General features: G+C 47.5%; 43 protein-coding genes (2 of these 43 only partly in view). 16 read left to right on the top strand and 27 right to left on the bottom strand.

The annotated features are described in order from the left end of the window. Window positions 1-1,065, bottom strand: the 5' portion of a protein-coding gene (gene dacB / locus GJR95_RS15790; protein ID WP_162386791.1) for a D-alanyl-D-alanine carboxypeptidase/D-alanyl-D-alanine endopeptidase. 465 nt of this gene lie to the left of the window's left edge; the window shows 1,065 of its 1,530 coding nt (coding positions 1-1,065); its start codon is at window positions 1,063-1,065; the stop codon falls past the left edge of the window. Between the two features lie 143 nt (window positions 1,066-1,208). On the opposite strand from dacB, the gene GJR95_RS15785 reads away from it, so the two are divergent. Beyond that, entirely contained in the window at window positions 1,209-2,654 is a 1,446-nt protein-coding gene (locus GJR95_RS15785; protein WP_162386790.1) for an MBL fold metallo-hydrolase RNA specificity domain-containing protein, read from the top strand. A gap of 97 nt (window positions 2,655-2,751) precedes the next feature. Continuing rightward, window positions 2,752-3,705 carry an acetyl-CoA carboxylase carboxyltransferase subunit alpha gene (locus GJR95_RS15780; protein ID WP_162386789.1) on the top strand — a complete coding sequence of 318 codons (954 nt, stop codon included), beginning with the start codon at window positions 2,752-2,754 and terminating at the stop codon, window positions 3,703-3,705. Window positions 3,706-3,891: 186 nt separating this feature from the next. On the opposite strand, the gene GJR95_RS15775 is transcribed toward GJR95_RS15780, so the two are convergent. The 4 genes from GJR95_RS15775 to GJR95_RS15760 form a co-directional block, all read right to left on the bottom strand. After that, window positions 3,892-4,971, bottom strand: a complete 1,080-nt coding sequence (locus tag GJR95_RS15775; protein ID WP_162386788.1) for an AI-2E family transporter — start codon at window positions 4,969-4,971, stop codon at window positions 3,892-3,894. A gap of 69 nt (window positions 4,972-5,040) precedes the next feature. Further along, window positions 5,041-6,423 (bottom strand): L-serine ammonia-lyase, encoded by a 1,383-nt coding sequence (locus GJR95_RS15770; protein WP_162386787.1) that lies wholly within the window; start codon window positions 6,421-6,423, stop codon window positions 5,041-5,043. 100 nt (window positions 6,424-6,523) lie between these two features. Further along, window positions 6,524-7,333 carry an oxygenase MpaB family protein gene (locus tag GJR95_RS15765; protein WP_162386786.1) on the bottom strand — a complete coding sequence of 270 codons (810 nt, stop codon included), beginning with the start codon at window positions 7,331-7,333 and terminating at the stop codon, window positions 6,524-6,526. Window positions 7,334-7,630: 297 nt separating this feature from the next. Next, complete coding sequence (locus tag GJR95_RS15760) at window positions 7,631-8,968, bottom strand: phosphatase PAP2 family protein (RefSeq protein ID WP_162386785.1); 1,338 nt, start codon at window positions 8,966-8,968, stop codon at window positions 7,631-7,633. A gap of 432 nt (window positions 8,969-9,400) precedes the next feature. On the opposite strand from GJR95_RS15760, the gene GJR95_RS15755 reads away from it, so the two are divergent. Both GJR95_RS15755 and GJR95_RS15750 read left to right on the top strand, forming a co-directional pair. Further along, the gene (locus GJR95_RS15755) at window positions 9,401-10,444 is read left to right on the top strand and encodes a sensor histidine kinase (protein WP_162386784.1); all 1,044 of its coding nucleotides are present in this window, start codon (window positions 9,401-9,403) and stop codon (window positions 10,442-10,444) included. Then, window positions 10,437-11,129, top strand: a complete 693-nt coding sequence (locus GJR95_RS15750) for a LytR/AlgR family response regulator transcription factor (protein WP_162386783.1) — start codon at window positions 10,437-10,439, stop codon at window positions 11,127-11,129. The genes GJR95_RS15755 and GJR95_RS15750 overlap by 8 nt, the downstream gene beginning before the upstream one ends. Window positions 11,130-11,206: 77 nt before the next feature. On the opposite strand, the gene GJR95_RS41690 is transcribed toward GJR95_RS15750, so the two are convergent. From GJR95_RS41690 to GJR95_RS15690, 13 genes are all read right to left on the bottom strand, one after another. Beyond that, window positions 11,207-11,356, bottom strand: a complete 150-nt coding sequence (locus GJR95_RS41690; RefSeq protein ID WP_174260207.1) for a DUF5989 family protein — start codon at window positions 11,354-11,356, stop codon at window positions 11,207-11,209. A 59-nt stretch (window positions 11,357-11,415) separates the two neighbouring features. Next, window positions 11,416-13,371 carry a GDSL-type esterase/lipase family protein gene (locus GJR95_RS15745; protein WP_232541198.1) on the bottom strand — a complete coding sequence of 652 codons (1,956 nt, stop codon included), beginning with the start codon at window positions 13,369-13,371 and terminating at the stop codon, window positions 11,416-11,418. A 30-nt stretch (window positions 13,372-13,401) separates the two neighbouring features. Next, window positions 13,402-15,207: an SGNH/GDSL hydrolase family protein gene (locus tag GJR95_RS15740; protein WP_162386782.1), complete on the bottom strand. Its 1,806-nt coding sequence runs from the start codon at window positions 15,205-15,207 to the stop codon at window positions 13,402-13,404. Between the two features lie 185 nt (window positions 15,208-15,392). Next, window positions 15,393-16,709 carry an enolase C-terminal domain-like protein gene (locus tag GJR95_RS15735; RefSeq protein WP_174260267.1) on the bottom strand — a complete coding sequence of 439 codons (1,317 nt, stop codon included), beginning with the start codon at window positions 16,707-16,709 and terminating at the stop codon, window positions 15,393-15,395. 118 nt (window positions 16,710-16,827) lie between these two features. Further along, window positions 16,828-19,014, bottom strand: a complete 2,187-nt coding sequence (locus tag GJR95_RS15730) for an outer membrane protein assembly factor BamB family protein (RefSeq protein WP_162386780.1) — start codon at window positions 19,012-19,014, stop codon at window positions 16,828-16,830. A gap of 32 nt (window positions 19,015-19,046) precedes the next feature. Beyond that, complete coding sequence (locus tag GJR95_RS15725; protein ID WP_162386779.1) at window positions 19,047-20,033, bottom strand: hypothetical protein; 987 nt, start codon at window positions 20,031-20,033, stop codon at window positions 19,047-19,049. Between the two features lie 88 nt (window positions 20,034-20,121). Continuing rightward, entirely contained in the window at window positions 20,122-21,852 is a 1,731-nt protein-coding gene (locus tag GJR95_RS15720) for a RagB/SusD family nutrient uptake outer membrane protein (RefSeq protein ID WP_162386778.1), read from the bottom strand. A gap of 43 nt (window positions 21,853-21,895) precedes the next feature. After that, on the bottom strand, window positions 21,896-25,366 hold the full coding sequence (locus tag GJR95_RS15715; protein WP_162386777.1) for a TonB-dependent receptor: 3,471 nt from the start codon (window positions 25,364-25,366) through the stop codon (window positions 21,896-21,898). A 275-nt stretch (window positions 25,367-25,641) separates the two neighbouring features. Then, window positions 25,642-26,757, bottom strand: a complete 1,116-nt coding sequence (locus GJR95_RS15710; protein WP_162386776.1) for a FecR family protein — start codon at window positions 26,755-26,757, stop codon at window positions 25,642-25,644. A 110-nt stretch (window positions 26,758-26,867) separates the two neighbouring features. Then, the gene (locus GJR95_RS15705; RefSeq protein WP_162386775.1) at window positions 26,868-27,476 is read right to left on the bottom strand and encodes an RNA polymerase sigma factor; all 609 of its coding nucleotides are present in this window, start codon (window positions 27,474-27,476) and stop codon (window positions 26,868-26,870) included. A 130-nt stretch (window positions 27,477-27,606) separates the two neighbouring features. Beyond that, window positions 27,607-29,112 (bottom strand): tetratricopeptide repeat protein, encoded by a 1,506-nt coding sequence (locus GJR95_RS15700; protein ID WP_232541197.1) that lies wholly within the window; start codon window positions 29,110-29,112, stop codon window positions 27,607-27,609. A 72-nt stretch (window positions 29,113-29,184) separates the two neighbouring features. Next, window positions 29,185-29,940 carry a zinc ribbon domain-containing protein gene (locus GJR95_RS15695; RefSeq protein ID WP_162386773.1) on the bottom strand — a complete coding sequence of 252 codons (756 nt, stop codon included), beginning with the start codon at window positions 29,938-29,940 and terminating at the stop codon, window positions 29,185-29,187. A 126-nt stretch (window positions 29,941-30,066) separates the two neighbouring features. Next, window positions 30,067-31,164, bottom strand: coding sequence for a Nif3-like dinuclear metal center hexameric protein (locus tag GJR95_RS15690; RefSeq protein WP_162386772.1), 1,098 nt, complete (start codon window positions 31,162-31,164; stop codon window positions 30,067-30,069). Between the two features lie 624 nt (window positions 31,165-31,788). Between GJR95_RS15690 and lptB the strand changes: the two genes are divergently transcribed. Beyond that, window positions 31,789-32,520, top strand: a complete 732-nt coding sequence (gene lptB, locus GJR95_RS15685; RefSeq protein ID WP_162386771.1) for an LPS export ABC transporter ATP-binding protein — start codon at window positions 31,789-31,791, stop codon at window positions 32,518-32,520. A gap of 67 nt (window positions 32,521-32,587) precedes the next feature. Here lptB and recO read toward each other — a convergent pair whose 3' ends face one another. Further along, window positions 32,588-33,280: a DNA repair protein RecO gene (gene recO, locus GJR95_RS15680; RefSeq protein ID WP_162386770.1), complete on the bottom strand. Its 693-nt coding sequence runs from the start codon at window positions 33,278-33,280 to the stop codon at window positions 32,588-32,590. Window positions 33,281-33,573: 293 nt separating this feature from the next. Here recO and GJR95_RS15675 point away from each other — a divergent pair, with 293 nt between their 5' ends. The 3 genes from GJR95_RS15675 (at window position 33,574) to GJR95_RS15665 (ending at window position 35,731) form a co-directional block, all read left to right on the top strand. Further along, window positions 33,574-34,410 carry a fumarylacetoacetate hydrolase family protein gene (locus GJR95_RS15675; protein WP_162386769.1) on the top strand — a complete coding sequence of 279 codons (837 nt, stop codon included), beginning with the start codon at window positions 33,574-33,576 and terminating at the stop codon, window positions 34,408-34,410. Window positions 34,411-34,487: 77 nt separating this feature from the next. Then, on the top strand, window positions 34,488-35,261 hold the full coding sequence (locus tag GJR95_RS15670) for a helix-turn-helix domain-containing protein (RefSeq protein WP_162386768.1): 774 nt from the start codon (window positions 34,488-34,490) through the stop codon (window positions 35,259-35,261). 74 nt (window positions 35,262-35,335) lie between these two features. Then, a complete protein-coding gene (locus GJR95_RS15665; protein WP_162386767.1) occupies window positions 35,336-35,731 on the top strand; it encodes a DUF1398 family protein in 396 nt (131 codons plus the stop codon). Window positions 35,732-35,774: 43 nt separating this feature from the next. Here the strand turns inward: GJR95_RS15665 and GJR95_RS15660 are convergent, their stop codons facing one another. Further along, window positions 35,775-39,266 carry a metallophosphoesterase gene (locus tag GJR95_RS15660; RefSeq protein WP_162386766.1) on the bottom strand — a complete coding sequence of 1,164 codons (3,492 nt, stop codon included), beginning with the start codon at window positions 39,264-39,266 and terminating at the stop codon, window positions 35,775-35,777. A gap of 262 nt (window positions 39,267-39,528) precedes the next feature. On the opposite strand from GJR95_RS15660, the gene GJR95_RS15655 reads away from it, so the two are divergent. After that, complete coding sequence (locus GJR95_RS15655; RefSeq protein ID WP_162386765.1) at window positions 39,529-41,322, top strand: cytochrome-c peroxidase; 1,794 nt, start codon at window positions 39,529-39,531, stop codon at window positions 41,320-41,322. 74 nt (window positions 41,323-41,396) lie between these two features. Here GJR95_RS15655 and GJR95_RS15650 read toward each other — a convergent pair whose 3' ends face one another. Beyond that, window positions 41,397-42,974 (bottom strand): serine hydrolase domain-containing protein, encoded by a 1,578-nt coding sequence (locus tag GJR95_RS15650; RefSeq protein WP_232541196.1) that lies wholly within the window; start codon window positions 42,972-42,974, stop codon window positions 41,397-41,399. A 130-nt stretch (window positions 42,975-43,104) separates the two neighbouring features. On the opposite strand from GJR95_RS15650, the gene GJR95_RS15645 reads away from it, so the two are divergent. Next, window positions 43,105-44,079, top strand: coding sequence for an NADPH:quinone oxidoreductase family protein (locus GJR95_RS15645; protein ID WP_162386764.1), 975 nt, complete (start codon window positions 43,105-43,107; stop codon window positions 44,077-44,079). A 205-nt stretch (window positions 44,080-44,284) separates the two neighbouring features. Further along, window positions 44,285-45,163, top strand: a complete 879-nt coding sequence (locus GJR95_RS15640; protein ID WP_162386763.1) for an HAD-IIA family hydrolase — start codon at window positions 44,285-44,287, stop codon at window positions 45,161-45,163. Window positions 45,164-45,395: 232 nt separating this feature from the next. Here GJR95_RS15640 and GJR95_RS15635 read toward each other — a convergent pair whose 3' ends face one another. From GJR95_RS15635 to GJR95_RS15625, 3 genes are all read right to left on the bottom strand, one after another. Next, window positions 45,396-46,655 (bottom strand): glycosyltransferase family 4 protein, encoded by a 1,260-nt coding sequence (locus GJR95_RS15635; RefSeq protein ID WP_162386762.1) that lies wholly within the window; start codon window positions 46,653-46,655, stop codon window positions 45,396-45,398. Window positions 46,656-46,717: 62 nt separating this feature from the next. Next, window positions 46,718-48,067 carry a nucleotide sugar dehydrogenase gene (locus GJR95_RS15630; protein ID WP_162386761.1) on the bottom strand — a complete coding sequence of 450 codons (1,350 nt, stop codon included), beginning with the start codon at window positions 48,065-48,067 and terminating at the stop codon, window positions 46,718-46,720. Between the two features lie 574 nt (window positions 48,068-48,641). Further along, complete coding sequence (locus tag GJR95_RS15625) at window positions 48,642-49,409, bottom strand: tyrosine-protein phosphatase (protein WP_162386760.1); 768 nt, start codon at window positions 49,407-49,409, stop codon at window positions 48,642-48,644. A gap of 186 nt (window positions 49,410-49,595) precedes the next feature. Between GJR95_RS15625 and GJR95_RS15620 the strand changes: the two genes are divergently transcribed. Both GJR95_RS15620 and GJR95_RS15615 read left to right on the top strand, forming a co-directional pair. Beyond that, window positions 49,596-50,552 carry a GDP-mannose 4,6-dehydratase gene (locus tag GJR95_RS15620; protein WP_162386759.1) on the top strand — a complete coding sequence of 319 codons (957 nt, stop codon included), beginning with the start codon at window positions 49,596-49,598 and terminating at the stop codon, window positions 50,550-50,552. A gap of 691 nt (window positions 50,553-51,243) precedes the next feature. Next, window positions 51,244-51,864 (top strand): type II toxin-antitoxin system HicA family toxin, encoded by a 621-nt coding sequence (locus tag GJR95_RS15615; protein ID WP_162386758.1) that lies wholly within the window; start codon window positions 51,244-51,246, stop codon window positions 51,862-51,864. A gap of 58 nt (window positions 51,865-51,922) precedes the next feature. Here the strand turns inward: GJR95_RS15615 and GJR95_RS15610 are convergent, their stop codons facing one another. The 3 genes from GJR95_RS15610 to GJR95_RS15600 all read right to left on the bottom strand — a co-directional run bounded on the left by GJR95_RS15610 (window position 51,923) and on the right by GJR95_RS15600 (window position 54,358). After that, window positions 51,923-52,570: a response regulator transcription factor gene (locus GJR95_RS15610; RefSeq protein ID WP_162386757.1), complete on the bottom strand. Its 648-nt coding sequence runs from the start codon at window positions 52,568-52,570 to the stop codon at window positions 51,923-51,925. Between the two features lie 113 nt (window positions 52,571-52,683). Next, window positions 52,684-53,391: a sensor histidine kinase gene (locus GJR95_RS15605; RefSeq protein ID WP_232541195.1), complete on the bottom strand. Its 708-nt coding sequence runs from the start codon at window positions 53,389-53,391 to the stop codon at window positions 52,684-52,686. 751 nt (window positions 53,392-54,142) lie between these two features. Then, window positions 54,143-54,358, bottom strand: a complete 216-nt coding sequence (locus tag GJR95_RS15600; RefSeq protein ID WP_162386755.1) for a hypothetical protein — start codon at window positions 54,356-54,358, stop codon at window positions 54,143-54,145. Window positions 54,359-54,874: 516 nt separating this feature from the next. On the opposite strand from GJR95_RS15600, the gene GJR95_RS15595 reads away from it, so the two are divergent. The 3 genes from GJR95_RS15595 to GJR95_RS15585 form a co-directional block, all read left to right on the top strand. Further along, the gene (locus tag GJR95_RS15595) at window positions 54,875-55,426 is read left to right on the top strand and encodes a fasciclin domain-containing protein (RefSeq protein ID WP_162386754.1); all 552 of its coding nucleotides are present in this window, start codon (window positions 54,875-54,877) and stop codon (window positions 55,424-55,426) included. Window positions 55,427-55,590: 164 nt separating this feature from the next. Beyond that, window positions 55,591-57,021, top strand: coding sequence for a hypothetical protein (locus tag GJR95_RS15590; protein WP_162386753.1), 1,431 nt, complete (start codon window positions 55,591-55,593; stop codon window positions 57,019-57,021). A 26-nt stretch (window positions 57,022-57,047) separates the two neighbouring features. Further along, window positions 57,048-57,671: the 5' portion of a S8 family serine peptidase gene (locus GJR95_RS15585; protein ID WP_232541194.1), read on the top strand. The gene runs 1,146 nt beyond the window's last position; the window shows 624 of its 1,770 coding nt (coding positions 1-624); the start codon lies at window positions 57,048-57,050; its stop codon lies beyond the right edge, outside the window.

The raw sequence follows: 57,671 nt of genomic DNA, 5'->3' as shown, positions 1-57,671 counted from the left end.
TCGAAGGAGCGCTTCGGCATAGAGGTTAATGCTCTGGAAGTTCGTTTGCAGAACCAGTTCGACCAATGTGGGGGAGCGGTGTTGATTTAACACCGTTCGTTTGCCCGTAGCAGGGAAGGAATTGGGTAAGCCACCGCCCACCGAATTAGGTGAACCACTGACAAGTATAGTATCCTGACCTAACTGCCTATGAAGCGCGTAAGCGGCAAAAAAAGCTGGATCGGGCATTGAGCCCTTAACACTAAATTCATTGGCCGGTTCACCAATCGGGACTTTACCGGTCAGCCACTGCTGGTTCATGAATGGCGTACCGTAGATATTGACCTGATCGCCGGTGTTGGCTGCATCCGTTACGACAGTATTGCGAAAAACCAGGTAGGGTAAGGCAGGGTCGGTACGTAAAACATTGGCTGGAACATTGACGGATTTGCCTGTTTTAAAGAAAACCCGGTACAAATTTTCATTGATATTGAGCGCACTCAGACTGGCCCCGTAATAGTTGCCTAAATCGCCAAACGGCCAGGTATCGGGCGTTGTTAATTCATCGTATAGGCTGGCATCGCCCACTACCGTTCCCTGTATCCGGCGAATGCCAGCTGCTTTAACCGCAGCTGACCAGTATTTAAGTAAGGCATTCAGATCATAATAATTGGGAAATCGCCAGCTGCCAAGCGAAGGGTCACCCGAGCCGCGAATGTACAGATTGCCCATTAAGGTGCTGTCTTTGATCGTGCCATCATATTCCAGCATTGTTGTATACGTATAGTTACTGCCCAGTACGGCCATTGCCGTAGCGGTAGTGATGAGTTTTAGTGTAGAAGCTGATGGTAAACTCTGATGTGTATTATAACCAATGAGTTCGGTTCCATCGCTTACCCGGCGAACCGACAGCGCTATTGTACCGAACCGGGCAGCAGGCCCTGACTGAAACGCTTCAACTCTGGCCAGAAGGCGCTGAGTTGCCAGCGAATCGGTAATGGGTTGGTTATTCGAAAAGGGTTTTGCCTGCGTGTAATAACCGAATAAATAAGTGATTGAAAAGACAAATGAGAGCAAGCGAGGCATAAAGTGCGATTAGAGACAGTTAGGCGATTCGGGGTCTATTTTGTACTTTTGCAAACTTACATAATACTCACCACCTAGCTTGTGTTAAGTCCCACCCTTTACGAGACATCAAACAAACGACATCGGATTTTTAAGCTGTACGCATGAAATTATCGTTTCTGGGGGCGGCCCGGCAGGTAACAGGCAGCATGTACCTGCTGGAACTGGAGGATGATTACCGCATCCTGATTGACTGTGGGTCGGATATGGAGCGACCCAATTCCAACGGTCAGGCTGGGTCACAGGAGACCGCCCCAATTACTCCTCATCTGGGATTTTTTCCGTTTGAGGCTTCAAGCATAAACTTAGTGTTGCTGACCCACGCTCACGTGGACCATTCGGGCAATCTGCCTAACCTCTTTCGGGAAGGTTATGAAGGACAGATTCTTTGTACTGAGCCAACATTTGCACTAACCAATGTACTCCTGAAAGATGCTGCTTCCCTGAACCAAAAGCGGATCAACGACCTGAACGCCAGTAAAAAACAGCGCGTTCGAGATCGTCAGATTCAGATGCAGAAAGACCTGTTTCTGGACAGACAGGTGCGGGAAACAATGGAAAATGTAGTTCCCATTGCGTTTAACCGAAAATTCAGGGTGGCCGATGGAGTGGATGTTACGTTCATTCCGGCGGGCCATTTACTCGGCGCGGCTCACATTGTTATCAATGTGGTTGAAAATGGCGAACGGAAAAGCATCTGTTTTTCGGGCGACATAGGCCGGAAAAACTACCCCCTGCTGGTTGATCCGGAACCCGTTCCAAAGGTTGATTACCTCATCTGTGAAAGTACCTATGGTAATCGGCTGCACGAAAACATGATGTCGCCCGAAGATGCGCTGGCCGATATTATTCAGCGGACCTGTATTGACATTCCCGGACGACTTATCATTCCTTCGTTTAGCGTTGGGCGAACCCAGGCATTACTTTACACGCTGAACCGGCTCTATACCGAACGGGATTTTCCGCCTATCCGGGTATTTTCTGATAGCCCAATGGCCTTTGAGAGTTCTAAAATTTACAATCAGCACATTAAAATGCTGAACCGGGAAGCCCGGGAATTCTACAAAGAGAACGAAGCGTTGTTTGACTTCCAGAACTTTCAGTTCCTGGAGTCGTCGAAAGCCAGCAAGGCAGTATCGAATTATGGCGAACCCTGCATCATTATTTCGTCGTCGGGAATGGTTCAGGGTGGCCGTGTTGAGTACCATGTTGCCGAAAATATCAGCAACCCTTATTCAACAATTCTGATCATTGGCTATTGCGCCGAAGGAACACTCGGATGGCGGTTACTGAACGGCCAGCAAACGCTCAGCATTAAAGGGAAAGACCATCAGGTACTGGCCAATATTGAAAAAATCGACGTATTTAGTGGCCACGGCGATCGGAACGATCTGATAAATTTTGTTGGCATGCAGTCGCCGGAAACACTTAAAAATATTTTCCTTGTCCACGGCGAATACGGAAGCATGGAGTCCTTTAAAGCCACACTCGCTGAAGAAGGGTATCCACAGGTCATTATTCCGAAAAAGGGCGAGAGCTTTGTATTATAAATGATGAACTATAAATTATGAATCATGCGTGATCAATGACGAATATCCCCACGGGTTGGCTGGTATTCATCATTCATTACACATTTTTCATCATTCTATGAGAACATACCTCGATTTTGAAAAGCCTATTGCCGACCTCGAAGCGCGGCTGGAAGAAACCAAACGATTGGCCCAAACCAGTAACGTAGACGTTAGCGAAGCGGTCAATATACTGGAGCAAAGTATCGACAAACTACGTCGGGAAATATTCCAGAATCTTACCCGCTGGCAACGGGTTCAGCTGTCACGTCACCCCGACCGGCCGTATACCCTCGATTACATTTCGCTGATGTGCGATCAGTTTATCGAGCTACACGGCGACCGTACCGTGCGCGATGATCCGGCAATGGTTGGTGGTTTTTGCGAGCTTGGCGACCAGACGGTCATGATTATTGGGCAACAGAAGGGACGGAATACCAAACAGCGGCAACACCGTAACTTTGGTATGCCCAACCCGGAAGGCTACCGGAAGGCGTTGCGGCTCATGAAATTAGCCGAGAAATTTAATAAGCCGATTATTACACTGATCGATACGCCGGGTGCATTTCCGGGTCTCGAAGCCGAGGAGCGTGGACAGGGAGAGGCAATTGCCCGTAACCTTAAAGAAATGTTTATGCTGACCGTGCCGGTTATTTGCATCGTCATTGGCGAAGGAGCATCGGGTGGGGCCTTGGGAATTGCCATTGGCGACCGTGTGCTAATGCTTGAAAATACCTGGTATTCGGTGATCTCTCCCGAAAACTGTTCGACCATACTCTGGCGTAGCTGGGATTTTAAAGAACAGGCCGCCGAAGCGATGAAGCTGACCGCCCGCGATATGGAACTCTACAAATTGGTGGATGGCATTGTCGAAGAGCCGCTTGGAGGGGCTCATAACGATCATCAGGGAATGGCCTATCTGCTCAAAAAAGTCATTCTGGAAGCATTAGCTGAACTAAGTGCCATCGATCCGCACGAGCGAATCAACCAACGCATTGATAAGTTTTGTTCGATGGGCGTTGTCATCGAGTAAAGCTGATCCAATATTGTTCATAAAAGAAGCCGCTGAGTTATGCTTAGCGGCTTCTTTCATTCTATACTATTACTCTTCCAATTTCTATTTTATACGTGAATGATGACAAACCGATACGGTTTTTGACACCGCATCGGCGGCCCGGCGCATCGGCGGCCCGGCTTATAGGTTTAAATTAGCCCAGCACTATCTTTTTTTTACGATTGCTTGCTCCGCTTTTTGTTCCAGCCGTTCTTCATCTTTGATGACTTCTTCCTCCTGTTTTTTGTTCTCACGCTCAAATACGTGGATCAGGACGATGAAATAAGACAACAACAAAGGTCCGACAACCAGGCCCAGAATGCCAAAAATGGGTACACCAAGGACAATTCCAGCCAACGTAATGAGTGGATGGATATCGCCCATGCGTTTGGCCAGCATAATCCGAAGCAGGTTGTCAATATTGATAATAACAATAACGCCAACCAGCAAAATACCGACGCCTTCGCCTGTATCGCCCTGAGACAACTTGATTAAGCCCGCTGGACCCCAGACTAACGGCGTTCCGAGGACAGGAACAAAGGCCATAAAAAATGCCACAACTCCCCAGAAAGGAGCATCCGGTACATTGAAAATCCAAAGTGTAGCCCCCGTTAATACACCTTGTACTAAACACACCAGCAATTGGCCTAATACATTGGCGTTTACGTTATTTTTAAGCGATTCACCCAGTTCCTGCTGGGTGTCGCGTTTGAAGGGCAGGTATTTGCGTAAGCCTTTCAGGAAATCTTCCTGCTGTACGAACATATAGTACAACGTGAAAAACAACACGCCAAGAATAACGATAAAGTCTAAGGCCCCACCTGCCAGAGAGGGCAATAATTTACTGGCGTAACTTGCTGCCTGCTGTGTAATGGAACGGATGTTTTGCGGGCTTGTAATCTGATAACCAGTTAGGTCTTCCGCCTTTTTTACTAAATTCAGAATATCATCCGTATGCTGGCTATAATACTGAATCCGGCCAATCAGCAACAGGCTCAGAGTTAGAAAAGGCAGAATAATGACAACCAGTGAGAAGATAATCAGCAGAGCAGTCACCAGCGAGCGATTCCATTTTCGCTTGACAGTCAGAGCTCTGAACCACGGCTGGAAAACAACGTAAAGAATTCCTGCACCCAGAAACGCTGATACATAGCCACTGAGCCCCACTACGATAAAGCCGCCAATAATAAGCAGGCTAGTAATAAGCAGAACCCGTTGTTGCTGGGGAGTATAGATATTTGTCATAGAGAAATAACGTGCTCGATTTCGCACTTTATTAAAAATACCTTAAAGCCCATCAATTGTTTAACTTGATCAGCATTCAGTTGCGCTCAGAGCCAGTCCAGCTTCGGAAGTCTCTTTGTATTTTGTTGACATATCACGCCCGGTTGCCTTCATCACTTTGATGACCGAGTCGAGCGAAATTTTCTGGAACGAAGCCGCACCGGAAGTCGCCAGCAGATAGGCATTATAGGCTTTGACGGCTCCCATCGCATTGCGTTCGATGCACGGAATCTGAACGTAGCCACCAATGGGGTCGCATGTCATACCAAGGTGATGCTCGATGCCAATTTCGGCGGCCGCTTCAATGGCGCCAATGGTTCCATTCGGTTGAGCACAACGCGTCAGGAATGCAGCCCCCATGGCCGATGCGGTTCCTATTTCGCCCATACAACCCATCTCTGCACCGGAAATGCTGGCGTTATGTTTAACGAGAAAACCAATAGCGGCAGCGGCTAACATACCCGACCGAAGTGTAGCCTTGTCGTAGTGAAAATGATGTTTTGCCAAATAGGTTAGTCCCGGAATAACCCCCGATGCCCCTGAAGTTGGCGCTGTAACAACAATACCTCCCGCTGCATTCTCCTCCGAAGCGGCTAAACAGTAGGCATTCAGGAAGATCAGAAAACTATCCGACGACTGGCTCATACCTTTGGCCTGCTGAAACAGAATGGGCGCTTTTCGACTCAGTTTGATAGATCCGGGCAAGATACCTTTATGACGTAGACCTCGTCGGACGGCTTTGTGCATGAAATCCAGAATCTGGTCGACCCGTTGGTTGATCTCTGCCCGATTACGGCCCGTCAACGCAGCTTCATTGGCCAGCATCAATTCATCCAGTGAAATCTTGTGGGCTATAAGTTGAGCTTTTAGCTCCGTCATTGTTCCATATGGATAAGGCACCGACAAACTGCCAGGCGCTATTTCTGGTTCGCCTTTACGAATAATGAATCCGCCCCCTACCGAATAATATTCTTCCGAAAACAGCGTATCGTCGGCGTCTGCCAGACGAATTACCATGGTGTTGTGGTAGGGTGAGTCGTAACGAACACGCTCAAAATGAATCTGCTGCGGGCCAATAGAAATGGTACGATTGCCAACCGGAATGGCATATACCTGTGCCGGGTCGCGAAGAAGATCGAGAAGTTTATCGGGGTCGGTGGTTTCGGGTTGCCAGCCTAGTAGTCCGGCCACAACGGCGCGGTCGGTGCCGTGGCCTTTGCCCGTTGCGCTGAGTGAGCCATAGAGATGAACATGAATCGCATCGGCCTGTTGCTGTAGATCTGTAGGTAAGTCGGCCAGTCGTTGCCGGAAATCGAATGCGGCTTTCATTGGTCCAATCGTATGCGAACTCGATGGGCCGGGACCAACTTTAAACAGGTCAAATACAGAGGTTGTGATCGGTGCGCTAACCATGTTGATGAAGAATGACGAAGGGACTGGGCAATTGAGTAACTAAAGTAATTGGTAATTGTGGTAACTGGTTCGATGAGTCGTCAAATACCAGTTTACCCGGTTACCGAACATCTAAGCTACGAATTTGCTCCAGATAATTCGTTGGCAGTAAAGCCCGCTGCACCATCGATCGTAGCCCAAGTGAATTCAGAATTTTGTACAGGCCAATGGTATTATTCAGCCACGGGTTTTGAGGTAAGCTGAGCAATGATCGCACTTGTTCAGGCACCAGCACCGCCTGTGCCTGACGCAGCAGATTATAGCGCCAACTGCCTAACTGCTCGCGGTATCGCTGAAAGAGCTTGTCCGTGAAATCGCTCCGGACCAGATCCCGATTAAGGTGAGCCTCCCGATCTGTTCGCCAATCGGCGTAGGTATCCGGCAGTTTCGGCACGTGCATACCCGCACCAACTTCCCGAAAGGTATGAAACAACTCTTCGCGTTCAGAATCGGTGAGCGCTCTGTATAAGGTTTCATAAGCCCGCTCCGAATAATCGATCAGCATATACAGCACATCCCGATACGCCCAATCCGGAATCTGGTAGCCGCGTTTTTGTTCGACGCCACCGTGAATAGCCCCCATGCGGGCAATGGCCTGACGAGCCTGCGTTTCGGGCGCAAAAACGATTTCCTGTGCATAACGAACCGTCGAGAATAGGCGCGCAATGGGATCGGCAGGCAGTTTACCCGTAAAAAACAGCCAGTCTACCGCCCGATTAAGGGCGAACTCGGCAGCCGATCCGGCAAAGACCAGCAGAATAACATCGGCGTCGCCCCAGATTTGCCGAACGATAGAGCCCGGTTTTACAAAAAAAGCCGTTTGACTGTCAGATGGTGAACGATTGATGTACGTCCGGTTGCTACTGCTCATACAACTAAACTAACGTATTTTTTATGGAGTTGAGCGTATAGTTTTCTCGAATATATGGGTCTTTATTGGGTAATTGAGAATAAGTATAGATGGTTTAGTATAAAAGTAATATAGTGTGGTCAGTAACCAGTATAAATGTTACTGACCGATTCAGCACGTTGAGCATCTATAAAAGTTAATGAGAATACCATTTACGATCGCTGTACATCGTTAAACGAAAGAAGGTCAGCCAGGGTAGTTTCCCATTCCAAACTGGTGCTGGAATAGGAAACTGCCCTGGCTGACCTTAGTGTCTGTCTATTTTTTCTTTGCCAGCATTAATTCCTCGTCGGCGCCATCGGTTCTTACCTTCTGAATAATTTTTTCGGCTACCTTCCGGCCCAACTCCAGACCAACTTCATTGTCAGTGCGGAAATGGATGCCCGCCTGGAAGCGGGATTCTGCCCCTTCTTTGGCTTTCTGCTGGAAATACGCGCGTTCTGCCGGAAAGAAATACGAATACAACTCACCCATTATGCTACCAATAGCGGCATGTCCAGAAGGGTATCCTGGGAAAGGTGGCGTAATCAGCAGCGGTGGCTGGTAGGTAGTATCGTACTGATCGGGTCGAATGCCCCAGTAGGCATACTTGGCATCCCAGCAGGCGACAAAGCCATCATAGACACCAATGGCCGCGATGGCATACAATCGCGCGGCACGGGGCGGGTCCAGGTGGAGGTTGTATTCGAATATTTTTTTGTGCAGCAAATCTTCCCAGAAGGGCTGGCTCGCAAAGTTAAACGCATTGGCCATCGAGCGAAAAGTAGGTTTGAAGCTTTTCAGTTCTGCCATATCTTTTGCAAAGTCGGGTGGTGGGCCGGGGCGAAACTGACTACTGCTGTCCAGTACCACAGTTTTGCTAAGACCTGCCAGTGGAGATGCGGGCTTTTTTCCGTTCCAGATGCCCGTTTGTTTCGGCCGCTTTCCGTCCCAGGCCGTTTTAGGCGTAAACCCTTTCGTATAGGCCAATTCTTTTTCGGCAATCTGTTTGCCCAGTTCAAAACCCGCGCGGGTATCGCTGGGAAAGGCAGTGCCAGCCGCAATGCGTGATGCCATGAGCTGCTGCGCCAGCCGAGTAACAGACTCAGCCATAGAAGGATAGAAATGAGTGATGAGCGTCACCGCTACGCCAGCCGCTACCGAATGTTCGCAGGGATAGGAGGGACTATCGGGCTTCGGCCCGTGTACTTTGATCCGACTATCGATTGCAAAAGGGCGAGGTCGTTTATAGGCATATTTCGTATCCCAGGCCACGATCGTAGCATCGTAAGTGGCTACACTGAGCAGCATATTCGCCAGAGCGCCATTGTAGGTGGTATCTGTCATCCATAATCTATACATTAGAGTCTGCCATCGGTAACCGGGTGCTCCTGCATTCCAGTATAGAATCTGTTGCCAGCCAGCAGAATCCAGATCATGCTGTTTAGATAATACCTGGTCCGTTTCCTGCTTGTAGGGAGAAGGGGGAGGTAAGCGGTAGGTCTTGGGTGATGTTATAAACCAGGTTTTCCAATTGCTGGCAGTCGGCTCCATCTGGGCCTGTAGGTGAACGGCTATCATCAGCATAGCCATGAGAATGGGTAGACTCTTTTTCATATCCTGCGAATTTTTAACAAGATTATCGAATAGAGTAAAGCACTGAAAGTGGATGTCAATCAACAACGGGTTATGGTAAACAGACGACCCAATTAGGCCAACTGTTGAAGTAAATAAACAAAACGGGTTGAAAGGTTTGCTTAGTGAATGTTGGTGTGAGGTCAGGTTCTTCAACCTGACCCTGTGGGTAGAGAAACCGCATTCGGCATGAACGGCGAGGTTTTGAGAATCGTACAGCGAGCCACCCTCCTCGTGTCAGTTTTAAGAAACTGACACCACATCTTTACCGGCACCACTGCTTGACAGACTAATTCACGGATCAATGTTGTATTCTATTGACTTTTTTCGGGTTTTTGTAGATTACAAAGCTCATTCTGTTGACAGTAAAACAAAAAAGTAAGATTTGTTGATTTTTATAGCTTATCTAGCAGAATGGAAATAGCAATCGATAGGGAGCGGTTTAAGTTTTTTATCCGGGTTGGGGGTGCTTATTTATTGTTGCAGGTGTTTGTCGATTTAGTAAGCCATCCTGAGACATTTCTAAAACGAGTAGTGAATAATTGCTGGCTAGTTGGCTATCTTATTGTTATTAATTTTCTATTTTATGAGTATGTTTTACCGTTTATAAAATTAACCTGGAAACGAATTATTGCGGCACCATTTATTTTATCTGCTAATCTTTTTTTGTATTCTTTCGGCTTTTATTTCTGGCGGTATATTGGTATTCAATCAGGTATTTATTTTCCGCTGAAAGTATACCCTTCGGCATTGGAAGGTATAAGTAATCACTTTCCATATAGCGCTTTTTCGATCATTTTCTTTGGGATTATTCGGTATTCGTATGATTATAGAAAGCTAAAAGAAGCGGCTCAGCAACTGAGAATTGAAAAACAGGAAGCGGAATTAAATTACCTTAAATCCCAAACCAATCCACATTTTTTATTCAATACGTTAAATAACATCTATTCACTGGCAAGAGATAAGTCCGACCTGGCCCCCGAATCCATTTTGCGGCTGTCGCAAATACTGCGTTTTATGCTCTACGAAACCAGTGGAGCCTATATCCGTATTGAACAGGAACTGAAAATTATGGCTGACTATATTGCCCTTGAAAAGCTGCGGTATGACGAATCTTTATCCGTCGACTTTAAGCATGACATCGATGATATGAGCCAGGCCTTACCGCCCCTTTTACTAATGCCCTTAGTGGAAAATGCGTTCAAACATGGCGTTTCTGAAACCAGAGATCATCCTTTTGTCGATATTCATCTTTCCGTAAATAAGCAGCTACTGGCTTTTTTAGTCCGGAATTCTACAGAAGAATTTTTAGACGAGTTGCCTGTAAAAGAAAACATTGGACTTTCTAACCTCAGACGGCAACTGGAGTTGCTCTATACCGATTTCAACTTATCGGTTCAGCAGGGCGATTCTACATTTACCGCTACGTTAACCATTAATCTTGCAAGCCATGTCTAATATAAAGTGTATTATTATAGAGGACGAGCCTTTAGCCGTAAAAGTTTTATCGGATTATATTCGGCAAATACCATTTCTGGAGCTGAATTCGGTCTTTAAAGATGCGATTCTTGCCATTGATTATTTACGACAAAATTCAATCGATCTGATCTTCCTTGATATTCACCTGCCTACTTTAAAAGGGATGGATTTTTTGAAAACACTGACCAATCCCCCTGCAGTAATTATTACAACGGCCTATCATCAGTACGCTGTAGAAGGATTTGCGTTAAATGTGACGGATTATTTACTGAAGCCCTACGAATTTGAGCGGTTTTTAATAGCTGTCAATAAAGTAAAGGCGGGCAATTTAGATAGATACAAGCCAACCGAAAGTCAGGAGATAAAAGATTTTATTTTTCTAAACGTACAAAAGAAAAAGGTCAGGATTTTATTTTCGGAGATTGTTTATATCGAGAGCCAGCGAGAATATGTCAGGATTGTTACGACGAAAAAAGAGTACATTTCGAAAATGAGTACGCACGAAATTGAAGCACTTTTGCCCGTAAATCTCTTCAAGCGGATTCATCGATCATTTATCGTTTCAATTAGCAAGATTGATTCCTATACAGCTGAGATGGTTGATGTTAATGGGGCCACTATTCCGATTGGAAGAGGCTACCGGGATATTTTGGAAAACCTGTAGCTTTATTAGCGAATTGTTCCCTGCCGAAATAAAGTACCAGATTTCCGGCAGTCATCGAATCGGGCTAAATCAGGTTTTTAGAAAATAGAGTAAATAAACGGGGCCAACGCGGAACCTGTCGTGAATACGGTTAACAAGCCAAGTAGGAGCAGGATAATAAATAGCGGTACTAACCAATACCGCTTGCGTTCCCGCACAAAAAGCCAGAAATCCTTTAAAAACTCCATGAGTAGTTCGTTTTTAATAGACAGTTTACTCAATTGTCATAAACAGGAAATTCGTCTGCTTATTTTCTGAGCGCCTGAATCTGTTTATTTAACTGTAACGCATCGGCATTGTGACTGTCTTGTTGCAAGGTTTTTTTTACATACTTGGCAGCCGCGCTGGCATTCGCAAATTTAAGATAACCAGCGGCCAGTTGATTGCTCAGAATCACATTGTTGGTGTCTTTGGCGTACTGCTTTTTGAGCTCTATCAACTGCTCAACAAACGTCTGTAGTTCGTTTAAGTTGAACGTAGACGTATTGTTGGCTGAGGCATACCTCAGGTAAGGCAAGGCTTCTTCTGGCCGATCCAGCTTCAGGAACGTGATAAACAACTGCTGGGCTTTGTCGAAGGTATTTTCTAATTGAAATGCTTTTTTTAAGTATAGAACCGCCTGCTCGTTCTGATTCAGGGCAGCGCAAAGTTTGCCAGCCTGAGCGTACAGATTTGGGTCGTTTGGATATTCCAGCGATAACGCTTCGGTTACCTGCAGGGTTTTAAGCGGATTTTTCACTTTCACGTAATAAGCAGCCAATTGATTCATGGCATCGCGCCAGGACAATTGCTTAACGACTAAAGCCCCTGCCAACTGTTCCTCAACCGTTTTTGGGCGATTTTCCTCCGGTGGCATTGGTTCATTAAATGGCCAGCCCTCTTTAAGAATCATCATTTCGTAAGCTCCCTGAAGCGAGTCGACAGCCGTAATCGGCATTTGCTGCTTTAACTGCGCGAATGACATTTCCTGACTGCCTTCAGTAGGAATCAGTTTACGCTTTTTCAGGGCCTCATAAAACGCATCGGAAAGCAACGCATAACCGAATAAGTTGGGATGTACATGCTCCAGTAATGTTTCTTTACCCAGAATGCCGCGGGCAGACTGTTTTTCAAAGTAGGCTTTGGTATCAACGATTGTCACATCGGGGTAGCGGGTGGCCAGTTCCCGAATGACCTGATTCATGGCTTCAGGAGCTCGAAAACGCAATAAATCCAGCTCTTTAGCCTGCACATACGCCTTTTTTGCCGTAGTAAAATCCCCTGTTTTATAGGCCTGGCCAGCAAGCTGATATTGCTGTTGAGCCGAGTTGGCCAGATTTCCCGATGCACTGATTAACGGCTTCAGGTCTTTTTCGTTGCTGACCAGATTGCTGATAAAAACGGGAATCTTCTGATTCGATAACAGTTGACACAGATCGTTCAGGTTAGTTTTATACTGCTCGATTCCTTGCTGATAGACCTCCGATTGATAAGGAATCTGTTGGTCGGCGGCCATCCGTTTCATCAGATTTTCGCGCAAATCTGGTTGCTGACCGGATAGTGCTTTCTGAATTCCGGCTAAGGTATGACCAATCAATTGCATGAGCCGAAACTCACGAAGTTTAAGTACAAATCGAACGAGCGATGGATTCCGGGCAATTGAACTCGTTGAGCCAACGCCTAAAGCACCATAGTATTCATTATGACCAGTGTAAATCAACACGGCATCGGGTTGGTAGGCGGCCAGCTCCTGTGCGAAACCGTACACCGTATAAGAGTTTACCGCTGTCAAGGCCAGATTAATGATCTCGAACTCTTTATCGGGAAAGGTATGCGTGAGCCGGTATTGCAGCCAGCGGTGAAATGACCCATTATGCATGTACGGGTAGCCGATCGTTGTTGATTCCCCCAGGACAAAAATCCGCAGTGTTCCGTCGGGTTTGTGTTTGTGAAAGGGCTCAAAATTACCGATGGTAGCATTGTCTGTTTCCGTAAAATACTTTTCTGAAGCATGCTGGTTCATGACCAGAAAGCCCGATTGCTGCGGATCATCGACAAAAAGGCGCAGTTCATGGCCATAGCTGAACAGTCGTAGAACACCTTCCAGTAGGGCCAGAAGCAAAAAAGGTAGCAGCAAAGCAATGCCCTTAAACAACCACAATTGCCTGCTGCTCATTCGTTTGCGATCGGCTAAGGTTTGCGGATTGGATGCTGTCTTCTTCATGAACAATGCGGTTGTAGCGCTAAGGCAGCACTACCGTTTTTGTTTGTTGCTCTGCTCGACCGGCTTCAGAAAAGGAGTGAGTTTGCCTGCCAGTTTTTGATAGCCTTCTGCGTTCGGATGAAGACCGTCGGTGAAAAACGATTCATCAATTTTGCCATCTTCCTTCAGAAAAACAGTTCCTGGATCAGCGAAGGTTACGTTTAATTGTCCCGAAGCCTGTGCAATTCCTTTGTTGAGTTCAAGGATTCGGGCTTCTCCCTGACGACGTGGCAGGATACCAAGCAAGAGTACATCTGCCCCCGGCTGACGGGTTTTGATGGCACTAACCAGAAATTTCAGTCCTTCAATGATTTCCGTATCGGTGCTCAGTTGCAGATTATTTGTGCCGATCATAACAACGACCTGTGCGGCTGAATAGCCATCGAGTTCATCGTGATAGACCCGCCACAGTACATTTTCGATGCGGTCCCAGCCATAGCCAAAATTTTGTGTCCCCAATGGAGCCAGGACGGTATTCCATGAGTCGATTCCCCGGCTGATGGGTGCCTGTGGCTGTCCACCCCAATAGTGCGTGATGGAATTCCCCAGAAAAATAATGCGCGGGGGTTTTGCTTTGGCTAACGATACCATATCCCGGTGTCGGGTTTCCCAATCGTAAATCGCGGCATCCCGAAATTGCGTACAGGGCTTAGTTGTAGTGTATTGGCCAATTGGCTCATTGAGAATCGTACGGATGCTTTTTTCATAGGCATCAGCATAATGTTGCATACCCAGATCGGTCGGGTGCGTACCATCGACCATATCGTCCATTTCCAGATTAAGTGCTGTTTTGGGGAGGAGGTAAATCTGGTTAATTCCTTCAGTTTTCAACTGAGCGAATGCCTGGCGCATCAGTTCATTGGCATCCGTATAGAATTTGCGACGGGTGGCATTCAGTGATCCATCGGTATAGCCTGCGTGTTCCACCAGCAGAACAGGGATTGCCGGGCGTTTTTGCCGAAGCGTTTTTACCGACTCGATGATCCTGTTTTTGATCTCTTCAGGAGCAATACCTACTGAGGCAACCAGATTCGGCAGACAGTCCAGCACGTAGAGTTTGGCATCGATGTCTGGTAGTAACTGGACAACCTCTTTCTCCAGCCGACCATTACCCGAAAACCCCAGATTGATAACCGGCCGGTCAAGCTTTCGGCCCAGAATAGCCGTCCAGGCCATACCCGGTCGCGATGCACAGGCTCCCTGCGCAATCGAGGTGCCATAAACGACGATTGGCTTTTCGATCCGGATTGGTAACGGCGTAAACGAAACACCTTTGGGAACGCCTATTTCCAGCCATTTTACCGAATTGTAAAGGGGCAGATACAGCCGGTATTCACGCCCTTTCTGATGGTATTGATCGTTCGGCTCCAGATTCGTAAACCGATATTCAACCGTATCCTTAAAAGCGTATTTCCCGGTACACCACCGCCAGTCACCATCGCTGTTGAGAGCGTACAAATCCACTCCGCTCACCCCCGTTGCCGGCATGTGTGGTAGGGCATGGGAGCCGCTCACCGCATAGCGCACGACGAGCTGATCGGTACTGGCTTTGAAACGAATCAGCAACCCCGCCCCATTGTGCGACAGATTCCAGACCACATCCCTAACGCTCTTTTCTGCCTGTGCCGGGAGCCGGTCATACGGATTTTTGACATCCTTCGGCCACGCCTGACCTTCAATAACCGGAAATTGATTTTGAGCCGGATTCCACCAGACGTACTCCGTAGGATTTTGCGCAAAAATAATTGGGTGCTGAACACAGGCAAACAGGATAAAAAAGAGCAGTTTTCGGGTCATGGTCAATCGGGAGGCTTGGGTGTCGAATCTGTTGAACACAAAGCGAACGAAAAACGCAAAAGTTGTCAATCGTTGTGTTTTTCGTTCGCTTTGTGTTCAGAACAAATTTGCTGACAAATAACCAAAGCAGCATTAAATGCTGTAGCTACTTTCATTTTTTACGCAGCTTGCAGAAATTTCCAGCCTTACGGTCTGATAATGGTGCCATCCATCTTGCGCACCTGCCAGTTCGACTTGGTGCTGATGGGATACTTGGCGGCCTCCTTCTCGTTGATATCAACCCCCAAACCCGGCACCTCGTTGACCGACATATACCCCTTGTTCATCGTCGGACAACCACTGAACACCGACTGCGTCTTCTCCGAAAACTGCACCGCTTCCTGAATCCCAAAATTCCACACCGCCAGATCGATGTGCGCATGGGCCGCATGACCCACCGGCGAAACATCACCCGGTCCATGCCAGGCCGTGCGGATGTTGAACCATTCCCCCAACCGGGCTACCTTCATGGCGGGGGTGATGCCCCCAATCTGGGAGACGTGAATCCGGATGAAATCGAACCACTGATTCACCATCGGCTCCTTGAACTCGTTGATGTTGTTGAACAATTCACCCATCGCAATGGGCACCGAGGTGGCCTGCCGCAACTGGGCAAACCACTTCATGTTCTCGGGCGAGAAGGGATCTTCGATGAAGAAAGGCCGGTACTCCTCCACCCGCTTGATCATGTTGATGGCATCGATGGGCTGCACCCGCTCGTGGATGTCATGCAAGAGCTCGATCTCATCCCCACACTCCTTACGAACCACCTCAAACATCTTGGGCACCGACTTCAGATACAACCGCTCATTCATGTAGTTGTCGGTTTCGCCCCCGAAGTTGGCTACCTTGAAGTCGGGCTTATCGGCCGTGGCCCCTACAGCTCCATAGCCACCCTGCTGGATGCGGATGTACTTGAAGCCATCGGCCATGAATTTTTTGACGCTGTCGGCGGCTGCTTCGGGAGTATTGCCCCCGGCATGGGTGTAGCAGGGGATAGCGAATCGGACTTTGCCACCCAGGAGCTGGTAGACAGGCATACCGGCTCGTTTTCCTTTGATGTCCCACAGGGCCTGATCGAGTCCGGAGAGGGCATTGTTGAGGACGGGTCCGTTGCGCCAGTAGGAGCTGACATAGGCAGCCTGCCACATATCCTCGATATTATCGACGTCTTTACCGACGCAGAATTCGTTGAGGTAGGTGTTGATGGCGACGATGACGGTGGCCGCCCGCTGGGTGAAGGTAGCGCAGCCGAGTCCATAGAGTCCGGGTTCAGAGGTTTCGACCTTAACGACGATGAGGTTGGAGCCTTGTGGGGCGGTGGCGATGGCTTTGACGGATTTGATTTTAACGGGTGCTGCCCCTAGGGCGTATCGGGGGGTAGTTTGTTGTTCTCTGGCCTGGGCAGTGGGGAGTCCGCCGAACAGGCTGAGGAGTCCGGCGGAGGAGCCCATACCCAGCATTTTCAGGGCATCACGACGACTTTGTTCTGGTTGATTCTCGTGCAATTCACGGGCTGTATTCATGGAAAGATGGCTTGAAGGATTAATAAATTCGTTTGTTATTCTGGTAAAGACATGGTTAAGGAAGGGCAAACGCGATGTATGAACCACCCGGTTTGTGGCCGTTTTTGACCCCTCCGGCGGCAATAACGACATACTGCTTACCATCGACCTGATAGGTAATGGGCGTGGCAAATCCACCCGCCGGAAGCTGGTATTCCCAGACAACTTTTCCCGTTTTGCGGTCGAAAGCCCGAATTCGTTCGTCGTAGGTAGCCGCGATAAAGACCAGGCCACCTGCCGTAACGATTGGTCCGCCATAATTTTCAGTACCCGTTAGTGGAATTCCCTTTTTGGTCAATTCCGGAAATTCGCCGAGCGGGACCCGCCACAGATACTCTCCTGTGTTGAGGTTAATCGCATTGAGCGTTCCCCAGGGCGGTTTTACGGCCGGATAGCCATCGGGGTCGAAGAAGCGTGTATAACCATTGTTGATATAAGGAGGTATGTACGGAAATTCAGATTTTTCGGCAACCGCTGTCGGGGCCGCAGCTGAATGGTGATCGCCCGTTTCGCTGGTTTTTGATTCGGTATTGAGCAGAAAGCGGACCAGCGTGCTACGGTCCTGATCGGAAATGTGCTCGAACGAGGGCATCCGGCCCCGACCTGATTTCAGAATGGCCTGAATATCCTGTCCCGACAACCGATTGCCAACATCAACTAAACTAGGGTAAGCCTGTCCACTGCCTTTCCGGTCAATTCCATGACAGGCCGCACAGTTGGCTTGATACAAGGCATTCCCTTTTGTCTTTAATTCAGCCGTTCGGGCGGCCATGTCCATCATCTTCAGATCCCAGACCATCTCGTTGGCATTCTGATAAAGAATACCATCCGGATCAGCCGCATTGCCGCCCCATTCGGCTCCACCACCAATGCCAAATAGTAACGTGCCTTCCAGACTGGGTGGCATAAACTTATTACCAGAGCGCGTTTTCTGGAATCGTTCTTTCACGAAGGCATGGGCTTCGGGCGTACGGTCGGTAATGTCGGCTTCGGTAAATAACTGCCGGGAAAAGGGGGCCGGTTTCAACGGAAATTTCTGTTTAGGCCAGGGTTGTTCGCCCGGAAGACCAGACGTTGGAACAGCCCGTTCCTCAACCGGGAAGAGCGATTCGCCCGTGTCGCGGTCGAGCACATAAATCAATCCATCTTTGGTGCTCTGGGCAACGGCATCGACCATCCGGCCATTATGCTTCACGGTAACCAGATTGGGTTGACAGGGCAAATCTCGGTCCCACAAATCATGCTGAACCGTTTGGTAGTACCATTTCAATTTGCCTGTTTCGGCATTCAGGGCAAGGATACAGTCAGAATACAGATTTTGCCCTGCCCGGCTGCCACCGTAGAAGTCAACCGCTGGCGAACCCGTTCCGAAGTAGACCATGCCGCGTTTTTCATCGAGCACCATGCCCGCCCAGTTATTGGCTCCGCCTATTTTTTTATAGGCATCTTTAGGCCATGTTTCGTAACCCGTTTCACCGGGCTGAGGAACCGTGTGGAAGATCCAGCGCATTGTTCCCGTACGAACATCGAACGCCCGTACATGACCTGGTGCAGCATCACCGTATTCGGAAACGGCTGAGCCAATGATCAACAGATCGTTGTAAATCGTTCCGGGACTGGTTGCTGAAACAGATAGTTTTTTAATATCGATTTTGGGATCGGCGATCAGGCCCTCCCGTAAATCGACCTCTCCGTTTTTGCCAAACTGAGCAACGGGTTCACCCGTAAGCGCATTGATGGCGAAGAGGGTAGGGCCAGCCGAATAAAGAATGCGCTTGTCGTTGCCATCTTCCCAATACATAATGCCCCGATTGGGGTTAAAGCGGGCCTGCCTGTCCTTAAATGGATCAAACAGCCAGCGTTGTTTGCCCGTATTGGCCTCTACCGCAAATAATTTTAGCTTCGGTGATGTGCCGTACAGAATACCGTTCACGACGATGGGCTGACACTGAATCTCGGGTTGGCGACCGGTTTTGCTATCGGTGGCTGCCGCATCGTAGGTCCAGGCTACTTTGAGGTTTTTGACATTGCTGAGATTGATCTGATTGAGGGGTGAGTAGCGGTTTCCGGCTTTATTCCCGCCGTAGTTGGGCCAATTTGAATTGCCCGGCTGATCGATGCTGGCTCCGTCACGAGTTGGATGAACGGCGGCAAAGAGCAGGCACAACAAGCCGATCGATCCAAGTGTTGTCGTATAGTTCATGGACTCCTGAAGAAAATGACGTTGTTTTAAGGCTACTTCGAAGCGGCTTGTGGAAAGGTATAGTAGTCGTAGGTGATTTTCCAGGTGAATTCCTTACCCGGCTCGGCCTTTATCCGGACATACGGTTCGGGGCAGACAACTGTCGCTATCGACCAGAAGGCTAATTGAGCAATGGGTTGATCGCTGGTGATGTGCACACCCGCGCCGGTTTTTCGGTTTTCGATCCGGATGTCGTAATCCTTTGCTGTATCGCCAAAGCCGGTCAGGTAGCAGTGAGTACTTTCGCCTTTGGTGAGTTCCCGAAGGTAGGCGACCTGGTTATTCCGGGTCTCAAATAACGTTCCCAGCCCTCGGGCTTTTTCGTTCGTTTGCAAGTTGAACGGAAAGGTTACCGAAAAATCTGGCCCGGTCGGCTGGTTATCGATTACGTAGAAGTTGTGATCGTAGACCGTTGTTTCAATCGGTTTACGGCCTGTGTTCTTCAGCGAATGTTCGAGTACTAACGTCGATTTTCGGCGAAGCAGTTTCAGCGTCTTCCGATAGAGATACGAATAACCCGCAGCATCGGTCAGTTCATGGATGAATTCAACTTCATCGGCCTTTTTCTTTACGGACCAGTTGCCCGGATTGACGAGTGGGTAGGGAGTAGCAAACCGATACGGTGAATCGGCCGACTTCCGAAGTGAACCGACTCCGATTTTCAGAAAGTCGTCTCCGGGTTTGGCTTCTTCATAACCGATCGGCGTAAACTCTTCGACCGGCCCGCTAATAGCATCGTGCAATTTTGGATCATATTTCTCGAACCATTGCCCAAAATAACTATGTCCGTTGCAGGTTAAGCTGGCAACAACACCCGACCAGTCGAACCGAACGCCCTGATAATAGCCCTGGGTGGAATCTGGCAGGTAAATTTTCGCCTGAATTACCCCATTGGACATGTCCGTTTGCGGAAACGGAGGCAAAAAAATAGCACTGGCCATGCCGACTAGCATGCCAAGGACAATAAATACCTGTTTCATGAGATCGCTGCGAGAAATTGGTAGAGCCAGTGAATGGGGAGTTGAATGGTGTCGGACGCTTTCGCCCGACACCACCGTATCCTGCTGCTTAATAGCCCGCGTTTTGCTTTATATTAACGTTGGACGTGATCTCATTGATCGGAATGGGTTGCGCGTAGTCGGTAGCATCCCACTGAATGGTTCCACCCCGAACCCGCTGATAATAAGCCGCTTCTTTATCGCCGATTTTCCATCGGCAGACGTCGAACCACCAGTGACCCTCGCCAAATAGTTCGGCCCATCGCTCGTATTTGAGTGGGTCATTTTTTAGCACGGCATCGGGAGCACTGGTCTGATCGGCCAGGCTTTTGTAATCAACGGCCGATGGCGTATTGACGGCATACCCGTAAGCTCGTCGCTTGACTTTATTGATGTATTCCAGCGCAGTTGCGTTGTCGCCACTATGGGTCAGCGTTTCGGCATAAAGCAAGTAAACATCAGCCAGGCGTAGCCAGAGAATATTGTCGCCATTCGCCATGTTCACTTCACCTTCCGCACCGCCCAGGTAAATGTATTTCCGGAAACTCCAGGCTTCCATATCGATTTCTGAAATATCCAGATAGTGAGAGATAGGCTTTTTAACCCCACTGATAATCATCGAATCGACATAGGGCTGCAAACAGGCGACCCATAAGCGGGGATCTACTGTTTTGTTGGTTCGGGCGGCTACAGAACGCGTGATGTAAGATTTATCGACATTCGCTATGTTCGCTGTAGCGGTTCCGGCCGGGAAATAGTGCCCCAGATTAAAGCCAAAACGGGCAATGTTTTTGGCATGTGGAAAGACGTTCGACCAGGCCGATGCCGCCTGTGCGCCATTGGGACCAACATAGGTTGGGGCAATCACCATGCCGATACTGGAGCCCATCGAGCGATCGTCTGTACCCCGATAGGTCATGTCGACGTTTAGATTGAGTTCGATCAGCGATTCGGAATTGAACTCGTTTTGCCCATTGAACATCGTTTTGTAGGTATCGAATGAAACCAGTGATTTGCCACTATTGGTTACGACATCACTGAGGTATGTTTTCGCATTCGCCCAGTCCTGAACATACACATAGACCTTACCCAGAAAGGCTTTAACACCCCATTCGCCCATTTTGTATTTATCGGTAGCGCCTGTCCAGCTCTTTCCTTTCAATAGCGTTTCGGCGGCTTTCAGGTCACTGATAATGAAGTCCCAGCACTGTTTCACTGTCGAGCGGCTTATTTGGGTTTCGGGCAGGCTCGTAGCCGTTTTTGAAACAAGCGGTACGCCCTGTTTATCTCCGCCCTGCCCATCAACGATAAAGCTTTCGCCCCATAAGGAAGTCAGGTAGAAATAATACCAGGCTCTCAGATACAGCGTTTGCCCCTTTATCAGATTCACCGCAGCCGCATCGGAGGCCGCTGCTTTGGGCGCGTAGGCTTCAACACCGGCCAGTAGCGTATTGCAACGCTGGATTCCCCGCCATAGATCCTGCCAGGTGCCTTGCAGAAAGCTGTCATTGACCTGCGAATTATTCTGCGCCAGTTGAATCCAGGTCGTTGTTCCCTGCCAGCTTAAATCCGTCGTATGATCCCAGAGGTAGGTATTTTTGGCCAGCATGTTATGCCCGAATATACTGGGTGCATGCTGTGTGGCGTAAGCACCTGCCAGGAGCTGTTCCAGATCGGCAACCGAATTTGGATAACTGGCCGTGGAAATGGCGCCAGGATTGTCTACGTTAACGAAATCCTCTTTACAGGATGCCATACTCAGGAGTAAGACAAAGAGGGAAAATTTAGCTACTATCTTCATGATGGACGATCTTTTTTGAATCACGTAATTCCGTGAAAAGTGGTTAGAAATTGACATCGACGCCTACGGAAACAAGTGAGGTACGAGGATAAGAGTAAATCGTATCGATGCCCCGTCCGGTGGTGGCTGCATTAGAACCACTACTACGCCCCAGTACTTCCGGGTCAAGCCCTGAATACTTGGTGAAGGTCAGCAGGTTTTGCCCCTGCACATACACCCGGAGCCCTGACATTTTCCACTGTTTCATCAGCGAAGCCGGTAGAGTATAGCCAATCTGAACATTACGCAGTTTGAGGAAAGCTCCGTTTTCGACAGCAAAATCCGAGATCCGGGTGTAGTTGGCATTGGGGTCACGGACGTAGTTTCCGGACGGATCCGTATAGCCTACCCGAGGCAGGTTGGTGAGTCCGTTGCCGTTGAAAAAGGAGGTGTTGAAAATGTCCCTGGTCGTGTTGTAATCACCCACAAAAATCGACGTATAGTATTTGTTGGCATTGAAAACATCGACCCCGGCAATTCCCTGAAACAAGGCCGAAAAATCCAGCCCTTTCCAGCCCATACTGAGCGTAAAACCGTACGTCATTTTCGGCCACGGATTACCAATGAAGGTTTTATCGGCGGTGGTAATTTTTCCGTCTCCGTTTATGTCTTTGAATTTCAGATCACCCGCCCCTGTAGCAGCGGCCTGGTAGTAAACCCCAGCTGCCGTTCCACCGGCAGAAGCAGCCGCTTCCTGCGCCTTTTGGTTCAGAGCGGCTACCTCAGCATCACTCTGGAAAATTCCATCCGTTTTATAGCCGTAAAACTGTCCCAGCGGCTGACCGGCCTGCGTGCGGGAAACCACACTCTCCAGATAATCACCGGCCGGGCCGTCGTTAATTGGATTGTTGTTCGTGCCGTCCAGTTTTTTTACCAGGTTGCTGTTAAACGCGGCATTGGCGGTAATGCCATAGGTGAAGTCGCCCTTTTTGCCCCGGTAATCGATAGCCAGTTCAAGACCTTTGTTACTCATCTGACCGATGTTGGTGTAAACTGTCGAGCTGCCAAAACCGGTAGACATAGGCACAGGAACCTGATAAATCATATCGTTAGTCTGGCGACTGTACCAATCGACGGTGATATTCAGGGCATTTTTCAACAGGCCAATATCCAGACCGATGTCGGTTTGAAGCACAGATTCCCATTTGATATCCTGATTGGCCAACTGAGCAGTCAGGGCGTATCCCTTAAAACGGGAGCCATCGGGCAGACCCATGCTGGTAATGGCATTCGTGCCGCCGTATGAGTTCTGGTAGGTATACTGAGGAATGCTACTGGTACTTCCCAGTTTTCCGTAGCTGGCACGAAGTTTTAAGTTCGAAACGTAGCTCAGATTCTCCTGAATAAACGCTTCTTCGTTTAGTTTCCAGCCAATGGAGGCCGAGGGGAAAACGCCGAATTTGTTGGCGGGGCCGAATCGGTCAGAACCATCCCGGCGAACCGTAGCCGTCAGCAGATATTTGTTGGCGTAGGTGTAATTGACCCGTCCAAACTGGGACAGCAAACGAGTCTGGGGGAATTCACCACCGCTGGCTACGTAGCTGCTGGGATTAGAGGTCAGACCCAGGTTATATGTAACGTAGGGAAAGCTCTGAGCCTCACCATGCAACGAACTCAGGTCTGATTTGTAGGCTTCGTATCCGGCCAGTATTTTGAAATCGTTCTGACCAATCGTTTTGCCGTAGGTCAGCACAAAGTTGGCCGTTAGGTTCCGCTGATTATTGACGTCGCGACTCAGGAATGCATTATGATTCGCCACTGTGCCGTAGTCGTAGGCCTCCGTGAATTTGTAATTCTTTACGTTATAGATCGAGGCACCAAATGTGGAGCGAAGGCTGAGCCCGCTAAGAATTTCCCATTCAGCATAGATATTACCTTCCAGTGCGTATTGTTCATTCAGCATGTGGTTCTGGTATTCCTGTCCGACGAGATTGGGCCCGGTAAAAAACGTACCGGTTTTGGCCCAGCCACCATAGGCTGAGTTGGTAGGATCATAAATGGGAACAACAGGCGCTGAACGGAACGGAAACGTGCTTGTTTGAACCGGGTTATTTCCTGTTTTCCAGGCATACAGGGTTTCGCCAACCTTCAATTTTTTATTGATCTTGAAATCTGCATTGGAACGAAGCCCATACCGATCAAACCAGTTGTCGATCAGGGTTCCTCCTTCGCGCTGGTAGTTAGCCGACAAATAGTAATTGGTTTTGGCCGTAGCTCCAGATAAGGAGAGCGAATAGCTCTGGTCGGAGCCGTTCGTATACAGATCTTTCACCCAGTCGTTATCGGGCAAAGTAGTTGGATCGCCCCAGCCGGTGGTACTCACGCCGAACGCTTTCTTGGCCGTAATGTAGTCGGCCGTGTTCAGCATTTTATACAGGTTTCGGGGTTGCCGAACGCCGTAATAGGCATTGAAATTGATTTTCATTCGGTCGGTACCGCTCCCCCGCTTGGTGGTTACCAGTACGACCCCGCCAGCTGCCTGAGCCCCATAAATGGCGGCAGCACTGGCATCTTTCAGAATCTCAATCGATTCGACATCCTGTAAGTTGAAGTTATTGCCGGCCGACATACGAATCCCATCCACGATATAGAGGGGAGACATACCACCAATGGAGCCCACGCCCCGGATGACAATGTCGGAGCTAGCCCCTGGCGACCCGTCGTTCCGGGTTACCTGAACACCCGCAGCCCGACCTTGCAGGGCTTCGTTTATACTCCGAACCGGCAGGTTTTTTACATCTTCCGCTTTTACGGAGGAGATGGAACCCGTTAAATCTGACCGTTTTTGTGTGCCGTAACCAACGACGACGACCTCGCTAAGGTTTTTGGTGTCGGTGGCCAGTCTGACAGTTACGGCCGTCTGATTTCCTACCGTAACCTCCTGCGACAGGTACCCAACAAAACTAAAAACCAGAACATCGTCGCCAGTGAGTAGCGTCATCCGAAACTGGCCCGTGGCATCCGTGGTTGTACCGCGCTGGGTTCCTTTTACAACCACACTTACACCTGGTAAGCCGACGCCAGCTTCATCAGTAACCGTTCCTGATAGGGAACGATCATTGAAAGCCTCATCGTTTGTTCGAGTGGACTCTTCGGGCGCTTTTGGGGCTGCTGGTTCCTGATTCAGGATAATCTGCCGCCCTTTAACGTAATACGTGACCTCGAGCGGTTTTAGTAACTGATCGAGAATTTCACCCAATCGCTGGTTGGTAGCGTTTAGTGAAACGTGACTATTCAACTGCTTAAGAGCTGATCGGTAGGCAAAACGTACGTCGGCCTGGCGTCCCAATTGATTGAGCACAGATTTCATCGTCAGGTTATCGGCGCGGAGTGTAATGCGCTGATCCATGACTTGCTGTGCCTCAACCGGGCGGGCCGCAGCCAGACCGGCTACCATAGCCGCTATTAGTAACTGATAGACAGTAAATTTCATAAGTCTACGCAACAGGCTAAGCGGTTGTCGAAGTTCTTTCATACTTTTGCTTGTTTTTTGGCTATTTGAATTTTGGAATGGACAAAGAACCCCCTGCCTCATGCAAAATGAGGGTCTCAGAGAAGGGTGCTTTTTGAGTCAGTGATGCCGGAATCATCACTGGCTTTTTTTTTGTGAATAGGTTGGCTACTGCTTCATAGGCGGGCGGTAAAAAAGTGGGTTTAAAATTCGTATTGCTTCAGAGTTGATGGTAATTGAGGTATTGGCTAACTAAGGTAATTTTGAGAACTCCATCGTCTTGATTAATCACTTGATACTTACTTACAGCCTTTACTGGTGATGACAATCTGCCCATCCAGCACCTCATACGTAGCGCCAATGGTCTGACAAACGACATCGAGTCGTTCAAGCAGGCTTTCATTCGAAAACGTAAGATTCACCAGACAGGCTGACAGGTCATCTTCATTGTAAAGAAGCTTCACACCGTAGGTATGCTCGATGGTTGAAAAGACTTTAGCGACCGGAGCATCCTCAAAGATCTGCTCGCGGCTAATCGTTTCGGGCATCAATGCTTTGGGTTTCTCAACCAGTGCCTTCATCAGCTGGTTATCGGCCAGATTGTACGTCATTTGTTGATTTGGAGTCAGGATGACGCCCTGAATCTGTCGCAGACCGGACCGCTGTGCTTTCTCAAAATCCTGTTGCTTATAAACCGATACCCGCCCAGTTCTTACGGTTACGACAACGGCTTTTTCGCTTTCAAAAGCCCGTACCAAAAAGCTCGTTCCCAGTACTTTAGTGACTGTTTGGTTGGCGTAGATCAGAAACGGTTTAGTAGGATTTTTGACCACGTCGAAAAAAGCTTCCCCGTTCAGGTAAACCGTTCTGTTGTTTGCTCCGAACTGTTTTGGATAACTTAAACGGCTCTTTGGCCGGAGAGTTACAACACTACCATCGCCAAGTACGACATTGACAACCCGATCGCTGTCATTTACTTTTTCCAGGAGCAGAATGCCCGCTGCCTTTGTCAAGTGGGCGTAAGGTGCCGGTTGAGCATGCTCATTCGTGTACCGATACAGCCAGATCCCTAACCCAACCGTAACGAGAATAGAAGCGGCTGCTGCCCACCGCCACCAGGATTGTTGCCAGATCGATCGCACGGGTGTTTCTACGTCAGCATCCCGACGCTCGGCGGCCCGTTGCATCAACTGGCTTAGCTCGCTATCGATACGGTCTTCCGTTGCATTATCGCGGTATTCACTGGTTAAGGCACGTACAAGTTCCTGCGCCTGCCTGACTACATCGGCCCGATCCGGATTTTCTATCAGCCATTGTTCCCAGAATACGGTAGCCTGGGGAGATGTTCCACCTACCCATTGGCGAAATGACTCGTCGAACAGAAAATCTTCAGCGTTGTAAATCTTGTAGTTCATAGCAGCGCAAAAAGCACACGGTTGCTTCTAACCCTATAGTGCTATTCTTTGCCTGCCAATACTCAAAAAAATGTAAAATTTTTTTCGCCTAGAGTACAATTGTCTGTTTGTTACCGTTTGGGGAGGATTAGCAGCAAAAGCGAAAGGAGCAAATCAGGAGACCAGTGGCTTCTGAGTTCTTTAAAGGTCCGATGAAGGAGGTTAGCTACGCTCTGCCGTTCCATGCCCATAATCTGGGCAATTTCGTGATTATCCAGGTTCTGATAGAATCGTAGATAAAGCACTTCCTGCTGACGCTTGGTGAGACTAGCCATCAATTGATGCAATAACCGGGCCTGCTCCGTATGCACTTCCTGATCAATTATTTCGTCTTCAATCGATACCGAGAAGGGGCCAGACTTGTCTGAATCATCAATCTGGATCGGGGATTGATGTGCCCGAGACTTTAATAATTTATAGCGGAGCGCTTTAAGCAGATACGTTTTAACGAAAACGGCATTTCCGACCGTTTCCCGGTGATCCCATAATTCCAGAAAAAGATCCTGAATCGTGTCCCAAACCAGTTCGGAGTCGGTCGTTAAACGCAGGCCATAGTTATACAATCCAGGATAATGCTCCCTGGCCAACTCTCCTAAAGCCCGTTCGTCTCCAGCTTTGAAGCGTTGCCATAGCTCCTGAGGAGATAAATCCCGATAAGTGGCTGCTGTAAAACGTTCCAATGGTTATTGACCCTAGTATACAAACGCTAAAGACGACCCATGTGATTTTATATTGATCAAATCTGGTATTTATTGAACAATTTTCGTCATTAGTCGAAGCTGACCTCTACGAGTATACCAAAAAAGCTGGCTAAGTGTTTTGTGACAATTGACTTAGAGCCGCTCGTGCTTTATTGTCGACACTGTTTTTATACTCGTGGTGCTTGAAACTAAGTGCTTTCTGGAATAATGACCGCGCCAGAACACGATCGCCCTTCTGTTGGTAGATATACCCTAATTGTAGAGCCGCCGTTGCACCGAAGGATAACTGCTCCCGGCTACCATCGGGGGATTCACTAAGAACTAAAGCCCGGTTAAGATAAGGAATGGCCGCATCGGCATCGTTCCGGCGCTGATAGATACGACCAAGGCGGTAATTATATTCGGCTTTCTCGGCCGTCAATGAAAATTTTGCTTCACCGTAAGGACGAAGATAAGCCAGCGCACTATCCGTAAAACCACCATCGGAGGCAAGCCGGGCTCGCATCAATACTTTCTGATTGGGCGATCCGCCCCGCTTCAGATACGCTTCGGCGAATTTCTGCGCGGCCTTATCCGATTCAACTGTCGTTCGGCCAACGGTTATCAGTTTTTCCAGAAATAACCTTGCTTTACTATCAGGCGAATTGGCCAGCCAGTGGCAGAGAAATAACTTATAATATGAATCCTTCAAAAAATTCTGTCCTTTATACGCAGTCAGAAATTGCTGGAAGTGATTGATAGCCATTGAATTCTGTCCCTTTTGCAGGTAAATGTCGCCTAAAATATTTTCGATGACTGGCATTGCCTGATAGGCTGACCCAGTAGGGCGTGTCAGTAAATAAGTGAGCGCCTGCTCGCTATGGCCATTCTTCTGCTCGATAGTTGCCCCGAAAAAATGCAAAAGCAGATTATCCTGATTGTCGCTTACCAGCCGCTGTAAATCCTTTCCATCCGCTTCCGAGAATTTCAGGACGTATGCCTTTACCATCAGCGAAACAAGCTGGGCTTCGAGCCTGAAGGTGGGGTCCTGTTCGGCTCGCTGCAACTCCTGTTGTCCCTGCTGAACATTGCCATGCAACCCAAGCAGGTTGGCTACCCAAACGTAATTATCCGGCACTGACCCAACCATGATATGCAGTGTTCCAAGCGATTTATAGGTCGGTAAAAAATGGGGGAATTTTTTCTGGTTGGTAGCCAGTAACTTATAAGCCCGAATAACATCCCAGCTCGCACTGAGTTCTTTACCAAATTTCAATTTTACAAACGCCCAATGGAGCCGAACTTCTGCCTGGATAACACGCTGCCAGGGCGAGTTTTCATCTAAGGCATTAAGCGCATCCAGTCGCTCATCTTCGCGGTCGCTCATGTCAGCATAGGCCCGGTCATCGTCGGAGGTGACAAGGGTGAGCATATCTGCATAATCATCCAGAAAAATGCGGACACCGTTCTGGCTACTTTCTTTCACTAAAGCCTGCCGGGCCGACTGGAGCTTCAGTTTTTGGAGATCCGTATAGGCACGTTGCAGACCTGGTGTCCAGACGAAATCCTGCGCATGAACGCAGCAGGACACTAAAAATAGGGCGGCTGTTAGTACCGAAATTGGTCTGATTAGCATCAGCATAGCAAACGCAGTATAGCAAAAAAGGTCGCCAGTTAGACGACCTTTTTTGCTAATTAGATTAATCACCTACCGACCCCGGCCAACTGGCGCTGGTTCGGGCACCCCTTCGACATCGGCAAAAATCCGGCCGCAGTGTTCGCAAACGATGATTTTCTTCTTGTCTTTAATGTCGGCCTGACGCTGCGGTGGTACTACATTAAAGCAACCGCCACAAGCACCCCGTTTCACCATAACGACCGCAAGGCCATTGAGGGCATTGCTCCGGATTTTATTGTATGAGTTCAATAAGCGCGGTTCGATGGTTGTTGCCTGCTGGTCGCGCTGCTTGATAATCTCCTTTTCCTCTTCCTGGCTTTCCGACGTAATCTGATCCAGTTCCTGCTTCTTTGCCTTCAGATCTTCTTTCCGTTCGTTAAGCGCAGCCTGCGTAGTCTTAATTTCTTCTTCCTTGCCCCGAACCCGAAATTGTGCTTCGTTGATTCGTTTATCGGCTAGTTCGATTTCGAGCGATTGCAATTCGATTTCTTTGGAGATGGCATCGAATTCGCGGTTGTTGCGCACGTTCATTTGCTGATCTTTGTATTTGGTAATCAGCTTTTCGGCGTCTTTCTTGGCAACCCGGTTGCGCTCAATATCGTCTTCCAACGTCTTGATTTCAGCCTGGAACTTACCTATCCGAGTTTCGAATCCGGCAATATCATCTTCCAGATCACGGACCTCTTCGGGCAGACCACCGCGAATTTTTATGAGTTCGTCTAGTTGAGAGTCAAGGGATTGCAGTTTAAGAAGAGCGTCTAATTTTTGCGCAATCGTCAGTTCCATTCGGAGATTTTTGTTTTAAAGTATAATACCTAATCCGGACCGCCCGTGCGGTTTAATGTATAATGGGGTATAGTCTAACTAGCTGAAAATTAATCAATTCAGAGTCCTTGCATTATACATTATTCATTAGTAATAGCTAACCGGATTAGTGTCAGTTTCTGATAAAATTACCGCAAAAGTAATGAATTTTTTTGCCAAATGCTGGCTAATTAACTCTTTTGTAAAGACTTCACTTTCATAATGACCAATATCGCAGATGACAATGCGCCCATCGGCATCGAAAAATTCGTGGTATTTATAGTCTGCCGTCACAAAAACATCGGCGTTTGCTCGTAAGGCATCGGGCAGTAAAAAGCTCCCGACGCCCCCACATACCGCTACACGCCTGATTGGGTGTGCGGGTAATGGTGTGTATCGAATCAGGTTAAGATTCATCCTGTCTTTCAAGTAGCTTAGCCAGGACTGACCATCCAGTGGCTCCGGCAAATCGCCAACGGCTCCCGAACCAACTTCCTGATTTTTATTATCTAATGCGGTTAAATAATAAGCGACCTCCTCATACGGATGGGCCTGTCTAAGAGCCGCCAACAATTGCCCCTGCTGATGCGTCGGAATGATAACCTCGATCCGGTTTTCAGCCTCTTCGTGGTATTCGCCTACCTCACCAATTGCTGGTTGTGCGGTTTGGCCCGGCTGGTAGGTTCCAGTGCCGCTTACGCGAAAACTACAATTTTTGTAGTCGCCTATCTGACCCGCTCCGGCGGCATAAAGCGCGTCCAGAATTCGTTGCGTATCGGCCACAGGAACAAACGTGACCAGTTTACTCAACACCTGCGATTTAGGTGCCAGTACCTGTACATTCTGTAGATTCAGCTTTTCCGCAATCTTGAAATTAACGCCACCAACCACGTTATCCAGGTTTGTATGGGCGGCATAAATCGCAATGTCATTTTTGATGGCCCTGATGACCGTTCGTTCAACGTAGTTTTTTCCGTTGAGTTTCTTAAGCCCTTTAAAGACAATCGGATGGTGAGCCACAACCAGGTTACAGCCTTTAGCAATAGCCTCGTCTACAACAGCCTCAGTCGCATCCAGCGTAACCAGAACGCCCGTTAGTTCGGTAGTAGGATCGCCAATGATCAAACCGGAGTTATCGTAGGACTCCTGATAGGCAAGTGGTGCCAATGCTTCAAGATAATTGGTCAGTTCACGAATTTGCGTCATAACGAATGAATAACAGAGTCAATGGATCAATGGCCGAATCTATACTAGCTGACCAGTTATTCCTAAAAATCTGATTTTATAAACGGGTCGATGAAAATCAGGACTTTCGCAAAACCCCGTGCCACGGTTTGTTTACGCATCACTATTAACCGTGGCACGGGGTTTTGCGAAAGTCCTGGAAAATACATCATCAGGTTATTTTTTGTCATGCGAATCGGTACAGCGTTGCTGGGCCAGCGTGGTCGCTTGGATGCTAAACGTGGCTGAAGCGTAGATGGTGTCTTTTTTCAGATCAAACAAGCTCGACCGGCATTCTACCTAAGCGAAACCGTCCGGATGAACGAACTGATGGGAATATCGTTGTTAAACAGATGGCTGGTTTGTCTGAAAAAGCCAGACGAAATAGTTCATTATTTGTCCGCTACCAGACAGAGCATAGTTGGTAGTAAACACACAATTCGGTCGAAAATGGGCCTCGTTGCCATTAATAATTGTTAATAAACGGATGGAGACTTTCCCCCACACCAAAAATAGTTGGCAGTAGATGGTATTAGCCCGAACTTTGCAGCAGCCATTAACGCATTAAGGCAATTCGGCACTGACCGTTTTCAATAACGCATCAGAATGATTCTTAGAACTGAAAATTTAATAAAGAAATACGGGTCGCGGCTGGTCAACAATAACGTGTCGTATCAGGTGGCCCAGGGTGAAATTGTAGGGTTGCTCGGCCCAAATGGTGCCGGGAAGACTACCTCGTTCTACATGGCTGTTGGTTTGGTGAAGCCCAATAGTGGTAAGGTTTTTATTGATGATATCGATGTTACAGACCTGCCTATGTATAAACGGGCACGACTCGGCCTTGGCTATCTGGCGCAGGAAGCATCTGTCTTTCGGGATCTATCGGTCGAAGAAAACGTACTGGCCGTACTCGAAATGAGCGACTTGCCAAAAAATCAACGCAAAGAAAAAGTAGAAGAGCTGCTCGCTGAGTTTAGCCTGACGCATGTTCGCAAGAGCAAAGGCAAGGTGCTCTCCGGGGGCGAACGCCGACGCACCGAAATTGCCCGTGCGCTGGCTGTTGATCCTAAGTTTATTCTGCTCGATGAGCCCTTCGCGGGTGTCGACCCGATTGCCGTAGAAGACATTCAGAGCATTGTCGCCAAATTGAAGCACCGCAACATCGGCATTCTCATTACTGATCACAACGTGAATGAAACGCTCTCGATCACTGACCGGGCCTACCTGCTCTTTGAGGGTAAAATTCTAAAGCAAGGCACTGCCGAAGAACTGGCCAGTGATGAACAGGTTCGGCGGCTTTATCTGGGTCAGCATTTTGAGCTAAAGCGTAAAGTTTAAGTACACATTACGGCAAATAGGAGCTATCCTGCAAAATTCGGGATGACTCATGTTTAATCACCGCTTATTATCCCAGCACCTCCCTCAATACGGGCAACGACTTTACCTCGCCGATTGAGTCGATATGAATCTGATAATAAGCCACCAGGGCATCCAGCAGTTCGTTTCGGGCCGAGCGCGAAATCCGGATTGCCGTTCCATAGGGCTGGCGAAGCATGCTATTGAGCGCAGCATCCATCTCATCGTCGGGTAAGAACGGATAGGAGTTTTCCCGGAGCTGGCTCTCGAATTCGCGGGCACTTTCGGGACCAAATCCCAGAAAAAACGAAAGTTTCAGTAGAAAGGTCAGGTGGAAGTTTTCGTAGTTCGTACGGGCCTCTTCCAGGAATAGTACTGAATCGACCAGAAACCGGAACAATACCGGGCTGCTCGCTTCTTCTTTCAGCACTTTATTCAGCATTTCCGTTACGAACATCGCAATCGTTGACTTACTTACCTCAAAAGGCAGGCTCTGAAACGGATGGCTGGTCTTGATCTCCGAAAGCCGGTGCAGATCGCGGTCGTGCTTGTTATAAACGACCATCTCGAGCAACGTTAACGGCTGAAACAGAGCTATTTTATTGTTTTTACTCCGGGCCGTTCGAACGCTATTGACAATATAGCTTTGTAAACCAAACTCTTCGGTATAAACGCGGGCAATAATGGACGTTTCGCGGTAACGAATATAACTAAGGGCAATACCCCGTGTTTTTTGCAGCATTGTTGTCGAACCGCCGATGCGGTAGTAAGCCTACTAAGTTAACTCTTTTTTGCTGAATTTTTGACTGCATTTCCTGATTTCATGGCGCAGGAACCGATACGTCTGGTCGCTCGACTGCACGGATTAAACGATTCGCTGCTCAGCCAATTTTTAACGAAGCAAGGGCCTTTCTTAGCTTGTTTCCTTATTTTTGACCGATAACTTATACGATTCATCACCCCATCAATCAGCACATTTCGATAAAGTAAAACACAGTACAATCGTTCTTTACAAATGGTATTCAATCTTTTCGCATGAAACTCTACAAAACCGGCTCCGGCATCGTTCTTGAATCGAATAATCTGTTTTATACTGTTCCGGCCGACAACTGGGATGATTTAGTCAATCAGGATAATCTGTATGATGTTCTGCTGGAGATAACCAAATCGGTAGCTCCGGCAGATGATCACCAGCAATGGGCACAAACGGGCTTACTGGCTCCAATCGGTCGGCAGGAAGTCTGGGCATCGGGGGTTACGTATCTGCGCAGCCGCAATGCCCGCATGGAAGAATCGAAGAAGTCGGGAGGAGATAATTTTTATGATCGGGTTTACGACGCCGAACGTCCTGAATTATTCTTCAAATCAACACCGGAACGTGTAGTAGGACCAGGAGCAAATGTCCGCATTCGGGCCGACTCGACCTGGAATGTACCGGAGCCTGAGTTAACACTATTTATTACATCATCAGGAAAAATCGTAGGCTACACCTGTGGTAACGATATGAGTTCGCGGAGTATTGAAGGTGAAAATCCGCTCTATCTGCCGCAGGCCAAAAGCTACGACGGTAGCGCTGCCCTTGGCCCATGTCTCTATGTTCCAGAGACGCCAATCTCGCCCGATTCGCAGATTAAGCTGGAAATCATCCGGGAGTTTCAGGCTGCCTTTACCAATAGCATTGCCATCAGCCAGATGAAACGGCAACATACGGAACTCGTTTCGTTCCTCTTCCGCGAATGCTCATTTCCTTTCGGCTGCTTCCTCATGACCGGCACCGGTATTGTTCCTCCCGACGATTTCACGCTTCGATCAGGTGATGAAATTCGAATAACGATCGATGGGATCGGAACGCTGGAAAATGTTGTTGGTTAGTGTAGAGGTGTATCGTTTGCGTCTTCTACCGTATGGTTTTGCTGATGCGTACTAACGCCCATCACGACTCAGTTGCCATGAAATTCCAGCCCTATTGGCCATGCGACCGGCTTAAACCTTATGTTCGTCGGCTGATCATTTCGAAAACAGCCGACGAACAGGCTTATAAAATTTTGCCAGACACGTCGCTGGTGATGGGATTTCAGTATCGCGGAAAACTGATGTATCTAGACAATGCGGGTGAAACTCCTTTATCAACATCGGGAGTTACGGGACTTATGGATACGTTTAGAGTCTTTAAAAACTCCCGTAACATTGGCTCTGTACTCGTCGATTTTATCGAAACAGGCGCTGCTGCATTTTTCCGCGAACCTGTCCACGAGTTTTTCGGAAAAAGTCTGTCGCTCGATAACTTTATAGATTCGACAACCCTGGCGGTTCTTGACGAGCAGCTTATGGCGGCCAGCAACGATTGGGGCCGAATCAACACTGTGGAGCAGTTCCTGCTGTCACGACTTCAGGAGCCACGGACAGACCCGCTTATTGTAGCTGCCCTTCAGCACATTCACTTGTCGAACGGAACAATCCGCATGAAGGAATTAGCCGATAAACTCTGCATCAGCCAGAGCCCGCTCGAAAAACGATTTCGAAAACAGGTGGGTGCATCGCCCAAAAAGTTTTCGTCTATCGTTCGAATCAAAAACGCAATAAACGCATTGGGTTCCACTGATTCAACCACCCGAATCAGTATTGACGCAGGCTATTTCGATCAGGCACATTTTCTTCATGATTTCAAGCGTTTTACCGGCTTATTGCCTACTCAATTCCTTCGCTTTCCGACTGCTATCTGACGAAGAAAAACGATTTTTTACAAGTTTGGGCCTGGCCTGATTCAGAATTTTGTGGTAAACAAATCAGCCACAAAATGACCATAGCTGAAAAAATTCATCAGGCTTACGCCACTTCGAAAAACTATCCTGATCTGGCCCAGAAACTTATCGATGCCGGTGTTCAGTCGTATACTGTTGATGTAGCATCCAGTATTATTCTGTACAGATTTGCTCATGGATTAGTTGAGATTCACGCCAGTACAGCCGGGCCAAGAACTATTGAACGAACCTTCGATGAGGCACTTACTCTAAAGGCCATTCGTGATAATCAGGAAGGTAAATCGGATTACCCTGGCTTTATGGACGCAATCGCCAAAGCCGGTGTGCGCTTTTATGACGCCATACTGAACGGTTCTGGAAAACGGGTCATCTATCTGGGTATCGGTGGCCATTACGAAGAGCGGATACCGGTTAAACAGGGTGTTTACTAACCAGAATGCCCCAAACCGCATCGTACGGTTTGGGGCATTCTAGTTACCTTTTTTTTGTTGGTTTGACTGTCTGACGTAAACTGTTGACTTCTTTCTTTAATTCAATGATGTAAAGCGTGAGTTCTTCGATCTTTTCCAGCAGTTTGGCATTCATTTGGCCAACGTCCATTCCATCCTTCACAACCTCTTCTGCCGAAGGTATACCGGGCAAATGCTGGTGTTGCTGAATGTATCGTTCCACTTCAGCTAACGGGCGCAACTGGTAGGTATTGCCGAGTACGTGATCACTCCAGTCGGACGTATTTTTGATCGCAACTTTAACTTTCTCGGTCAAAATCCCTTTAGAAACAAAAAGGTTATAATCGGACGGTGTCTTGCTAACGCCCTGGCCAATAATAATGGCCTCGCCCTTCACACTTTGTAGAAACCGGCCATTACGTTGCCACAAGCCATCATCTGAAGAAGCCGCAGCCCTGCCACCACTGACGTAGTTTGCCAGATATACATCACCCTTAGCGTTGACCGTCAGGAATTTACTGGCACTTCCAATAGGCGTCATGGCCGAGGTGACCTGAGTTAACCGGAGTCCGGATTGTCCGCTGGAATCGGCATGAATTTCCAGCTTATTTCCGGGGCTACCAGTCCCAATTCCGACATTGGCACCGTTGCCCAGCACGATCGCATTACTAATATCCACTCGGGCATTGTTACCAATAGCCGTAGCATTAGACAGTCCTGCTTTACCCGCATTTGCCCGGTAGCCCAGAAAGGTATTGTTAAGTCCATTCTGATTGCTCCGTCCACTTTCAGAACCAATGGAGACATTATTGGAGCCGTTCACGCCAGCTCCATTCCCCGCATTAGTTCCCAGATATACGTTGTAATTACCGGCGGCATTGGCACTTCCCGCGCTATCGCCCAAAAAGACGTTGGCCGAGCCAATCGTGTTGTTAAGCCCGGCCAGCGTACCCAGAAAGGTATTAAAATTCCCGGTGGTTGTATTTAGCCCCACTTTATACCCAACAAAGGTATTGGCCTGCCCACTGCTGAAGAAACCTGCCCAACTACCCACAAATGTTGACTGATTGCCGGTCATGTTCGAATAACCCGCATTAGGCCCTAATGCGACATTGCCGCAACCTGTCGTATTCGCGTATCCGGCCCCTACACCAACAAAATAATTGCCGCAATCTGCCGCTCCACCTGTTACGGTTACCGATGTTGCAGCCGTGGCCGTTTGGCTCACAGCATCCGTGACAATAACGGAGAACACCTGTACCCCTGCGGTCAGACTTGTCACTCTGGCGGTATTACCAGCCGTTGGACTAACACCGGGGCCACTGAATGTGTAACTAAACGGAGCCGTGCCCCCCGACACTTTTGCGGATAGGTTTGTCAGGCCCGGACTTACGGCAGGGCTGGCAACAAGCGTTACAGATACCGGATTGGCTGTTGGATCTGCTCCATTCAATGCACCGCCAATGCCACCACTACCCAAACGGGCAGCCAGAAAATCGGCCCGAAAGCTACCGCCATTCCCTGAATTCGCCCAGCCAGTGATTGAAGGTTTAGCACCATACGTAAAAATTGATGCGCCACTGCCTCCCGGCGACGAAGCTTTTGGAATAGCCGTATGCCCACTGGCCGGATCAGGATTGAACGTTGTCGGCCCATCATTGATCGTAAAGACTTTCAGTTGCTGTGGCGTTAACACCTGACCCAGTTTTCCATTAATAGCGTCTACATCGGCCTGCGTATAATAAAAAGACACCGCAACGGGGTTGCCTGCCGATGGCTCATTGGTCGGTTTCAGCGTATAATAACGGTTTGCAGCAGACCAGCCCGTTGGAAGAGTCACGTAATTAGTCGGGCTATTGGGGGCTATAACCGATGCGCCAGAAGTACCTTTTAGTTGCAGACTGAACGTTCCATCGCCAATCCGGCCGATGTTCTGCCCGTTTTTGCTGATCGAAAGTATCTTATTAAGTTCTGCATCGGTATAATGCGTCTGGTTATTGCCATCCGTACATTCGCAGGTTGCGTTACGGGCAATACCGTTGGTGGCAGGCACTGAAAAGCCGTCTCCATCTTTAATAATGGTAAACTGATCCTGAATTGAGCCATCACCGGCAATCAGCTTCGATACCAGTTTACCGCCTTCAATTTCAAGGTACATTGATCCCCCGGCATCGTCGTAGGCAACTTCCATGGCATTATGTGGCCATTGAGCCGTTCCCGATAAGATACGCCCGCCTGGAGCCCCACCGTGACCATTCACTACGTATACCGTGCCTTCATTGGTGGCGGAGTTGCGACTTTTGAAGTAATAGCAGGAATTAGACGATCCATCGAACTTGCCACTTGATTTGGCGTTACTGCCATCAACGGAATTATGCAGCTTACTGTCGTACGTAAGCGCATCGCCGTAGTGTCCTTTCATGAGCCTCGACCGCTCGTAGACGTGACTGTGACCACACATGACCAGATCAACTTTATACTGTTCCAGTACCGGCAATAGATTCATTCGAACGTCCCGAAGTTGTTTATTAGTATCCGAATCGTGTGTGCCCTTCGTGTAGGGTGGATGATGCCAGAAGGCAATAATCCATTTTATGTTTGGATTCGCCTGAGCAGCGGCCAGATCCTGTTTGAGCCAGGTAAGCTGCGGCCTCGACTCAAGAAACCGAACATCGGAGGCCACATCGGCATTGTCTTCGTAGCGGTCCGAATCCAGGCTGACGAAATGAATGTTACCGTAATTAAACGAGTAATAGGACTCCGTGCCCGATGGCACCCCACCCGCTTCGGCGTTGGTTGGATGCGAGACAACACCGTAGTATGGAATATTCAGATTAACCCGTAGCTCATTGGTCACATAATCGTGATTGCCCGGTGTCGAAAAAATGGGAGTCTGCTTCATGTACCGATCTCCCCCATAACCAACGTCCGAACTGAAAACATACGCCTGGTATTCATTATCCAGGCCCTGATTGTATGCATTATCGCCCAGCCAGAGCCAGAGATCGATGTACGGGTCGCCAATGCTCTTCATATAGTTTTTGAACGCATTTTTCACATTGGCCTGCCGTGCAGAATTGAGGTAGCCGAAATCACCCAATGACCAGATGCGGGTCTTTTTAGGCGTTCCCTCTGGCGGAAAGGTGTAGAAATAATTAGCCGCATCGCCCTGTAATGACCCCGTTGGCGTGCCTACCGAATAATAGTATTGTGTGTTTGGGGTTAAGCCGGTTATGGTTACTTCATGATCTATAACCGCCGTTGTCTCACTAACCGACCCGGACAGACTACTGGCTGATGCACCAAAACGAACCACACCGATCGAAGCGGGGTCGGTACGCCAGCGAAATGTCATGCTGGTTGGTGATGCTTTCTGTAAATAGGGGCCTCGTACGAGTGCTTCGCCATCATTGGGTATATGAAGTCTGCCCTCTGAGATAGACTGTATTCCAGCGGTCAAATAGACCACCAAAACACTAATTTTAACCAGCTGGAATAGTGGTAATGATTGTTTCATTTTCAGTTAACGAGGCATTATGAACAAACAAAGCTATCACCGTGACTTGAAAGCAGAGAGAAATCTACAAATAATTAGCTAACTTTCAATTAATTGGCGCGTAACAACGCTCATAATCTTAGCCTGAAGCCATGCCATTAAACAGGCGTGATAACCTATAATCGGAGTACAGCTCCGGCAAACGTTATGCTTCGGTTACCTTGCAAATAGGTCCCCATTTGCGCTTATTTTTGTCGAAAGAATGGGTTCAATATATTCCTTTATGAAACGATCTGTATACCGATCAGCAGTTTTACATGGCTCCGTTGCCTCAATACTGCTCATACTGGTAGCGGTTCTGGTTCAATCATTTACCTCTATTCAACCGCACAAGGTCGTTAAAACAACGTACCTGACCGATCTTGCCCGGCTCGATTCAGCGGTAACCAAGCTCTATACCACCATTGAGAGACGCCAGCCTGCACCGATCGTTCAGGCAGCGTTCCGCCAGTCAAGGCTGGCTTACAAACGGGTAGAATTCCTGACTGAATTTTACTTTTCGGGATCAGCCAAATCGCTCAACGGGCCACCGTTACCCGAAGGTGAGCTAGATGATGGCATTGGCGTTGTTATTCAGCCTAATGGGTTTCAGGTAACGGAAGAAATGATTTTTCCGTTAGATGCTTCCCGTCGAACCGATTTACTCCGGCAAATGGCATCCATCAAAACTACAGTCAGCCAGTTACGCCGGGTTGCAAACTATAATGAATTAACAGACAGTCAGATCTTTGACGCGATGCGGCTGGAAGTGTTGCGCCTGATTACACTGGGCATTACGGGATTCGACTCGCCAGTCTCACTGCACTCCCTCCCCGAAGGCATTGCGGCTCTCGAAAGTCTGGATCATGCCCTGCTGGCCTATCCGATTGCCACCCAACAGGCGACTCATCTTCACCAGACAATCAGTAAAGCCATTCAGGCCATGCGCGGGCAATCGTTCAACCAGTTTGACCGGCTCGGGTTTATACGACAATATGCTTATCCGCTGAGCCGTCTGCTCATGGAAACGCAACTTGCTCTTGGTTACCCGCTGGCAACCGACAAACGAATGCTGCGGCCTACCGCCCGAACGCTTTCGGATACCAACGCTTTCGACCCAACTTTTTTTCTGCCTTATAATCATGCCCTGCCCACTGCCGATCGGGTTGCGCTCGGTAAAATGCTTTTTTTCAATCCCATTCTATCTGGAAATGGGCAACGTACCTGCGCAAGCTGCCATCAACCCAATCGCGCCTTTACCGATGGCGAACCGTCGCCATTAACGCTCGATGCAAAACATCGCATTGGCCGAAATACGCCAACCTTAGTCAATGCCGCTTTTCAGTCGTTCCAGTTCATGGATTCAAGAGTTTTTTTTCTGGAAGATCAAATTACCGATGTTATTCACAATTCGCAGGAAATGGGTGGCTCTCTGACCAGTGCAACCGCAGCGCTACAAAAAGACTCAACCTTCCAGAAACAGTTCGCGCAGGCGTATGCAGATGGCGTAACCGAAACAAACCTGAAAAACGCTCTTGCGTCTTATGTCCGGTCATTGATCAGCCTGAATACCCGTTCGGATCGTTATCTGCGTGGCGAAAAAGCAGCCCTGACCGCTCAGGAAAAAATGGGCTTTAATGTATTTATGGGCAAAGGCAGATGCGCTACCTGCCATTTTTTTCCGCTGTTCAATGGCACGATACCACCGGCTTACGTCAAAACGGAAAGCGAAGTACTGGGCGCTCCTGCCACTGCTACTGAACGACAGCTCGACGCCGACGAAGGCCGCTATCGATCAACTAAAATCGGCATTCATCGAAATGCATTCAAAACACCCACTGTCCGGCAAGCGGCCCTTACAGCTCCCTACATGCACAATGGCGTCTACAAAACACTGGATCAGGTCGTTGAATTCTACGACAAAGGCGGAGGAGTAGGGTTAGGATTTACCCTGGAGAACCAGACGCTTCCCTTCGACAAACTCAATCTAACCCTCACCGAAAAGCGAGCTTTAGTCGCTTTTATGAAGTCTCTTTAAGAAAATCGGCGTGTATTTTATCGGCCACTTCTCCAGGGTAGGGCCGATGAAAATACACGCCGATGCCTGAAAAATCAGGGCTTACGGGCAAGCTCATGCAGGTCCAATTGCTGAATCAAAGCAGGATTTTCGGGCGTCAAAGTAAAAAATACGTCTACGCTGGATTGCTCACCCTCGATCACAAAATGACCGCGCAACTGATTTTCGGGAATCAACTCGCCAACACGAACCACTTTTCCCATCCTGGCGAATAATGCCTGCGCCACTTTTCGACGGGCCTCCAACGATTGATCAGGGAAGAAGTTTTCGGCAAAAATCTGGCTCTTGTCTGCATTCGTCCAATTCGGTAGCAGACTCACCAGTTCAGCCTTACGCTGGTTGAGAACAGCCGAAACAGGCAGCTGGCGGGGCTTCAGTTTAGCCGTTGACAACAGCGTGTCCAGTACAGCCCAGTTCACCGTTCCCAGGTTGGCATATGTCAGGTTTCCGTAGGCAATAATGCCAATACCATAGTCGGGAAGTATTCGCCATTGGCTACCAAAACCAGGAAGACCTCCACTGTGAGCAACATAGTCGCGGCCATCGCCGTCGTGGCTCCAGCTTAAGCCATACGCATAATGGTTGACCATTGGACTAACCCGGCCGCCGGGAAATCGAAATCCCGGATTCAGGTCCCGGAATGTTCGCGGCAACTGCATCTCCCGTACCGAACTGCGCTTGATCGGCCCTGTTTCGGCATCATTACGCGGAGGCCACGCCGACAGATGAAACGCAACATACCGGCTAAAATCCTCAATGGATGTAATCAGGCCACCCATGGCCCCATAGATACCATCGTGCAATAGCGGCTCTTCAACCCATTGTTCGTTAAGCCAGCGATAGCCATGCGCCAGTTGGTCGGCTGGCACTTTGGTATATTCCCATTCGGTATGCGTCATGCCGAGGGGTTTCAGAATGGTTTCGGTGATGTATTGCTGATACGGCTTGCCCGATACCTTTGTAATAATCCGGCCCAACATGGCAAAAGCAAGGTTGCTGTATTCGTAAGCCACACCAGGCACATTGGAGAATGATACATCGTTTTTTAGAAGTGCCAATAGCTCGTCATCGGTATCGGCTAACTGACGGTCGCCCCACGGATTATCTTCAGGAAAGCCTGCCGAGTGAGTCATCAGGTTGCGAACTGTCATTACCGGTGCATCAGCCGTTAGGTACGTAAGTTTAGCCGCTTCCGGAATATAGTTCGAGACAGGCGCATCGAGCTGGAGTTTTCCCTCATCGCGGAGTTTTAAAATAGCCATTGCGGTGATGCTTTTGGTCATAGACGCAATGCGAAACGCGGACCTGGGGGTTGCGGGTGTTTTACGCGCAACGTCCGTGTAGCCAAATCCGCCGGAATGCACCAATTTACCGTCGACCACCAAGCCAAAAGCAAGACCCGGATAATGATTTTTAGCGGCATAGTCCTGATAAATTTTGTCGATTACCGGGTAAAGCGCTTCAATTTTAGCCAGCCGATCGGGGTCGGTAAAGGTGGGCGGTCGGTAATTTTTCTGTTGCGATGAGGCAGCAATGGAGCTTCCATTGGGCATTGACTGGCTAAACGCAAACGAAGCCCAGAAGAAGGTGACAAGGAGAGCGATACGGTTCATAAACAGTTCAGGTTGATCGGATAAAGATAGTACTTTCGCGTTGATCGGAGTTATGCTTCTGGCCCAAGGTCGCAGCCTTATAAACTATGCTCAGATCAGCTACTCAGTCTATTCTAAACCCATTCTAGTTATGAAAGCAGTTTTGTGCAAACAGTTTGGACCGCCCGAAACACTTGTTGTCGAGGAAATTGAATCGCCCAAAGCCGGTAAAGGGCAGGTCGTTATCAGCGTAAAAGCCTGCGGTGTCAACTTTCCAGACACGCTCATGATTGAAGGCAAATACCAGTTTAAGCCGTCATTTCCCTTCTCGCCGGGTGGCGAGGTGGCCGGTATCGTGAAAGAAGTGGGGGAGGGTGTGACGCATCTGAACGTAGGTGATAATGTCTTTTCACTGACGGGGCATGGGGGATTTGCCGAAGAGGTTACTGGCAACGCGGCTACAACCTTGCCCATGTCCACTGGTATGGATTATATCACGGCTGCTTCGACAATGTACACCTATGGCACCTCCTATCACGCCCTAAAAGACCGGGCTAATCTGAAACCCGGTGAAACATTGCTGGTGCTCGGAGCCGCTGGTGGTGTGGGTCTGGCTGCTGTTCAGTTAGGCGTACTGATGGGGGCAACCGTCATTGCTGCGGCATCGAGCGACGAAAAGCTCCAGGTCTGCCGTCAGATGGGCGCTACCGAAACCATAAATTATACAACCGAAGACCTGCGCGAACGGCTCAAGGCCCTCACCAACGGCAATGGTGTCGATGTTGTCTATGATCCGGTTGGTGATCGGTACTCCGAACCAAGTATCCGGTCGCTGGCCTGGAAAGGCCGCTATCTGGTTGTTGGATTTGCGGCTGGCTCTATTCCAAATATTCCTCTGAATCTAACCCTGCTGAAAGGGGCTTCTCTGGTAGGTGTGTTCTGGGGGACGTTTGCACAACGGGAGCCGAAACTAAGTATGAGCAATTTCGGGCAGATTTTACACTGGATTACCACCGGGCAGTTGAAACAGCATATTCATAGTACATATTCACTCGACGAGTCACCGCTGGCTCTCCGTGCTCTGATGGATCGAAAAGTTGTGGGGAAGGCCGTACTTGTACTGTAGTGGCTATCAGAACTTTATTCAATCAAAATGAACCGGTTCGGATCAGGGGAACGATGGCTTTTTTTGTAAAAAAGTTATTTTAGTTCACTTACGCCGTATTTTTACAAACGTTTGGTAATAGAAGGACAAATAATCTATTGCTGGTTGGCCTTATTTGTACAATTAATGGTCAACCCTTACACTCCCTACTTACGTATCATTCTCTATGCAACTTGACGATTTCAGAGAAGTAGCCGCCAATTATAAAGTAATTTTCTTCGATGCATTTGGCGTTCTGAAAAATTATGAAGGTTTATTGCCCGGTATTGAAAGCACGTTCAACTGGCTTCAGGAAAATGGCAAAGAGTTTTACGTACTGACCAACGATGCGTCGCGCGGACCGAAAGAATTAGCCGAATCCTACCATCGACAGGGACTTTATGCCATTACTCCCGAACGAATTATTTCGTCGGGAATGCTGGCGCGTGAATACCTCGACCTAAAAGTGAATCATGGCAGGGTTGCTTATCTGGGCACTGAAAGTTCGGCACACTATATCGAAACGGCTGGTCTTAAAACGCTGCCTATCAGCCAACTGGACTTGTCCGACATTGCCGACATCAATGCCCTGGTTCTGCTCGATGATGAAGGCTTCGACTGGAATACGGACCTGAACAAAACGGTAAATTTGCTTCGAAAGCGTAATATTCCGGTCATTGTTGCAAACACGGATGAGACATATCCCGTATCGAAAACCCGGATTGCCATTGCTATCGGGGCCGTGGCCGAAATGATCGAAATGATCGTAGGGAAACAGTTTATTCGATTCGGGAAGCCTGATGCTCAGCTTTTTATGTTTGCCTACGAGCGGCTCGAAAATGTGGTTCCCCGTGGTCTGGAAACGCCTGAAGATGGGCATATCAGCAAGCGTGATGTTCTTATGGTAGGTGATACCTTACGTACCGATATACTCGGCGGGAATAAATTTGGTCTGGACACCGTACTGGTTCTGAGCGGCAACACGCAGGCTCAGGACGTGGAAGTGCAGATTCGCAGCACCGGCATTATTCCTACCTACATCTGTGAGTCTGTATTGATTTCGTAGCTGTATATTTTCGGCCTTTGGTTAGGAGCCGTGCCACGGTTGGTCTGTTAGCGCTCATAATAACCGTAGTAGTAGTCTAAGACTAGTGCTCGGTCCATTTAAACCTATAAGCCGGGCCGCCGATGCGCCGGGCCGCCGATGCGGTTTCAAAAACCTTAAAGGTTTGTAATCAACCAAAAAAATTGGGGAACCGGTAAAACCAGTTCCCCAACCACCATTCTCTTTTACCTTACTACACTTGCGTTGCGGTTACAGGCTCATCGGCAGGTTGTGTTTCCTGACCAAATGTTGGAGCCAGCAATCGATCATATAATCTCAGCAATTTGCCTCGTTCGTGAGCCCATGATAGTTCATTGGCAACACGCCGATAGCCAAATTCGCCCATTTCCGTACGAACAGTCTCATTATCGAGTAAATACGTGATTTTGTCCGCAAAATCGTCCAGATCATTCGGGCGAGCGTAAAGCGATGCTTTTTGCGCCGAGAATCGCCCTTCTTTCAGGTCGAACTGAACAATGGGTTTCTTCAGGGCCATATACTCCATGATTTTATTCATGGTCGAGAGGTTGTTCATCTCTGTAGGCCGGTCAGGATTCACGCAAACATCGGCGGTATTGAGCACTTCCAGCAGCAAATCATCGGGAACGCGACCATAGAAATCGACATAGTCTGATACGCCCAGTGTTCCGGCCAATACTTTCATCTCCTCCAGGCTGGTTCCGCCACCAACAATGGCAAACTGCACATCCTGACGCACGGCCGTAATTTTCCGAACGGCTTCGAGCAATAAATCAATGCCTTCACTCTGGGCAATTACACCCAGATAACCAACCAGATAGGTCCGCCCTTTCTTGTAAGCATTGTTACCGGGAACAATCCGGAGCCGCTCCAGTTTAGGACCACTCCGAACGATCGTTACATTTTCGGGCTTCATTTTGCCCCGACGAATCGCAATTTCTTTATAGGATTCATTCGTAGCGATACTAACATTGGCTACCCGGTAGGTAATCCGTTCGAAGAAAAGCATCAGTCGATAGAAAAAGTCTTTCTTGTCGAATTTGGCCAGATAGAACTCCGGGTTGATGTCGTGGTGATCGAAAACGTATTTAACCCCCAGTAATTTAAATGGCAGCGCTACGGTAAAGATCAGATCCGGCGGATTACAGCCATGAATAACGTGAAACCGCTTCTTGGCAAAGATTTTTATCGCGTACCAATACCACCAGAAAATCGATGTACCATATTCGACCAGATAACCAAGTGCTCCTGATGCTTCAACCGGCAGTGGATGACGATAAATATCGATGCCATCGAGTTGTTCGAATGCATCCGTATAGCCTTTCATCTGGGGGCAGATAATGCTGATTTCGGCACCGGCCTCCCGGAGTGTGGTTGCCTCCTGCCACACCCGGCGATCAAATGGAACCGGAAGATTTTCAACAATAATTAGAATATGCTTACCTACTAAATTTTCGAAGTTGGATGTATTCATGAGGGATACGTTTGCGATTTATAGCGCACAGTGGATAGCGCTCTTCTACTAAATCCACGAGCCTATCTGAACGTTAATTGGGCAGGTGACTCGGCCGCGTCCTGCGACCAGTTTATGCCTATATATTGGTTAGCTGGATCTATTTCGGCCTGAATACGAACCAGATCCAGAATGATTTTATTGCTTGCTTCGCCCAGCACCTGAACAAATTCAGCCTCTTTCGTACAAACGACCAGTACATCACTCCATTCGACCAACTCCTCAGCATCCTGTACCATCAGCCGGGAGAGGTGTGGAATGTGCTGGTCTATGTATTCTTTGTTGGTTCCCGTCAGTTTTGAGGTATGCACATTGCGGTCATAAATCTTGAGCGTAAAGCCTTTGCCCAGCAGGGTTTCTGCCAGCTCAACGGCAGGGCTATTCCGTAAATCATCGGTCCCGGCTTTGAAGCCAATTCCCAGAAAACCGATGTTACGATGGCTATGGCGCATCAGTACGGCAATGGCCCGCTGCATCTGAATTTCGTTGGTGCGATGAATGCTGCTGATAACCGGCACTTGTAGATACAGGTCATGAGCCAACGTTTGTAGCCCTTTCAAATCTTTAGGCAGGCACGAACCCCCGTAGGCAAAACCCGGCTTGAAGTAGTATTTGGAGATATTGAGCTGTTTGTCTTTACAGAAAATATCCATCACCTCATGCGAGTCGATACCCAGTGACGAACAGATATTGCCGACCTCATTGGCAAAAGAAATTTTCAGTGCGTGATACGTATTGTTCACATACTTCATAATTTCGGCCGTTTTGGTTTCGGCAACGACTACCTCGGCGGGTAATTCGTCATACAACGTACGAACAATAGAAGCCGCCCGTTCTGACTCGGTACCGATCAATGTGAGTGGCGGGTGATAATAATCATGGACAGCCGTTCCTTCCCGCAAAAATTCAGGGTTACTAACAACGGCAAAGTCTACATCGCGGGTTTTTCCGGTGCGGTCTTCGATCATAGCTGCAATCTTTTCGCAGGTGCCCGGCATGACCGTTGAACGTAGGGCGATAACATGAAAACCTTCTTTCTCCCGAAGCACCTCACCAAAATGTTCTGCTACACTCAGGATATAGGTCAGGTTCAAATGCCCCTGAGCCGTTGAAGGTGTTCCGACCGCTATAATAGAAAGGTCTGTAGCAAGAATGGCCTCCCGAAAATTGGTTGTTGCCCGTATCCGCCCCAGTAAGTGCTGCGTGGCAATGATAGCATCAATGTCTTTTTCAACAATAGTTGCCCGACCATCATTAATCTGATCGACTTTCGTTTTGTTCACATCTACGCCTACGACCTGGTGGCCATTCTGGGCAAGGCACCCAAGGCTAACGCATCCTACGTAGCCAAGTCCGAAAATACTAATGTTCATGCTTACAGTCAGGTTGAAATACTATTAGTTATCTAAATTCTGTATATCCTTGAATCCCTTTCTGGCCGCTAGCTGCAAGCCAAAATGAGCAACTGCTCATCAGGTATTCAAAAAAATGTTCTCAGTTGCTAATGTGTTTATATCAGCTAGAATAGCAGAAAATATAAGTTTACCATTGCAATACCTGTTGCAATATAATAATCACTAGTTATTAAATATTATTTTTCAGTAACTATTAGTTAAATTTAATTTTATGGATACTGTTTTTTGTACATATATAGTATTGAACTGTTTTATTCTTAGAGATCGACTACAAACAAACAATTCGGTATTTATTCGTGCTGCTTAATCGACTTGGTTCAGTTGATGCCTGATACCCAATAACAATATTTAACATAACAATTAGTTACCTATATTGGTATTGATCGAACATAAATAATCAAAATGTTGCCAACAAATGATATTGGTGTATTTTTGTAGATAGCTACTGGAAGTACGCTGGTAAGAAGCGACCGGGATGTGGTATAGAATTTAGGCTCCAGGCTAGCTTGGGTTCTGATAACCAATAACCTGATCAGAGCAACGATTCATTGAGAAGTGGCTGTTTTCGGAGTAACTCATAATCGGAAGTTGTAAACAGCGCAGCAAGAGAGGTGAAGTCAGCGGGTCTGTGCATATCACTACCAACGAAATCGACCAGGCCTTTTTTTAACAGAAACCGAGCCTGAGCCTGAGCACGCTCGCCATAACGGCCGGTAAGCGAGGCCCAGTTTAATTGAAACAGACAACCTTTCTCACGCAGATTCGTGAGTGTGGTTTGGTCTTCATAGTAAAACGAGTAACGTTCCGGATGAGCCAATACAGGTGTGTAACCTCGGGTTTGTATGCGAAAAAGCAAATCGTCCAGCTGCCGGGGAGCAGCTGCCCAGCCGACTTCAACAAGGAGGTAACGCGACGAACCAAAGGTAAGAAGATCATCAGTAGCCAAAAGTTCGGGGAAAAATTCGTCGAGCAGGTATTCAGCGGCTACTTCGATCTGCAGCGGCAGGTTGTTTTCAGCGGCAAGTGCCTGAAGAGTAGCCTGCCCGGCTCGCAGTGTGGCCGATTCGGTAGGATACCAGTCACGGCTGACATGTGGTGTTGTGATAACTTTTTGAATACCCCAGGCTGAAAGTTGTTTCAGGCATGCAACGGCTTGCTCAGGATCTTTGACTCCGTCGTCTATGCCTGGAATTAGATGGGAATGCATGTCGACCCGCCAAAAGCATGGTTCAGTCATGGCTTCCAGTGTTTGAGAAGAGCGCGACGTAATGGTCTGCCGAATAGTTTGCCAGAAACGCATACTAGTAAAGTAGGAGTATACTCATGCTTACTGATTTTGCTGAATGCCCAAAACTAATACGCTTTTTTATGGAAAGCTACCGTAAAATTTAGATTCGAACAATCAGAATACCACACCTATGTTCATCCTGAAACAATTTTTTTTACCGGATCTTCCAGTGGTTCAACCTGATAAGCATTCCTATCTATGAGAATTTTACTCACAGGTGCAGCTGGCTTTATTGGCTCACATCTAACCGAACATCTGCTTACACTTGGTCACACCGTGATTGGGCTGGATAATTTTGATAACCAGTATGACCCCGGCAGAAAGCAAATAAATTTACACTTATTTAAAGAGCATACTAATTTCGGATTTGTCCAGGGCGATGTGCGCGATCAGGCCTTGTTGACGGATATACTCCGTAAATATAAGTGCGATACGGTTGTGCACCTGGCTGCCCGGACGGGTGTTCGGGATTCGGTTCGAGAACCAGCTTTGTGTATCGATGTCAACGTTAACGGTACGTTAGCGCTACTCGAAGCGATGCGGACAACAAACGTCCGGCGTTTAGTGATGGCCTCTTCATCATCCGTTTATGGCAATTCCAGTTTTGTACCATTCCGGGAAGACGACGAAGCAAATCGGCCTTTATCGCCCTATGCGATGTCGAAGCGGTCAGCCGAACTATTGGCACATACTTACCATCATCTGCATGGCTTTGATGTAGCCTGCCTTCGATTTTTTACCGTTTACGGTCCTCGTCAGCGTCCCGAAATGGCCATTAGCCGATTTACTGAGAAAATGTATGGAGAACAGCCCATTACAATTTATGGCGATGGTAGTACGTCCCGCAACTATACCTATATATACGATACAGTAATGGGAATTAGTCAGGCCATCAATCATCTGAATGGCTTTGACCTGTTAAATATAGGTGGGGTAGCTTCCATTAATCTTCGCGATCTGGTTAGTCTGATCGAACAGGCTGTAGGTAAAAAGGCCGTTATTGATTGGCAACCCAATCAGCCTGGCGACGTAACACTGACCTCGGCTGATTTACACCGAGCCAGTAACCGAATAGGTTATCTACCATCGATTCATATCGAAGAAGGCATCAATCGCTTCGTCCGCTGGTATCGACAAACCGTGCTTTGTTTGTAAGTACCAATACAACTGATTCGAGTTATGGTCCTGGTAAGGTCCAGGATCATAACTCGAATCTAATCATTATACTGTTTTACATCTATCAGAGAATAGCTAAAAACGCCCTATCTGGAAACTGTTTTTGCGACTTTTTTAATACGAAGGAAAATATATTAGTATGAGGCTTTTCGTTATTACGGGAAGAAGTGTACATTTACCACTACTACTGAAGATCTTCTCCGCACCGCTCCTGTTAATTGTGCTACAATGCCTTAAACTGGCCCTCCAGAACCGAGTTAGTAGTAGAAATTAGCGTATAATTTCATCACTTACTAACTACTAAGGCCCGATACCCTCTTAATCTTAAGTATTGATTTACGGTAAGATTAGACACTTGTCAGCTGACTTTTGAGCTAACGTTTCGGATAAAGAGGCAATAAATTATGTATCTATTAGATAGTATAAACAATTTATTTGTTTATGTTGTTATATTATGGTTACATAAATTTTATTATGTCAGCTTTTGTATTAAATAGATTCTTTATTATTTTAAATAAATACCAAAAAAAACAATATTATAACTTGTGGATACTATTTTGTTTATGAAAGAGAGAAAAACATACTAAAAAATTAATTAAACGGCCCAGTTAGTCTCTTTTCCAGTATTATATTTACATGTCTATCTCGTTATATACAAGCTTCTTTCCCTATGAAGATTTCAGCACTTAATAGGTTACTCCAGGAAAAAGGTTGGGAAGTTATCCAAAAGCATCAAACCCATAGCTTATTGGGCCACTCGACCAGAAACCATGCTACCTGTTTTATTATTCCTGCAACTGGTTTAGAGCAAGTGCCGACCGGTACGCTTAATGCTATCTTGCGGGCAGCCCATAAGTCAGGAGGCACCAGCCATTGGACAACGGTTCTTCGTCATACCAAGTCGTTTAATGTTATTCTGGAAAAGCAAGGAAAATCCATTTGGGGCCGTATAGAAACCCCATGCCTATTAGCTGCTACTCGCGGTAATAGTGTAGAAAATGTAATAAATACCTTGCGGACGGTTCTTATTGACTACGCAACCGATGAAAGTGTATGCTATCGCTCGACATTTGAGTCGATTATATTCGAGCCAGTGTATGATACAACCGCCGTTTGGGATCTATTTAAACAGCTGAAAGCCAATCACATTGCTGGCCATGCTGGCATTGATATGGAGTCGATTAATCGATTCATGACAGGTTCGAGATTCCCTTCCGTCGAGCAGGCAGAACGTCTGGAGGCCTCAATTCATGAATTAGGTCGCCAGTTGCTACAAGTGTCTATTCGCTGATCCACAAATTTAGGCAGGCATTCAGCGCCAGAAACACACAAACTCGATCTGGGTCGGCTTATAACTCAATTAACCCGTTACGTACGGCCTCTATAACCATACCGACTCGGGTTCGAACACCCATTTTTTGAAAAACAGCCTCGCGGTAGCCATCAACAGTACGTGGGCTCACACACATACGATCAGCTATTTCGTTGTATGTGAGCTCACTACACGCCAATTTCAGGAAATCATATTCACGACCATTAAGGTTGAAATAGGAAGATGAGCTGCCCGATTCGGGAGTATTTAAGCTACGAATAAGTTGTGAAGTCAGGAAATCAGAATAATAAAACCCTTTAGCCATAACTTCATCCAGAGCCTGGCGAAGCTCAGCAGGTCGGCATCCTTTGAGGAGATAACCGCGCGCGCCGTTCCGAATCATGCGAACGATATGTTCTTCACGATCAGTCATTGAAAGCGCTAATACACGTATTGCAGGATAATGCTGACGAAGTTGTACGGCCGTTTCAAAACCATCCATTTCGGGCATATTCAAATCAACCAGTGCAATGTCTGGAACGGGTCCCTGGTGCAGTCGGTTTAACAGATCACGACCGTTAGCGGCTACATACAGGACTTCGTAATTATCATATTTCTGGATTAGGTCGGAAAGGGCCTCGGCCAATAGACGATGATCATCGGCAATAGCAATGGAAGTAGGCATAGGTACGATGGCTGGATATGGTTTGATCCCTGAAAAGTAGGTAGTTACACCATCGTAGACAATACCCAGATGTAAGTATTTTTAGAAAAACAACCGTTTATATTTTAAACGGTTTACGTACGCGGTAGCTTAATTTCGACGTGCGTTCCAGCACCGGGGTGGCTAATGATACTACAGGTGCCTCCTAACAGCCCGGCCCGCCGGTAAAGATTGTTCAATCCTACCCCAGCTTTATCAAGGGTTCGTTTAGCTACATCCTCTAATTCAAACCCACGACCATCATCGGAAATTGAGAGTATAAATAGAGTCGGCTGATAATCGACTGAAACCGTTATGGTCTGAGCCTGAGCATGTTTGAGCGCATTATTCAACGATTCCTGAGTCATGCGTAATAACACTGTCTCGGTTTGTTCACCGAGCGAATACGTCTCGCCACTCGTCTGAAACTGTATCTGAATACGCCCAGTCCGTTGAATCCGTTCGAGTTCAAGGGTCAGACTAGCCAATAGCCCAAATCGTCGAACTGTATCGTGATCAAGTGTTTTCGCAAGCGCACGCACATCGGTGATGATCGTTCTGATGATCTCGCGGGTCTGCTGTACAGACTGCTGAGCATCCGGGTCGATAACCTCGTCTTCGAGTGTATTTAGCCGCATGAGTGCTACTGTAAGCAGCTGGCCTATGTTATCATGAAGTTCTTCGCCAATCTGTTGAAAAGTCTGATTCTGGATTTCTAATTGAGACTGAAGGAGTTCGCGCTGATTTAAGTTTTTAATCTCCTCTTTATCAGATAAATAGCGATGATATTGGCGTTGATGCATAAGCACGAATAAAATAGGAGCGACCGTTATTAAGAGCAAAAAAAGAGTTGCTATAATGACGATTCCGATTTCTCCAGCGAAGGCTTGCATTGTAATCCAACGAAAAAATAAATGCACATCACCAGAAAAACTACGTTATGAATTTTCCATATTATACCGATATTGGTATAATGTCTGTTCACTAACGTATTGAATGTCAGAAAGATAAAAAAATTACTGGCGTAGTAAGTAAAGATACCGTTTACGTACCAAAAATCACGAACATGTAAGATGTTTTCTTTAGGCTGCGTAGATAACTGTTTGGTATAATAGAGTAGGCAATAGAAGGTGATTAACAGGCTAATAATCCCAAAAGATATACTATTAAACGTTATTTCAGAAGTTACCTGTTCAATGTTGAACAGCGAATCAACCTGGAATAATACAACAATGAAAAGAATAAGTCTGGTTAAAACAGGGGAATTATAAATATCAATAAAATAGAGTGAAAGGACGAAATAAGACCATGTGAAATTGAGTGAGTAGACAAACAGATTATCTCTTAAAAGTTCATTCAGGAGATTGGCATAGCCATTGAATATGAACTGACAACAGATATAATAGAAAACATAGTCCCTCTTTGGCCGAACCATCACGGTTATAGCCAGGATCAGTAACAGCAAAGGAGGGACCGTGTCGAAGTAATCAATGGCTCTTCTAATAACTGGCCACATCGTAAGCGAAATCAGGTATCAACATTTCATTTTTGTACTTACTCGCAGCCAGGAGGCCTTGGGCAACCGCTAATCTCATCGTCTCCCAGAGCTTTTCCAGCAGCATCCTCGCAAAAGGCGGTCACACGCGCCGGGAATACTTTATTATCTCCTGGCGAAAACGCCAATCGAATAACGACATTGCCGTTATCAATGTCTCCCGACGACTGAATCAAGTCGTTTAGTTCTGTCCGTTTGAATACGAATTCTAGCATAATGGTATGAATAAATAGTGGGAAATTTCTACCAGGGCTAAGGTAATTCTTATTGAGGTAAATAGAAAGATCACTTCCGATAAACATCTTGCATGTATAAAGTGTAATTGTCTGATAAACAATTAATTGCAATTGAAGATACGGGATTTTTCTCCAAAATACGGGAAAGTTCCCTCCTCTAAAACCGTATATTCCCCGTATAGCTTTGGGTAAATTCCCCCTGAATAAGTAGTTGTTTATGAGCCAATTTTGTATGGCTGATTTATCCGCATATCCATCCACATGCACCCTTTAAAAGGATCATTCCGCCGGGATATAAACCCGGCGGTTTTTTTATGTCATTCAAGCCTGTTTTAACGGCCCATCACTCGCCAGATAACCCACCTTTATTTACTCTTAAGTAAAAATCTTTTGCCCATTTAAATCCAAAGCCCTGCCTGCCTGCGTAAGTCTTCACGTCGATCGATCACACAGTTCATTTATAGTAATCATTTTTTTTTCAACTGAACTTACGACATGAAAACGTTCAAATTATTTATTTCTCTAATTACCTTTTTAACGATCGGCCATCTTTCTTTTGCTCAGGAAAATTCCGTTATGGTTGGTGGAGCTCCCATGTATCCTTCGAAAAATATCATCGAAAATGCAGTGAACTCAAAGGACCATACGACACTGGTAGCGGCTGTTAAAGCAGCTGGCCTGGTCGAAACACTGTCTGGTCCTGGTCCATTCACGGTGTTTGCACCAACCAATAAAGCCTTCGACAAACTTCCAAAAGGTACCGTTGAGACATTGGTTAAGCCAGAAAGCAAAGCCATGTTAACCGGCATTCTGACTTACCATGTAGTGTCGGGCAAAATGAGTGCTGCCGATCTCATGAAAGCTATTGCAGATGGAGGTGGAAAGGCAACCCTAACCACGGTTGCCGGTGGTACACTTACAGCCATGCAAAAAGGTAAGAAAATTGAGTTGACAGACGCTAAAGGTGGCGTAGCAACGGTTACGATTCCAGATGTGAATCAGTCAAACGGCGTAATTCACGTTATCGATACAGTATTGATGCCATAATAACTCGATTCTGGTTAAAAAGTAAAAGCCCCGAAGATTTTTCTTCGGGGCTTTTACTTTTTAACCTCATAAATAGGTGAGTTTGCGTCCTGATACGGGGAATTTCCCATTGTGGGTGAGTGTAGCTACCGGTAGCTTTGTCTAGCTAACTCCCCACCCATCGCATGAAACCTTTAGTATTAATAATAATCTTTTTAGTAGCCACTCATGCACAAGTAGTAGGACAGGTCATATTTAATGATAAATATGAAGCTGCTCCAGGTAGTCAGATTCCTTTTGGGGAAGTGTCTGGTATTAACGGCAAAACTCCTGGTTTACAATCATTGTCGTTAACCATATACTACCGTACGAAGAAAGAAGCGATTCCAATCTCGGTTCACTCCGATGGGTCATGGGCGGGTGTTTTACCCGCTCTGCCAGCCAAAGCAAAAGTGTTGTTTGTGTTTGATGCACTTCGTAAAGCAAATCAGGCCGACACAAACAAAGTACGTGACCTGTTGAATGCAGCATACAGCAAATTCAGCAAGGATTTGACACAAACTCCTTTTCCGGGACTTAACGACACTCAGGCCAAGGCCACCATCGACAGTTTATATAAAGCTTCTATTCCTGTTGAATTAGCGTTATTTAAGACATCCGACCAGAAGCCTCTTAATGCAGTTATTACTGATAACTTCCAGAAATTAACTTCTTCTGAATCCGATTTAGACCTGATTTTTAAACTTGATTCGATCACGACTCAATTGGATAATGAAAGAAGCGATATTGAGAATGGCTGGAAAGACTTAAAAGATAAATCGATACTAAACCGTCCTCTGCTGATTGATAGTGATAGTCTGGAGTTACTAAGCTGGAAAAGCGTAGCCGACTCGTTATTACTACCAAACTATGAAAGAGTTTTAGATAGTTTACGAAATCGAACTACGGACGCAACCTTAATCAGAACCGTTAATTCCATTGCTAGCTCTGTCAATGATTATGCACGTACATTAGCAGCACAGAAACGTTTTGCCGCACCAATAGACAAGTTCAATCAGAAGCAGCGGGAATTCCTTGCCTTTGTTTCCAGCGGACAATTTTATGTAAGTACGCTCCAGAGTGAATCTATTGAAACCACTGAAATTTTGAAGTATGCCAGTATTGACGTAACTGGTTTAGCATTTCCTAACTTTAAAGGGGATGTAACTGCTCCTATGAATACTACGCAGGCAGCCGCCAATGCGTATGCCGGTTTTTTCTTCATGATAAGCCCCTATTTTCAGGATTTTTTGGGGCCTAAGCTTCGGGAGGCCTGGCGAAAACGATGTGGGAAAATACGGTCAGAAACCCAGGGTTTTGGCATTGCCCCCTCGCTTGGCGTGGCTCTCTTTCAGGTAGTGGGCGAGAATCCTAAGCCAATCTATTTTCTTGGTGCCAGCCTGAGGCTAAATGAAGCGTTTCGACTTAATGCAGGGTGGTCATTTTTTAAACTTAACAAAAGTGCCCCTCAATTTCAGTGGATGCCAGGTTTTGGTGTTTCCCTTCGCCTTTCTAATCTTGGTGACCTGATGCGTCTATTCAGTTCGACAACGTCCGAGCTAACGAATGTTCCCTAACTCTTAACTGTTTAACGTATTAAATCATGGCTGTAAAGATTCAATTATCGCTGTCTGCCTGTCAACTAAGTGTCAAAATCGAACCTACAGATCTGAGCGGGGCGCAGGCTCAGCTCGTAGTTGACATAGAAGGGCAATCGTCACTGCAACAGGATATTACACTTGATCATAGTCCAATTATAGTTAATTTCGATGAAACACCCCGAACCGGAAATAGGCATCGTATTACAGCCAAGTTGACTTCGCCAGTTGGTAATGCAATATCGGGGCCTTTCCTCATCAAACTATGTGCCTCTGCGGCATCGCCCCAAAATTTCCTCATTCTGCCTACCAGAGGAATTAGATCTACTGCTGATCATAGCCAAACGAACAACGCCTTTTTTCGCTCCATGAGTGTAGGCATTTCGCTCAACAGCCTTATTCATGATGATATACCTGAGAGTGCGACCGTCCTTAACTCAACGGGTGAAACAGGTATTAAGTTAGTACAAATGCCAGAGAACGCCTTAACTGAGTTGAGAGCCGCCCAGCCAGGCATTCGGATAGTACCGGAACGGTTTTACACCCTACAACGATGCTTACCGCCCACTCCTCAACGCCGGGTTCAGACGATGGCTGGTAATATAGCCGTTGCAGGTCTTCACCTTCGG

The organism is Spirosoma endbachense (assembly GCF_010233585.1).
Taxonomy (GTDB): Bacteria; Bacteroidota; Bacteroidia; order Cytophagales; family Spirosomataceae; genus Spirosoma; species Spirosoma endbachense.
The sequence above is the reverse complement of the archived record's forward strand: the minus strand, read 5'-3'. Positions and strand labels throughout refer to the sequence as shown.

Bases quoted from the DNA above. Each gene is read 5' to 3' on its own strand.
- GJR95_RS15715 (WP_162386777.1), bottom strand. From the start codon at position 25,366: ATGAAAGAACTTCGACAACCGCTTAGCCTGTTGCGTAGACTTATGAAA.
- GJR95_RS15660 (WP_162386766.1), bottom strand. From the start codon at position 39,266: ATGAAACAATCATTACCACTATTCCAGCTGGTTAAAATTAGTGTTTTG.
- GJR95_RS15690 (WP_162386772.1), bottom strand. From the start codon at position 31,164: ATGACGCAAATTCGTGAACTGACCAATTATCTTGAAGCATTGGCACCA.
- GJR95_RS15620 (WP_162386759.1), top strand. From the start codon at position 49,596: ATGAGAATTTTACTCACAGGTGCAGCTGGCTTTATTGGCTCACATCTA.
- GJR95_RS15595 (WP_162386754.1), top strand. From the start codon at position 54,875: ATGAAAACGTTCAAATTATTTATTTCTCTAATTACCTTTTTAACGATC.
- lptB (WP_162386771.1), top strand. From the start codon at position 31,789: ATGATTCTTAGAACTGAAAATTTAATAAAGAAATACGGGTCGCGGCTG.
- GJR95_RS15615 (WP_162386758.1), top strand. From the start codon at position 51,244: ATGAAGATTTCAGCACTTAATAGGTTACTCCAGGAAAAAGGTTGGGAA.
- GJR95_RS15645 (WP_162386764.1), top strand. From the start codon at position 43,105: ATGAAAGCAGTTTTGTGCAAACAGTTTGGACCGCCCGAAACACTTGTT.
- GJR95_RS15695 (WP_162386773.1), bottom strand. From the start codon at position 29,940: ATGGAACTGACGATTGCGCAAAAATTAGACGCTCTTCTTAAACTGCAA.
- GJR95_RS15710 (WP_162386776.1), bottom strand. From the start codon at position 26,757: ATGAACTACAAGATTTACAACGCTGAAGATTTTCTGTTCGACGAGTCA.
- GJR95_RS15635 (WP_162386762.1), bottom strand. From the start codon at position 46,655: ATGAATACATCCAACTTCGAAAATTTAGTAGGTAAGCATATTCTAATT.
- GJR95_RS15625 (WP_162386760.1), bottom strand. From the start codon at position 49,409: ATGCGTTTCTGGCAAACTATTCGGCAGACCATTACGTCGCGCTCTTCT.
- GJR95_RS15755 (WP_162386784.1), top strand. From the start codon at position 9,401: ATGGAAATAGCAATCGATAGGGAGCGGTTTAAGTTTTTTATCCGGGTT.
- GJR95_RS15720 (WP_162386778.1), bottom strand. From the start codon at position 21,852: ATGAAGATAGTAGCTAAATTTTCCCTCTTTGTCTTACTCCTGAGTATG.
- GJR95_RS15785 (WP_162386790.1), top strand. From the start codon at position 1,209: ATGAAATTATCGTTTCTGGGGGCGGCCCGGCAGGTAACAGGCAGCATG.
- GJR95_RS15655 (WP_162386765.1), top strand. From the start codon at position 39,529: ATGAAACGATCTGTATACCGATCAGCAGTTTTACATGGCTCCGTTGCC.
- GJR95_RS15725 (WP_162386779.1), bottom strand. From the start codon at position 20,033: ATGAAACAGGTATTTATTGTCCTTGGCATGCTAGTCGGCATGGCCAGT.
- GJR95_RS15780 (WP_162386789.1), top strand. From the start codon at position 2,752: ATGAGAACATACCTCGATTTTGAAAAGCCTATTGCCGACCTCGAAGCG.
- GJR95_RS41690 (WP_174260207.1), bottom strand. From the start codon at position 11,356: ATGGAGTTTTTAAAGGATTTCTGGCTTTTTGTGCGGGAACGCAAGCGG.
- GJR95_RS15640 (WP_162386763.1), top strand. From the start codon at position 44,285: ATGCAACTTGACGATTTCAGAGAAGTAGCCGCCAATTATAAAGTAATT.
- GJR95_RS15670 (WP_162386768.1), top strand. From the start codon at position 34,488: ATGAAATTCCAGCCCTATTGGCCATGCGACCGGCTTAAACCTTATGTT.
- GJR95_RS15610 (WP_162386757.1), bottom strand. From the start codon at position 52,570: ATGCCTACTTCCATTGCTATTGCCGATGATCATCGTCTATTGGCCGAG.
- GJR95_RS15735 (WP_174260267.1), bottom strand. From the start codon at position 16,709: ATGCTGGGTATGGGCTCCTCCGCCGGACTCCTCAGCCTGTTCGGCGGA.
- GJR95_RS15770 (WP_162386787.1), bottom strand. From the start codon at position 6,423: ATGGTTAGCGCACCGATCACAACCTCTGTATTTGACCTGTTTAAAGTT.
- GJR95_RS15745 (WP_232541198.1), bottom strand. From the start codon at position 13,371: ATGAAGAAGACAGCATCCAATCCGCAAACCTTAGCCGATCGCAAACGA.
- GJR95_RS15750 (WP_162386783.1), top strand. From the start codon at position 10,437: ATGTCTAATATAAAGTGTATTATTATAGAGGACGAGCCTTTAGCCGTA.
- GJR95_RS15740 (WP_162386782.1), bottom strand. From the start codon at position 15,207: ATGACCCGAAAACTGCTCTTTTTTATCCTGTTTGCCTGTGTTCAGCAC.
- GJR95_RS15600 (WP_162386755.1), bottom strand. From the start codon at position 54,358: ATGCTAGAATTCGTATTCAAACGGACAGAACTAAACGACTTGATTCAG.
- GJR95_RS15730 (WP_162386780.1), bottom strand. From the start codon at position 19,014: ATGAACTATACGACAACACTTGGATCGATCGGCTTGTTGTGCCTGCTC.
- GJR95_RS15630 (WP_162386761.1), bottom strand. From the start codon at position 48,067: ATGAACATTAGTATTTTCGGACTTGGCTACGTAGGATGCGTTAGCCTT.
- GJR95_RS15765 (WP_162386786.1), bottom strand. From the start codon at position 7,333: ATGAGCAGTAGCAACCGGACGTACATCAATCGTTCACCATCTGACAGT.
- GJR95_RS15675 (WP_162386769.1), top strand. From the start codon at position 33,574: ATGAAACTCTACAAAACCGGCTCCGGCATCGTTCTTGAATCGAATAAT.
- GJR95_RS15590 (WP_162386753.1), top strand. From the start codon at position 55,591: ATGAAACCTTTAGTATTAATAATAATCTTTTTAGTAGCCACTCATGCA.
- GJR95_RS15760 (WP_162386785.1), bottom strand. From the start codon at position 8,968: ATGAAAAAGAGTCTACCCATTCTCATGGCTATGCTGATGATAGCCGTT.
- GJR95_RS15665 (WP_162386767.1), top strand. From the start codon at position 35,336: ATGACCATAGCTGAAAAAATTCATCAGGCTTACGCCACTTCGAAAAAC.
- GJR95_RS15650 (WP_232541196.1), bottom strand. From the start codon at position 42,974: ATGAACCGTATCGCTCTCCTTGTCACCTTCTTCTGGGCTTCGTTTGCG.
- GJR95_RS15775 (WP_162386788.1), bottom strand. From the start codon at position 4,971: ATGACAAATATCTATACTCCCCAGCAACAACGGGTTCTGCTTATTACT.
- GJR95_RS15700 (WP_232541197.1), bottom strand. From the start codon at position 29,112: ATGCTAATCAGACCAATTTCGGTACTAACAGCCGCCCTATTTTTAGTG.
- GJR95_RS15605 (WP_232541195.1), bottom strand. From the start codon at position 53,391: ATGCATCAACGCCAATATCATCGCTATTTATCTGATAAAGAGGAGATT.
- recO (WP_162386770.1), bottom strand. From the start codon at position 33,280: ATGCTGCAAAAAACACGGGGTATTGCCCTTAGTTATATTCGTTACCGC.